A 50985-nucleotide genomic window follows, 5' to 3' on the forward strand; every position below is an offset into this window, starting at 1 on the left:
ATCGTCGGGGTTGCCTAGTCTGAATGAGGGACGCCGCTGGTCTGATGACCCGCACGTTCGCCACGCGGGTTCTTCCAATGCAGTAATCCTCTTGGTTCGGAAGGTGCTGTCATGAACAAGAAAATCATAGCGTTTGGGCTGGTTGGCCTGTTTTCGATCTGCCCGCTTTTTTCGATGGCCGCGGATAAAACAGGTGGTTCCTCGGTGCCGCCTTCGGCGATTCCGGGCGTGAATCAGGGCGGGTCAGAGTCCAAAGAAGACAAGGCCGATAAAAAGGGCGAAGAGGCGTCGGGATCTAATTCCGGTGCAGAGGACCACGAAACGCAGAAGGATGCCGATGGATCGAGTGATTCGCGGGACGTGAAAAAATCTAGCCAGTGAGCTTTGGCATTTGCCTGTTACGCAGATGGTAGCGCCGAGCCATGAGTGATAACGTTCCGGACCACAAATCACGGATGGCGTGCCATGCTCAAACGGTGTCTGGCTACAACAGCAATAACCCTCACTTTCAGCCTTGTAGCGCACAGCGCACCTCTGCCCAGCGAATATCTGGAAGAGTGTCAGCGAGTCGAAACCTCGGCCAAAGCCATCATGAAAGCCAGGCAGGAAGGCGTGCCCTTCTCAACGCTCCTGGAAATGGCCGAGACCGCCGGCAAAGAAAGCGAATACGTGGGCAACTTGTACAAGGGATTGATCGGAAAAGCTTACGACTTGCCACGAGAGTCGGACGCAGAGAAACAACAGAAAGTGGTAGCTGAGTTCCAGAAGAGTTTTTATTCGCTTTGTATGGATACGGCGCAGAAAACGGCGGATTCAAGGAGTTGAAGGACTTGTCTGTCCATCCAGAGTGGACGGGGTTTTTTGTCTATTTCTGCCAGCAAAATTCATAATCTGAGCCTGCCATTAATGCCTCTCATCATCGCCAATGAGTTCGACATCTGCGTATCAATATCCGATTTGGTTTCCTGGACAGAGGACGAGCACTTTCCAAATCCTGATTTAGAAGCTGTATTGAACGCAGCAGGCATCGAGATCGACGTTGCAAAAATGTACGACGATTACTTTGAAGATACGCCTGTTGGTGCAGGTGATGTCCATGTCTATTCGTCCGTCTTGAATGAAAGCTTTCTGGTCATAGACCTGTACCGAGACCTGACCGAGCAACTTGACGTAGTGACCGCATCTCTGAAAATTGACAAGTCGCTGCTAAATTTTGCACTTCCATCACTGCGCAGGTTTTTTGATAGCGCTGAATGCCAAGTAACATTTGCCCAATCGAGCCACTCGAGACAATTACACTCCCTGATAGACGAAAGTAAATACCCTCTGCTCGTCACTGAGAGCGGATACCTGCAACAGATAATTTTCCATAATTGATGTTTTCCGCTGTGCCCATGCGTTCCTCCAGGCATAAAAAAGCCGCCTCGCGGGCGGCATAACGGCATTTCTGCAAAAGTCGCAGTGGCGGAATTGGCACTCAGCGCCCTCCCTGCAATAGGGCGCTCGACTCAGTCATCAAGGTAGTAACTGCTGATGAATAAAGTTTCGACTTGGCTACGAACCATCCTTTCGCTACCGGTGTACGCAATATCTGCTTGGTTCTGGATTTTCACCGCATACACAATCATCACCTCCTCGATAAAAATGCTTTCGAGTTATGTAACGCCCCGACAGCTTGGAGAGGGAGCGGCTAATTTGGTTTTCTCTCTAGTCTTCGCCGCAATTGGTAGCGGACTATGGATGCTCGCCAGGTACATTCGGACTTCAAAATTCAAGAAGCAACCGCGGCCTTCCGCCTCGCAATAGTTATGACTCTTTCAAGTTTTGTCTTCAGCGAGGATTGAAGCCGAGATGATCATCCCGCCCCACCATAGAAGGGCCGCAGAGTGCGGCACGGAACGTTCTATTTTTTGAATTCGACATTGGCTGTGACTAAGAGCTGGCCGTTGACGGTGACTTTGCACGCCCGCCCGGTTTCAGTCTTAGTGCCAGGTGCAAGAACCGGGTCACACTGCAGAAACACCTTCTTCCCTTGATAATCTCGTGTCACACCCGCCGTTGTCGTGCTGGCTGGTTCCTTCATGAATTTCCGGTTCCATGGCCCAAAGTAGATCTCTGGTTCGCCGCCGCCGAAGAAGCCAGATTCAGGAGTGGCGCAAATAGTGCCTTGCATCCGCTCTCCATCGATGATGTTTGCGTCTTCGTAGCAAGAAATCATCCCTTTGGCGGTGACAATCGTCGACGGTCCTCTGTTGGTCCATGTTGGAGCGGCAACACAGCCAGAAAGGGTGATTGCTGCGAGAGCAGCGGCGACGAGAGAAATTTGTTGAATTCGCATGAGTTGGGCGTCCTTACATTTCGAGGCGCACACAAATACCGGCTATGGGCCACTATATCAAGCTTAAAGATTGAATGATGGACAGGCCCTATCCTCCACGCCACTAGTTGAGCAAGCCGATTTCAGCATTCGCCTGATCCCTGCTCCTCAAGTTTGGAAAAGGCTTGAAGCACTCCTTTGGAGGAAGGCTGCGTGCTGCAGGCGTAACTGAAGAGGATCGCAAAGCGTTGCTCAGCCACAAGAACGGGAGCATTACCAGTCACTACTCGGCAGCAGAATTGGATCAGCTCATTGCAGCGGCAAATAAGGTATCAGCAACCGACTCGCGCGCACCAGCGCTGACGATTCTGAAAAGGAGGGAGGCATGAATGAAAAGGCCAAGGTCACTCGAAAAGTCACTATGGCAAAAACGACAAAGCCGCTCGAAAGCGGCTAAGTCACTGAATTATATGGTCGGGACGGAGTGATTCGAACACTCGACCCCTAGCACCCCATGCTGGGGACTGTAGAGGCCCAACCATTTGTTTTATAAGAGAAATGACCCTTTTCAGGAGTAGCAAAGCATCCGTTTTTTTGTGCTTATGCAAACGGAAACACGTGGCCTCCAGAGGAGGTTTTGCGCACACCCTCCCCGGCGTCCTGCCGACGTACACCCATTCAAAATCCTACAGCTCGTCGCCTCACCCTCGCCCACTCGTCGCGCCTCGATTACTGTATATCCAAACAGTACACAGTAAAGGCGCCATCCGTGGATCCCCTCTATATAGAAGACACCGACGATTGGCTCGGTAACCCGACTTCGCTCCAAACCTGCCGACACCAGCTCAGGATGTACGAAAACGAATTCGAAGCGCTCACCCTTAAGCTTGATCGGGCACTTGAAAATATTGAGGGGTTGGTTCGAGACAACGACGCGCTCACGCTGGAGAGAAACTCGCTTAGGGAAAAGCTTCAGTATGCCGAAAGGGATTTACTGAGCGAAAAACGCAGTTTCGCCGACGTGGCGCACCAGAGAGACTATCTCTTCCAAGAAAATCAGCGCCTACTCAGGGACGCGCGGGATCGTGAGAGCTGAGCGCTTTCACGTAGGCCTGACACGCCTGCAGCGCAATCAGTCCACGGTCGCCTTCATCGGTGATGGCGACAATTCTTTGAGCATGCGCTGGGTCAAGTTCGGCTCGTACGGGGCCATGAACCAAGCCGCCGGTGCTGGTGGCGGCAAGCACTGAACAGCCACTGGCTGAACCCGCGTCGAGGAGGACTGACAACCGCAGATCAGAAGTGGCAAGGCGATCGCGCAGGCGATCTTGGTCACGTTGGGCATCACTCATTTTCCTGAAGTGGGTTTTCTCGCTGGCCGACAACAGCTGTTCGAGCGCCAGCCGTTTGTCATGCTCGGCCTGCTGCGCGGTGGCGGCGGCCGAGGTCAGTTGATTGAGTATTTCAGCGTGCTGCCGGGCTTGTTCGGCCAACTGCTTCCCGTAGCGCCAATCCTGAAACTGCCAGGTGCTGCCGGCGCCGATCAGCACCAGTGCCACCGCGCCCACCGTTTTCCACGGCACAACCATCACGGAACATCCTTGAAGAAGACGTGTCCGCCCAGCTTAAGAGTCTGCTTCGCCTTCGCCGCCCACGCAGGCGCTTTGATGCTGGTGGCGTAGTAGTGCGTGGCGCCGCCGGTTGGATCAGGCACCTTCCCATCGATCACCTGGTCAGCAGCGATTCGACATTGCGCCAGCTCCCGGAACGGGATCTGCTTCACGCCGATCAGGAACTGGTAGTTCGGGTCGGTCTTGTTCCAGCAACTGAACTGGTAAGGCTTTTGGCAAACGCCTGCGTAGCCCTCACCCCACCACGACTTTTCCTTCCCATCGAACACGCGGTTGCGGATTGTCCACGCCACGGCAATCTGGCCGGCCGTGCCTTCTCCGCGCGCCTCACCCCAGATCGTGCGGGCAAGAATGTCGCGGTCTTTCTCAGTTACTGGCATCACTTTTCTCCAGGCAAAAAAATACCCGCTCGATGGCGGGCCTACGGATGATGTTGATTTACGAAGGACGAACAGGACGGCGTGCAGCATCAGGGAATGACTCGACGCCTTCTTTCCAGTTGCGAACTTTCGTCCTGTAGGCGCGCCATTCAGCTTCGGTTCCGGGTAGTGCGTCCTCTGCTCCGTCCTCGATGGCGATCAACTGATTGGCAATCTCCGACATTTCAGTCACCCGCCAATCGTCCTCAGTCAATACGTTCAGGGCGCGCTGCTCCGCGGCCAATCGCTCCTGCTTCATCTGCGCTGTGATCAGTTTCGACCAGTCGATGTTACTCATCGGTAGGAACCTCGTTCGCTGCTAAAAACTCAGCCATCGGAATTGGTGGCGGGAAAGCCACCGGCCCATCCAAGACATTCAAAAGCGGTTCAGGGAATCGCTGCTCAAGGCTTGCATTCGGCGGGTTGGGAAACCGCAATGTAACTACCAAGTGGCCATCGACGAACTCCACATCTCGGGTAACCCACTGGGATTGGATTGCGGCGGCTGGCAGCGTGTCTCCTTCACGCATTGGAGTGAAGTCAAATATCTCTCCATTAATCGTCAAGACATCCCCGCGCTTAACGATTTCCAACTGATCCGGGCTCGAGAATGGGCTAAGAAAAATATTCATTAAAACCATCTCCCAATAGCCATGTAAGAAACTCTATAAACTTGCACGTTGTTTCGTGCAAAAAACTCCATTTGATAACAACGTGGCCATTTGCTGACCGTTGGAGTTTCCGATCCGGCAAGCCATGCAGTGGTGCCATATGCGCTATCCGTCCCCATAGCCATACTTATTTTTGGTGCTGCAATAAAGCTGGCCGGCATGTCTTGAGCGGGGATCCCGGTGTTGTTAATTCCGGGGTTATAGAACCCGCCACCAAGCTGGGTATTAATGATGCTGCTGAAATCAGAACTGCGCGTGCAAATCATCAAGCCACAAGCAAACTTCCAAAATTCCCCATTCGCATTAGTGCCATATTCCATTAGAGCCCCGGTCGGAACTCCTGCCGCCTGAGATACCGTGCCAAGGATATCTGCCGTCGAGGCGGACTTCAGCCCAAGCCCAGTTCGCGCCAGCGCCTGGGTATTCCCTCCTGTTCCCCCTTGATTCACTGCAAGCGCCGTTGTCAGTCCGGTCAGGGATGTGATGTCAGTGTTTGCACCCTTTGCTGCTTTGGTTGCCTGAATCTTCCCGATGGCGGCAAGCACACTGTCCGTCGCCACGACAGCGCCGGCCACCGACACATCCAGCCCAGTGAGGACCGACGAAAGAACTCTGGAATTGGTCAGGTATTTGTTTGTCGCCCCTTCAGGAAGCCCATCGGCATTCGTCAGGTTGAGCGCATCACGAACGCCAGCCGTTGTTGCCGTGGTTCCAAGCACAGCCAGCACACCGCCAAACTGATTGACTAACGCCCGAAGAGCATCGGCAGAATCCTTGACATAACCCTGCATCGGCGCGAGTGCATAAGCACCACTGGCGTTGGCAGCACCTTGATAATTTGGTGCGATCGACAGTGCGGTGTCGCTAGCGATGTTGGTGACTTCGTACCAGCCACCGTCGGGGCCACGGAACGCATCGCCCACACGGGCATTAGCGATGAATGCGGTACTGGCACCGATCACCGCATTGGAATTTTGGACGACAGAAACCGTCCCGGCCTTGTACCAGGGCATTGAGTACCTCCAGAAAAAAATGAGTGGATCAGGCCAGCAATTTGGCGCAGAGAAATGGCCGGTGGCCTTGATCAGTCCAAGCCGTGAAGGCAAGGCTGTACATCATGATTCGACCGTTTGCGTAATCGACTCCAAGGGCGCATCCGCCACCGGTGCCGTCGTTGTGGCAGTTCATGGTGAAGGGGTTCAAAGAGACGTACTCCCCTGCCCCGAGGGCTTTGCTAATCCCCCAGAAATACCTGCGCCCGACACTCAACTGCTCGGTTCCAAGGTAGGTCCAGTTGCCGGCAGCAAACGTCACAACCACCGCCGGCGCTCCGCTGTCGTAGACAAGCGCGCCGTTCTGATCCCACAGACGCATTCCGTATGCTGCCGTCCCCATTGATGCCCACGCGGCCACAAAAAACTGACCGCTCAGAGTTTCGTTAACCTTTGAGGCGTTCATTGCGAAGCCCGTCCAGTTCCCCGGCCCTCCGGTGAACCAAACAGATATCGGCACCTGAATCACACCGGTTTGGTTCGGGCGGATGAATACCAACGGCGGATCCTGACTGGTTACCGCCCTCGCGAATGCGCCAGTAGCGGTAGCGACACCTGCATACGTCCCTTTGGTGAGTAGGCAAAGCCTGGGTGCCTCCGAATCAATCTGAACAAATGAATTGTCATTGATGCTTTGAAAGCCGTAGGTCATGTGGAATACCTGATTGCGTACCCCTTGGCGACGATCCTTGATTGGATTGTTGAAGCGCTGGAGGACGGGTTTTTCGGACGCACCACGACCTGACCTGCAGACGTGGTGACGTACGGGTACGACTTCTGATTTCCACTGCCATCCGTTTCGGAAGACTGCACGTCCTGCGCTCTTGTCGGGATGATCATGAACACGCAATTGGCCGGGTTGAAGCCCGGGATATTTAGCGTATAGCTGGGCACGGTCCCGCTGAAATCAATCACGCCCTGCCAGATCACCTGGTAGGTAAAGCTGTTGGTGTCCATGGCGAGCTGACCACTCTCGTCAAAGACACGCAGGCCAAATTGAGACATTGATTACCCCAGATAGCCGAGACGAACACGCAGGACGTTGTTGGCGTCGTAGACCGAGACGTTCAGTGAGTTGATCACCAGACGCCCTTGCCCTGGCACGATGCCGTTGATTTCGAGTGTGCCGTCTTTATTGAGGATCCAGCCTTGCTGGCCGGGAATGTAGTTGGTGGAACTGATGTAGCTGCCGATCTTGGCGTTGGTGATTGTGCCGTCTTGAATGAACGCCGAGTTCATGAAGACCTGGCCGCCCTGCACTGCGAACGGAACCGAGATGGCGCCACCTGCGATGGTGTTGACGATGGCGAACCGGTCGGCACTGACCAAAAACTGGCTCTGCAATCCGGCCCCGGTGTTCTCGATACCGAGACCAATGCCCGCAGCAACGTACTGCCCGTTCGCGGTGACCTGCATCTTCACCGACCACATCGTTTTCAGATTGCCGTTTACGTCAGCAAATGCCGTAGCCGTTTCCTGTATGGCAGCTGTGTTCTCGCCGACCTTCGCAGTCACCTGAGTGATCGCCTGCGCGGTGGCTTCCTTGTCGGTCGCGACCGTCTGGCGTAGATCAGTTACGTTGGCTTCGTTCTCGCCAACTCTAGAAGTGAGCGTTTCGGTCTTTTGCGAAATCGCCAGATTTTCCGAAGCCCTCACCTTTTCTTCCGAGGCGATTGCGGCGGTGCTACCCCACTCCTTCAGGGCTCCATCAAGATCACCCTGCCCGTCCTCATCGCGCCAAGACGCGCGCAGCGCTTCGGAAGCCGTTGCTTGCGCTGTGACCACGCCGTCGAGCTCAGTAATTTCGGCGGTATTGGTCGCCACCTGCTGGGCGAGCCCGTTCGCTGTCTGCACGGTCTGGCCCACGTCCAGCCAATAGGCCGGATTCGGCGGTGGCGTTTCAATCGGCACCGGTCCGGTGGCCTGATAGATCCGCTTGCCCACCACGACCACGTCGTACTCCTCGTAGGTGTCGTCAGGGTTGTAAGTCTTCAGGCCGTCCAGTGCATCGATCTGAGCCTGCAAGCCTGGAATCTTGTCGATCTCGTCCAGGATGTCCTCGCCAAGTTCGGTACGACCGATCTGCCCCGCAATCATTTCAAGAATGGCGGCTGCATCGGCACTCGACTGCCCCTGCACGCCGATACCCATCGGATACCACGGCCCGATGTTGCCGATCTTGTCGACGATTCGGCCCCAGAAGTAAAAGGTCACGCCTGCGCGCAGGCCGAGCATGGAGAAATCACTCTGCGGATAGGCCAGGTCTGTCAGCTTGGAAGCGGCATCCAGTTCAGTCGTCGGGCCGTACCAGATCTCAGTGCGCTGGCTGTCCTCGGCTCCAGCAGGGAAGCCCCACTTCAGGTAGATACCGAACAGCAATGGTGTCGCGGTCAGATAAGCCAGCGCCGGCGGCAACCCCTGCTTCCCGCTGAGGTTGGTCAGGATAGAGTTTCGCCACGGCGACGTGATATCGAACGCGCTGACCGCACGCACCCGGGCCACATAGGCGCCAGCGTAGATGCCGACCACGTCAACGTTGGTCATGCCGGTGCGCTGTAGCTTGATCCAGTTGCCGCTGTCCTTGCGCCATTCGATGTCATAGCCGATCGCACCGTCTACGGCCGGCCAGCTGATAGTCATGGTGGCCACTGCCAGACCCTGCACAACCGAAGATGTCGACGACAGCGATACGCTCGCCGGCGCCGGAACAACGGTGATCGGTATCACGCTGATCGGGCGTTCTTCCAGGCGTGCGCCGGTGTCGATGAAAGCGAACTTGCTCGGCTCGAATTGCAGCGCGCTAATTTCGTAGTCGCCCTCGGTGGTGCGTTTGGTGCGCAGCACGCGATAGAGCGGGATCGCCAAGTCATCAGCATCGAGCGCCCACTGCAACTGCACCACTGGCGGTTCGCTGTAGGCAACCGTGACGGTCACGGCGCGGCCGTTCACGCTCTGTACGGTGCGGCCTTCAGCGCGCCCACCCGGCAGGTTGATGATCAGCCTGTCGCCGGCCTTGGCCTGGGTGTCGCGATCGAGCGTGATCACGCGCCCCGCCACCGCCGAGATGCGGCCGCCGACTTCACGACCAGCGAGCAGCGAATCGGCCACCGGGATGATGTGGCCGGGCAGCGGGATCACACCTTCCATGCCAGTCTTGAACGACACGGTGCGGTCTTGGTTGTTGCTGAGGATTGCCCACTTGCCACGGCGCTGAGCCTCGGAGGCGCGGGTGCAGCCAATGGCGCTCAGTTCCGTCGGCCGGTCGCCATATCGGCGTTGAAGATCCAGATCCGCGAACGGGATGACGTCGGTGTCGTAGTTGTTCGCCGGATTGTCGTAACTGACCAGCGCCCGGGTGTAACGGGTTTTCGCCGAGGCACTGCCATAGGAGAACTTACCGTCGATCACATTGGCCCGGGTGAACACGTAGTCGAAGTCCTGCGCGCGCGGCATGTCGGCTTGCATCACCAGCTGGCCCTGAGCCCAGTACGTCATGCCCCGATAAATCGCCGAGATATCGCGCAGAAGCGACCAGGCATCGGCTTTGCCCTGCAGGTTCATGTCGCAGAGAAAGCGAGGTTCCTGACCGCCGAGCCCATTCGGCACCAGCTGGTCGCAATACTGGGCAATCCGGTACAGCTCCCATTTGTCGACCATGAACGGCTTGATGCGCTTGCCCAGGCCGAAACGCTCTTCGGTGCAGATACCGTAGGTGATCCACGCGGGGTTGTTGGTCCAGGCCGACTTCATCGAGCCATCCCACGTCCCGGTATACGTGCGCAGGATCGGGTCGTAGTTGCTCGGCACCATCCAGCGCCGGGCCTTGCACTTCACGGTCACGGCCGGGATGTTGGTGAACTGCTCGGCATCGAACTCTATGTAGAGCAACGCTGTGTTCGGGTAGCGCAGCTTTGCGTCGATGACTTCGGTGTAACCGGCCACCAGCATGGTGTCGGCGATCTTGTTGGTATTCTGGTTCGGCGTCAGGCGACGCACGCGGATCTGCCAGCCAGTTGTTGCGTCCGGCAAATCGATGCGGCGCGAGCGCTCGTAGCGCGTGGTGGTCTTGCCGTCGACCGCATCCACCAGCACCTGCTGATAGGAGCCGCCATCGGTGGCCACGTCGATTGCGTATTCGATACGGTAGCCGCCGACATTGCCCTGATCATCAGAGCGTTGCAGCGCTGGCCAAGCCAAACGCATGCGCACGGCGGAAAGCTGGGTATTCGTGATCGAGCGCACCCACGGCGAATCGCTGCGCAGCTCAATGTTCAGCGACGTCTCGTTCTCGACGGATGGAATGCCCGGGATGTAAGTCTGATCCACCGATCCCGGGCGCCAGTCCCACTTCACGTTAGGGAAGTTGTAGTTGCCGCTGGCATCGCGAATCGGCGTGTTGTCCAGGAAGATGTCGTAATCGGACGGGACGGTGTCGAACTCGCCCTCGCCCACGGCGATCAGCAGTTTTGCCAGGTTGGTCGAGCGCAGGCTATCGCTGGCTTCGACCGGCGACTTCGGCTTGCTGCTGCCGCCTTTCTCGCCGTAGATCTCGATCTGTTCCGCTGCGCCCATGCTTTCCTCCAGGCATAAAAAAACCGCCTCGCGGGCGGTCGGTGTGCTGCTGTCCTGCTTACACTTTGTCTTCGGCTAGGATCGAGGCCGAGATGATCATCCCACCCCACCGTCGCTCGCCGATGCAGATCGGTACCGGGTTGCCGCTGGCCGTGGTGTTCTTGGCGCTGCCGAAGGCGTAGGACGGGGAGTTCTCGGGGGAGGCGCTTTGCTTTAGGCCATTCGCTTGAGGGCTTAGGAGCTGCACCACACCACCGATAGTTAAACCAACACCAGCTGAAAAAAGACTTGGACCAGCACCACCGGCAAAAAATGAGGCAGCAATCAGCACTACCCCGATAATGGTTTGAAGAACACCAGCCCGCTTGCTGCCAGAGATGACTGGGACAATTCGGATTTCTTGCGTACCACCCAAGGCAAAGTCTTTCTCGCCGACATTCTGTCGATTTCGGAAAATCGCGAATCGCATGCCTCGGCGGTCTAGATTTCTGATCGCATCTTCAAATCCATCGATTGTGCACTTCAAGGCCTTGAATGCTTCACCAACGGACTTGCTTCCCAGCTCTCGGTAATGAGCCCGCCCGAAACTCTTTGCCAAAGGCCCCGACAACAAAATAGTTGTCATCGAATTCAAGTTTGCTGCTGCCGCCACGGGTTTTCTCCTGACGAAAAAAAACCGCCAACTGGCGGTTCTATAAATTTGAATTTGTCACAGGCATTCACGTACAGCAGCCTCAAGCTCGCCGCGGCCCCACATCTTCGACCATGGCATACGCTGATATAGGGAGACCTTGCTGCCCGCGCCAGTGCTGATCACTTCAAGCACCTCATCAGTCATCATGTCGGTGGCCACTACAAGGCGATAACCATTCTCTGTTTCGGACATAGTGGAAGTTGAGCGCTGATCCTGCCAGCGAGGGAAGACGCAAAGAGCGTACTTCTTCGCCGACTTATTCGTCGAAGCGCTAATGGTTGGATCGTTCTTTTTGATATCGCCGGGCGATGAACACCCCGCCAACAGCGCCAAAGCCAGCGCTCCTACTATCAATTTCATGCAGGTCACTCCTGTGGAAATGGCCCACGATATCACCGTGCATCCTTGTGGCGCAGCACCAAACGAGTTCGCTCGAGCCACGGTCCGCCGAAAACGATGACCTCGGACGGCCTGCCATACAGGTGGTGCAGCAGAAACGGGCCAAGGCCGAACGTCGCGGCATCCTCCCCAGGCAGTACCGGATCAGCGCCGAGGAAGATTCCGGCGTGGTTAGGGTAAACCGTGCGCCCTACTTCCATCACGATCATGTCGCCGCGCTGCGGCTGGTCGACCCGGTAGAAGCCGGCGGCTTCGTAGTTCGCTTCGTAAAGGCTGGTGTTGTCCTTGCTCTCCCACCAGCCGTCGGCGCGTTTGAAGGCTTCGAACTCCACCCCCCACTCGCGCTTATACCAGTCCGCGCAAACCTGCCAGCAGTCCCAGGCGCCGTGCACAAATGGACGCTTGAGCAGCGGCACCTCACCAGACGGCATGACGGTGCGCAGATCACCCTCGGGCCAGCTAAGGATGTGCCAGGGCAACGCGGTCGCCTCGCATATGGCCAGGTCGCGCGGTGACGGCCTGCTGGTGGCGTCCGGATGCGAATGCACCACGCCTATCACTTCGCCGATGTCTTCGGCCGACGCGTATTCCTCAGGGTCGATTCGAAATTCCTCGTTCGGATCGGTAGAGGTGTTGCGGCACGGGTAATACTGCTGCTTGCGACCGACGCACAGCAGCAGACCGCAGCACTCTTTCGGGTACTCGGCCGCCGCGTGCGCCTGGATCGCGTTCAAAATGTGTTTGCGCATGTCAGCTCCGTGCGATCAGCGAAACGGCCGGGAAGCCGCCAAAGGGCAGCGGGTTGCCCTCGCCGAAGCGTGGGATGCAGCCCTTGCCCAGCGTGGCGTCGCATTCGTCCAGTTCGGGGTTGTCGGTGACAACTCCGTCTTTAGTGAAGTATGGGCCCGTGTATCCACAGTTCGCCCCCCGGTAGCCGCCGGTGAGGCACCAGTGGCACAGGGTCGTGGCCTGCCGGCCGATGGACTCGTTACCGACGTCGCCAGGGCTGGCCAACTCCCAACTGACATTCTCCCCGTCCTCGTTCGTTTTCTGGTCGATGTACCAGACCTCGATCGTCTCTTGGGTCGGATCTGCCGTCGGGTTGCCGGCCGGGAAGTTCGCCGCGTCCAGGTACGTGCCCAGCGTGTGGCGCATCGTCAGCTTGAACTCCAGCAGATCCTCGAACGCCAGACAGAGCGCGGTGATGCGCCCGTTGACGTTGCCTACCGACAGCGTGGGCCGAACGGCCGTACCGTCCCCATTCGCCTCGATGCCGTCGATCTGCATTGGCCAGGCGCCGTACTCGTTGCCCTGCCAGTAGATTGCCTTCGCGGGGAGCTGATCGGCATTGGCGCCGGCGGCGATCAACTCAGCCGCCGTGTACGGGATTGAATGCCCGTGGAAACGCAGAACATCCGCGCCGTAGTCCGTGCCGTCCAATTCAAAGAGCAGCACTTCGCTGCCAGGCTCAAGCACCTGGATGTCACTGATCAGCGGCATGATTGCCCCTTATGGAAGAAACGATTGCGTGAAGGTGGTGGCCAGCGTGAAAACACCGGCGCCGTTCGGCGTGACGGTCGGGGCAGTTGCGCGGAAAAAGGAAAGCTCACCAAGCGGCGGCGTCCAGAAGAACGACTTGTGCCCGGCATGGCGATCGAGGAACGCTTTGATCTGAACCGCTACCGACTCTTTCACGATGAACGTCAGCGGCCATGAATCAACCCTATTGTTCGGACCGTCCCCCACCACCTGCTCATACCCGTTTCCGAATTTCGAGGTTCGGTTCCGATACTCCGGTGCGCTGGTGGGGGACACCAGCGGGCACCAGGTGAATGTCTCAACGGCCATTTACAAGCCTCCAGATTGAACCGCCGGGTTGGCTTTCTTTTGCGATTTCCTGCTGGGCGCCGCGCCGAGCAACATCCGCATAGGCTTGGCCAAGGGCTTGCGAGTCCTGCGGGGTAGCACCTGAGTCAGCGCTCTGAATTGCGAACGATTGCTGGATAACCACTCCTGGTGCGGAAGCGGCACCACCAGATCCACCAGCGGAGCCGACGAATCCGCCTTCGGCGTAGCCCTTTCCGTTTTTGTTGAGCTGTTCCAGATAGCGACGCATGCCCGGCTGCTGAACTACTTCCTTGCGGATCACTACTTCGCCGCCATGAACGACTCCCTTCGGCTCGAACTTCCCACCATCGCCGGTGTACCCACCATCGGAAAATCCGTAGGCGCTGCTGTAACCAGCGGCAGTGCTGCCGGCAGATGTTGCTGCACCACTTCCACCGCCGATGGCGGCACCGACCGCACTGCCCGCGATACTGGCGAATACGTTCGAGGCGGCCGACTGCAAAGCCATCTTGGCAATCATCTTCGCGAAACTGGTTGCAACGTCCTTGAAGGTCATGTCTGCGCCGAATGCCCACTCGACAGCCGCGTCAGTGAGACCGTCATAAAGGGAACTGAATGCCTGCCTTGTCTGAGTGGTTAGATCGCGGGCATTGTCGACGTAGTCGTTGAAAGCATCCGACGCGCCATCAACCCAGCTTTTCTGGGCTTCGTCCTGCCGGTTGTAGTAGTCCTGCTGCAACACCATCCGTTCTGCCAAGGCTTCCTTGAGCAGACCGGTTTCCTTGTCGTACAACTCTTTGGTGATGTCGCCGGCGTTCATCTGCTTCTGCAGATCCGCCATCTGCTGGTTGTAGTCTTTCTGAATATCGAGATCTTCGCGCAACCTATCGCGGGCTTTATCGCCCATGCCGGCGCCGGCCAGTTCCATGTCGAAGCCGGATCGGGCTGTGTCGTTGGCCGACTTGAGAGTCGCAGCGAATGCCGCGGCTTTCGCCTCTTCCTCGTTGGCCACCTTCAGGCTTTGTAAAGCGTCGATCTCGGCCGCCAGTCCTTGCAATCGCTTCTGCTGGTCGGCGTTCAGACCAGCCAGCTTGCCGGAGGCCAGTTCGAACCGGAGCTTGTCACTTTCGGTGGCCTTTTTCTGTGCCTCGCCACTGGTATTGATCAGGGCGATCTGCCGCTGGTAATCCGTTGCCGCATCGTCGCCGCGCTTCGCCAGAGCCTTCGCCTCTGACTCCGCAGCTTTCGATGCCTGCAAAGCCTCGGCAGCGTATTTTTTCTGAGCGTCGAGCGCCGCCTCACTGGCATCCAGTGTTTTGGCTTTGGCGATCAGCAGATCACCCTCGCCCTGCTTGAGGCCTGTCACAAGGCCCGCCCCGATCCGGGCAGCGAGCTTGTCAGCATTGGTCTTCTTGCCGGAAAGCAAGATCTGCTCGTCCAGGCTTTTCGCCAGTTCCTTAAATGCCTTCGATTGCTCGACGGAAACCGGCGACTCGATGATGCCGTTCAGCACCTTGATCTGATTACCGTATGCCTCGACCTTTTGACGGGCGCCGTCAAGTTCAGCCTGTGCAGAAATCAGCGCCTCGTTCCACTCCTGCTGACGCGAGTCATCAGGGTGGTCACGCAGCAGACGCTGGTACTGCGATACCGAGCTTTCCGCGTCGATCGCGAGAAGCTGGGCATCCATCAAATCCTTGTTGATGTCCTGCAGTGCGCCGGCGGCCTGGTTCTTTGTGAACCCGTCAAAAGACTGATTCAACAGGTCGACCTTCTGGCCGAGTGACGTTGCGGTTTCCTCGGCATCGTCCCCGCTCATGGCGAAGTACGCCAGAGCACTGGCGGCAAGCAAAGCTACGCCGACCGGGCCACCCAAGAGCGCCATGGCAGCAGACGCGCCACGCGCCGCAACACCGACACTCACAAGGCCGGCAGCTGTTGCCGGAGCAACGCCAGCCATTCGAGCAAGGGCCAGCTGGTAACGCACCGCCTCGACCTGAGCCATCGCAAACGCGGCGCCGCTGGCAACAGCACCAGCAGCAAGACGTGTGGCCAGAACCACAGCCAGCGCTGTCGCCGCCTGAGCGGTCAGGCCAAGAGCGGTTCGGGCCGCCGGCGAGGCAAGCGCAGTGTTCACCGCCTCAATGGCAGAACGCGCTCCATCGAGACCGCCCTCCCCAGTCAGCAGCCCGGCGATGGTGTTGCGCAGCGCATCCAGCGAGCCGCCGAAAGTGTCTCGGGCTGCAGCAGCGGCGCCACCGTAGGATTCCTCAAGAGCTTTGAGGATGATGCCCTGGGCGCCGGCGATATCGCCGGTCGACTCCATGGCTTCAGCGAGTTTCTTCTGATCCTCCGTGAACCGGAAACCCTGCTTACTCAGGGCGCCAAGCCCTTCCGTGGGCACATCCAAAGCCCGGCCAATGGTCTCCGCCGCTTGAACGACGGTGGTGCCGGTACGCGCCGCCATGTCAGACGCGGACTTCAAGGCGCGTGTGAACTGGTCGCCGACGATCCCGGTAAATGCGAGAAGCGCAGTCTGCGCCTGGTTGATGTCGCCGCCGGAAAAGGTAGTCGCCTTTTCCATGGCATCGGCCATATCGTTGAGCTGGTTGCGGCTGAAGCCAGCAGCCTCCCCTGTAGATTTCAGGACGGCAGCAAGCTGGGCTTGTTCTTTTTCGGCGTCACGAGTTTCCGTGATGAAACTGGTCAGCACTGCGCCGGCCGAGAAACCTGCCACCGCGCCTGCGATCACCTCGCCGAGCGCGGTCCACGCCAGCGAAGCAACGTTGGCAGATTCGGCGATGCCTTTTCCGGACTTGCGCGCAGCCACCTCGGCCTTGTCGAGCGGACCAGTGAAGCCACCGATGCGCGCGATCAGATCGAGCGTCAGGGTGCCCAGTGAATTGGCCATTTATAACTCCAAGTGAGACCACCCGTTCGGGCTTACAAAATGGCTGCGCTCACCCCCACGATTTCATCGCTTCCTCGAGAGTTACAGGTCGCTCGGATTCGTGCGGCATGAAGTCCACAACGGTGTATCCACCATGCTGCGTGTGGGTATTGGCATACAAGCTGGCCAGCATTGCGGTGCCGTACTCGATCCGCATGCCGAAGTTGAGAGAGCCACGCTTGGCGCGGTAGCGGTTCCAACTTCGGAACTCGGCCAGGCTCACGCGTTCTTGGGCTTCCGCGACCGTGGCGCCGATCGAGATGGCGATTTCGTGCCAGAGCTCGTCGGTGTCGGTGAGCTCTTCGTCTTTCCCATCTGCGTTACCTCGCCGATGGCAGAGAGCAACACTTTGGACAGCTCGCTGTTCAGCTCACCACGCGCCGGATCAGCCTCACCGGTGATATCGCCCACGGTGAAAACCGGAGCGCCGGCTTCGTCGCAGATGCACGCAGCGATTCGCCCAGCCGCCCCGTCCAGCTTGCCCAACGACGAAAGCACGTCGCTGACAGCAGAGCGGTAGCCCAGAGGCCGAACAAAGACAGTGGCCTTCAGCTCGACGCCGTTCTGGACCCAAACGATTTCCTTCTCAACGGGGCGTCCGGTGAACGCCCCGTTCTCCATCAATGACTTGATACTCAGCTGCATATCGGCGCCTTAAACGTTGGTGGTTTTGCGAATCCAGGCGGAGCCGCCCGAACGCTGAATGGTTGCGGCCGTGGTTACCACGGTGTTGGCAGAGAAATCGAAAGGGAAGTCGGAGACATAGCCGTCGAACACATACCAGGTCCGGGTGCTCGGCAGAACGAAGTCGTCACTTTCAGCCAGTTCGGCGGTCGCCGTTGCACCGTTACCGGCGCCGCCGGTGAGCGCGACAGTTGGTGTCGAGGTGTAGCCGGAGCCAGGGTTGGTGATGTTGAAACCAGTCACCGAGCCACCGCTGATGGTTGCTGTTGCCGTAGCGCCGCTACCGCCGCCGCCAGTGATCGCCACGGTCGGAGCAGTCGTGTAGCCAGTGCCACCAGCTGTCAGGCTGATATCTGCCAGGGAACCTGCCACCGCAACCGTCGGCGCGATGCCGGTGCCGTCGGACCAGCCGACTGCCCAGTGGATGCTTTCGATGCTGTCGTCCTCGGACAGTTGGTGCAGGCGTACGTGGGAGGCGTTGCGAGGGTCCGCGTTCAGCGTCAACGAGGCCTGGCCAGGGGTACGCAGGCCGCGCATGTAGGTGCGCACCTTGCCGCTGAGGCAGGTGGTCTCGATTTGATCGGCAGGGTTGCCGCCAGGGCTGAACGCGGTAGCGCATTCAATCTCGAGGATTTCAAGCACCGCCGGGTTCGCAGCAGACGGCACGAGCGCGTAGATCTGGGTTCCTTGGGAAAGGATCGACATGGCGTTCTCCAAATGTCGGGCATAAAAAAACCCGCACAAGGCGGGCCGGGATTGGGGTTTTGCTATCTGGGTACAAGCCAGTCGATGTCGAAGCTCGACCGGTAGAGCTTTGTCGCACTGTCTTTCGTTTCGCCGCCCCATCGGGTGACGTTGGCTTTCAGCTCAATCGCGTGAGCGATCGCCGAAGTAGCAGATCTGGCTTCACTTGCCGTTGTGGCATACACATCGACCTGAAGCGTGTAACCGTCGATATCCGGACGACCCGAAAGGTAGTTATCTGGGGACCCGGTAAGGAGCTGCCATACCGCGTATGGCTTGGCTACGCCCTCGGGCGCCTCGCCGAACGGGTAGAGCCGTGTCGGCTGAATACCCAGTAGATCGGTGACCCCTGTGTCGGCGGCGCACACCGAAAAAATTGGTGCCGTATTCATCAACTCAGTCCTCGCACTTTCTGTGCACGGCGAATAGCCCGGTCGATGGCTTTTTCATACTGGCTCAAGAACTCATCGGTGACTGCGCTGATGTTGTCAGCAAGAGCGGTACGCATGAACGGCTGAGCACGCATTCGCTCCGTACCGAACTCCAGCAACCGCCAGTGCGGTGTCGGAGAGTTCTCAGCCTTGTTTCCGCCATCCTTGAGCACCGCGCCGTGCAGAACACCGATGCGAAACGCCAAATCGCCTGTGGCTCTGAATCGGCGACCATTCCAACGAACAGCGATGTTCTGTGCAATGGATCGGCCGGTCTCTTTGTCGTCGAGTCTGGCGGCGCCTTCACGGGCTTTTTCCGCAACAAGCTGCGCACCGCGGCGGAGCGCTGAACGGCCGCCTTTGCGTTTGACGTCATAGTTGACCGACTGGAGTTTTCCAAGAAGCGAGTCGATGCCGATCAGGCTGAACTCAATGCTTTCAGCCATCATTCACCCCCTTCGCCACCAGAATGGTGAGGTACTCCAGCCCCGACACGGGATCGGGCATCGGTTGACCCTGGATCTCGTACACGTCACCACGGTGGATGATGCGCATGCTAGGCAGCACGCCGGTGCGGTACCGTATCACGACTCGCCCCGAGGCCTCGGACTGTCCGGCCTGCGCCGCGATCAGATCGCGGGCGCTGAGCGGGGAAACCTCGGCAGGAACTTTCTCCCAGACTGCTTCCCAGCCGGGCAGCATCTCTCCCGACTCTGGGTCCTGAACCAGCCCAGGCTTCTGGAAGGTGACTCGATGACGCAATGATCCGGCTCTCACGGTGTCACCACTGGATCAGGTGGACCCGACCAGTTGCGCGACGACCACAGCAAAGACTCAACGGCCATCGGTACCTCCGCTGTGATAGTGCCAACCACGACCGCCTCCCGGTTTGCGTATGAATGGCCGATCAGCAGCAATAGCGCAGCCTTGAAGCTGGCCGGGAAATCCTCTACCTCGAGAAGCTTGGGGTTGTCGCAAAACCACAGTGCCCAGGACAGTGCTGACTCGGCATACAGGACTATGAGGTCGTCTTCGTCCTCATAGTCCAGACGCAAGTGCTTGCGAATCAGCTCGATGGGGAGCAGATCAGCAGCAGTAACGGTCATTTTTTGGCGGCCTTTTCCTTCGCCTTGGCTTCGGCGTCGGCTTTCGCCTTGGCTTCCGCGTCAGCTTTTTCCTTTTCAAGGGCTTCGGCTTTGGCTTTTTCTTCAGCTTCGGCCAATGCCTTGGCTTCGGCGTCGGCTTTCGCCTTGGCTTCCGCGTCATCATCGACATAAACGGCGAGGTTCATCCCCACCAGGGCTTCGGCAATATCGTCAGCAACCGGACGAACCTCGTGTTGATCGAAAGTGCCGCCATTGAAATGAGAGAACTGCTGAAGAGCACGGATCTTTTTCATCGGTCAAACAGGAGCAGTTTCCTGCTCCTGCCTCGCTGGTGATCAGGCTGCAGGCGTGAACGCGCCCTTGATGATCGCGGTTGGACGGTAGTGCGCCAGCGCCAGACGCTCTTCGCACAGGATAGTGAGCATGTTCTTCACGAAGTTGTCGCGATCTTCGCGGCTGACCTCCACGGTGGCATCCATGCGATCCCATACCTGGGATGCCAAGTCGAAGCCACCTACGGTGAAGGTGCCGAGCGTTTGGGCCTTGGTTGCCACAACTGGGAGGCCCCACATGACCTTAGCGGCGAAAGCAGCCGGTCCGCCGAAGATGTATCGGCCCTCGGCATCCTTGAGCAGCGCGATCGCGTGCCAGTCGCGCGGGTTCAAAATGATGCCGGAGGCTTCAAACTCGGACTCACTGGTCTGAAAGATTGCGTGAGCAATCTGGTCGGCACGGGTATCACCGGTGGCATTGAGCGCCGCGTCGTACGCGGTGGCCACCTGATTCAAACCGGTGAGGTTGTCGCCGGTGCCATCACCGTTCAGCAACTGGGCTTCTTCCACCAGCGCCAGGCCGAACAGCAAGCGGTTGTTGACGTAGGATTCAAGCATCGGCGCATCGTCCATTACCTGGCGAGAGGCCTGGATCCAGTGCGCAATGGTCTTCACGTTCGCGGTTTGCTTGGTGAAGGTCAGGTTCGACTCGGGCTTGAGGGTCCCCTCCGCCACCGGCGCGGCGCTGTTGGTGAACACGTTCTCACGCACGTATTCCAAGGAGTTGGAACTGATACGACCTTGGGCCAGGAGGTCGCGAATCGTCAGTCGGCGCAGCCCTGGCATCAGGATGCCGGGATTCACCTGCGGCTGAATCAACGCGCCGGCCGAGCCCGCCGTGCTACCCAGAACCTTGTCGAAGCTCTTCACATCAACTTTGCCGGACGATTTACCGTCCCAGCTTTTCTGCAGGTCTTCGGCTGTTCGGGCCGCGAAGCTCTTCTTGTTTTCCGGGTTGTCCAGGCTTCCACCGGCCAACTTCTGCTCCAAATCGAACAGGCGAGTGCCGGCGGTTTTCAGTTCTTCCTGAACATTGGTCAGCTCACCCTGAAGCTTTTTGCTGACCTCACCGGTGTCGGTGATTTCTTTTTTCTGCGCATCGAACAGTTCAGTCATGCGAGCCTGCGCGGTCTCGATGGCTTTCTGAATTTGTGCCAAGTCCATTATTGCTTCTCCAACGATGGGAATGTTTTCAAGCGCTCCAGGAGCGCGGCGATTTCTGACTGGTCGCCGCCTTCGGAATCGCTCCGAACCGCGGACTTGATGCGGGCGATGAACGCCTGCGCTTCGGACTTGGAAAGACCAGCTGAATCTCTCAGCCAATTTTCCGCATCGCGGATGCTTTCGATGGTGTCCATGCTCTTGAGCGTGGACACGGTGGCCAGCTCATTCGCTGGGAAAGTACAGATGCTGATCTCGTTGAGGCGGGAAACGCTTTTGAACGAGTAGCCGGTTTCAATCGGAGATACATCACCCTTCGCAGCACTGAACCCAACCGACATTCCACCCACGGTGCCGTGGATCATCGCGGCCTTCAGGGCATCAGACTGAGGATTTCCCGGCGTCAACTCACCCCGAACGTGCAGACCGGTGCTGTCCTCGGAAAGGTCCAGCCATTTGCCTACAGGGATTTCGTTGCGCCGGTGATTGAAGAACATCGCCACGCTACGCGACTGAGTTTTCAATGCCTGAGCAAAAGCCCCAGGCTCAATGATGTCTCCGTCACCATCGACAACACTGAACACACTCGCGTAACCCTCAAAAATGCCCTGGGCACCGTCTTTGGCGAACTTGATCGATGCCTGGTCGAAAGCCAGCGTTTTGCAAATACTCGGCATTTCAGCCTCCAGAAAAACTAAACCCCGCTGGGTGCGGGGTTCGTTTGGCCAAGTTGGGTAAGTGGGACATTCTGTGACTGGCGGGTTGCGACTTCGCCGCCCGGAACTGGGGGCCGATTGTTCACCCGTCTTCCTTCGTTGATCGTGAGAAGACCGGTGTCTACCAGGGTCTTCATGTAATTAGCCCGAGCAGTGGAATCACCGCTCAGCAGCCCGTCGCGATTGTGCTCGGCGTGCAACCGGCCGAGATCAGACGGCTTTACAAGCCACCGAAGAATGCAGCCCTCCCAGATCTCTAGGTAGGGGTCGAGTGCGTACTGAAGAAAACCCAGGTTCTGCTGCTCGATGCCCGAGCCCCAGCTTGTGGATTTTTCAACGTCGCCAACCAGGTGCGGCGGCACACCAAAGAACCGCGCAAGCTCGCTGACTTGAAACTTCCTCGCAGCCATTGTTTCTGCGTCTTGCGGGCTGACACCAATGGCCTGCGTCGTGAAGCCGCCTTCCAGAATCCACAGTCGCTTCTTGACCGGTCCTACGGAGATCTCCTTGAAGTTTTCCTCAACCTGCGCTCGCTGATCTTTGTTGAGGACCTTCCCCTCGCCAGTCATGAGCAGCTGCGGGGACTTCGCACCATTGGCATAGAAATCGCGCTGCTGATCCTCCATCGCCACCGCAACGCCGGCTGTCTTGGCCGCAAATGCGATCGGCGAGAGACCTACGAGTCCGTTGAAACCGAACCCTTTGAGGTGAAAAATTTCACTTTGTTTGAAGTCGGCGTATTCGTTGTCACGGCGGTACCGGTAGACAACTCGTTTCCCTTCGAGACGAACATCCATGTTGACCGACATGAGAGGAACGAGGCTGATCACGTCGCCGGCGCTGTTTCGCTCGATCAGGGCATAAGCGTTTCCGTAGTAGCAAAGCTGCATTGTCATCGCAACGCGGAAATCGAACGCGGTCATGAACTGGTTCGGGCTGTATCGCAACAAGCGAGCCAACGGGTTGTTGAGATCGACTTTTCTCCTGTCATCCCCAACGGTTTCGAATACGTCCAGCGGCATGCAGGCTGTCACGCTGGAAATCAGCCGCACGCAAGCGAAAACTGTCGAGATCTGCAGCGAGCGCTCGTCGTTCACAACCGAATCGCCCACGACTCCGGTCGCCGACACCGGCCCGGTCTGGCTCCCCTTCTCCGGAGTGACGAGCCGGCCGCCGACGAAGAAGCTCGCCATGCGCGCCCAGAAGGGGCTGCGGGTGCGCAGGTCAATGCTGTAGTCGGTGTCTGCCATTACATGCTCATCGGTCTGGAGAGGAAGTCGTCGACAGAGCCCTGGACATCCGCGTTCGCGAGGATTCGGCCTATCGTCATGATTAGCGCCACCGCGCCATCGATCTTGTTGTCGTCGCCCTGCTTGATTGGGCGCACCACATCATCATTGCCCGGCAGGTTTTTGCCGATCACGTTGCCGATACACCAGGTCATGATCGGGTTACCGTCATGATGAAACCGGCCGGCGGTGATGGCCGCTTCCAGTTCCTTCATGGGATCCGACATGTTGGTGTAGTTCTGCGTAATGGTGATCGGATTGAATCCCTCATCATCGAGGTCGTGGCTGAGGCCCGTTGCGCCATGGGGGTCAATTGGAGACTCCCGTAGCGGCGCGTGGTGATTGGCTTCCTTCGTGTCCTCGAGAATCTCGCGGTAGTCGATCTCGGCGCCGTCGGTGACTTCCAAATGCCCGGAGTTGATCCAGGCCTGGAACCGCTCCGACATGCGCTTGTTGTCGCTGTTGTAAACGGTGTCGTACGGAACCCAGAATTTGGGGCCGACGCTGTAGTAGTGGGTTTTGCCGTCGATGACGCGCCAGAAAAGGCGCGCCCGAGAGTTCATGTCCAGCTTTCGCGCCAGGTCGAAGCCCGCATTCCACTCCTGCCCCTCGAACTGCTCCAAGGTCAGTGTGGTGTCTTCGCAGGACTTCCAGTCTTCCATGTTGAAGAAACCGGACTTCGCACTCACCCACAGATTCAGGTGCTTCGTTTTAAAAGTGTTAGTGAAGCGCGCGGATCGAATCGCCCGGGCCTGCTGGCTCTCCAGATACTCCTGGAACACCGACACCCCGTGGTTCGGGTTAGCCTTGGCCAGCATCTTCGGATCAGTCCAATCGTCGCCCTCGTCGAGCGTCCAGATCCAGCCGAACAGCTCGTCATCAGGCACGGTGCCTTCGAGCATCTCGATCACCTGTCGCCGCTTGTCGTAGCACGGTCCCTCGATGTCGGCGCCGGCGGTGGTGATGATGAACATCAGCGGCTGCCGGCGAGCGCCCATGCCCGTCAACATGGTGTCGTACTGGGCTGACGTTGGGTGCTCGTGGTATTCGTCGACGATGGCACAGCTTGGTGAAGCGCCGTCGCCTGGGTTGCCGATCAGAGGTTCGAAGCGGCTGAAGTCAGACGGGATGTTCATGTTCGAGGCGTTGACCTCGATACCCGCCGCCTGCACCAACATCGGTGACTTGCTGACCATCAGCTTTGCTGGCCGGAATACTTCCCAAGCCTGCTTCTCGGTGGTCGCACCGGAGTACACCTCCGCACCGAACTCACCGTCGGCAACGAACATACTGATGCCCACACCGCCGGCCACCACTGACTTACCGTTCTTGCGCGGTACTTCCCAATAGCTTTCTCGAAATCGGCGGTGTCCGCCCTTCTTCTTTACCCAGCCAAATGTGACGGCCAAGCCGAATAGCTGCCATGGTTCAAGGGTGATCAGCTGACGCTTGAACGCCCATTCGCCTTTTGTATGCGGCAAGAGCTGGATCAGCTTGAGCTTCTTTTCGGCCTTGGCCGGATCGAACTTGAAGCGGTATCCACGCTTGCGGCTGGCGGCCAAGTCGTCGAAGTGACGCTGCACCGCCTGGTGAATGTAGCGGCAGGCCGGAACCTTTCCCCGGAGTAATGACCGACCCCACGCCATCGCCTTGTCGACGTTGTGGTGAGCAGACTTAGTCATTTAGGATCTCAGTAGTTGGGCGAATTCGTTGGTTTCTTTCTCCTTGTTGCCACCTATCAAACGAGTGCGACTGGCCGGATCAAGACCAAGCATCGAGCCGAACGTAACCATCTGGCGCATCGTTTCGTTGGCAGCGGTCAATGCCGGGTTCTTCATAGGCCCGCCCATGGCTCCAGCCACTACGATCCCATGCTCACGTACCGACTCCTGGGCCATTCGCCAGTTGTCATAAGCAACGCAGAACGCTTCGACGTTGTGCAGATCCGTTATCGCGACGACGTTTTCACGCAGCAACTCCGGCACAACCATCCGCCACATCTGGGCGGCTCTGTCGCTCAGCCACTCGGGCGGGTCGACGTTTGTGATTTTTGAAAACTCTGGCTCGGCCTTGTTGAGCGCTCGCTTGCCAGGATTTCCGGCGAGCATTTTTTTCGCCGTCGGCTTGGGTTTGCGACCACGGCCGGCGACCGTGGCGGTGCCTCCCATCGCGCAACTCCTGGATTTTTAATTTCGCGGGTGTAAAAAAACGATTGAGGGCGCGGTCTAGAAGCAAAAAGCCCTGAACTTTTGACCCTCCCCCTCCCGTCAGTGCGAATTCGTCTCATTTGAGCCGTTTTTCACTGTTTCCGCGTGGATTTTCTGTTTTCAGCGGCGCGCGTTGCCGAAACCGCCGTCTTCGGAGGCCGTCTTGGCCGAATGACATGGTCCACATAGGCTTTGCCAGTTGGTCTTGTCCCAGAACAACGTCATGTCATTCTTGTGGGGGATGATGTGGTCAACATCAGTAGCGACCACGACCAGTCCGCGCTCCGAGCAGTGGCGGCATAGCGGGTGCTTGGCCAGCCAACCCCTACGAGCCTGCTGCCACTTGTAGTTGTAGTGGCGCTTGGTGCTGCTCTCGCGGGGCTTGGCACGCGCCGTACTCTTGAGCAAGTGCGCGTGATCATCACAGTACCGAGGGTTGCGTGTGAGCGCGTTGCATCCCTGGGCATTGCATGGCTTCTTGGGCCTCAACGGCATGGTGAGCCATCCATATAGGTAAGAGGCTGAGCATCAGGATCTTCAGGCTCATCCTCAGCCATCGCCTGGATCAGCAGGTCGAGCCTCTGGGCTACCTGGCTCATTGACTGAGCGGTGCTCTCTTGAGCGACCACCAGCCTCTCCAGCAATGAGATCAACGGATCGCTCATATGCCACCTTGCTCCACTTCTTGATCCACTCGCGCCGGGCTGCGCATCCACTGCAAGCAGCCATTCAGTCCACCTGCACTATGCGGGCGACGTTTCCCCGTGCGCGCATGACCAGAACGGCGGCCAACCCATAAAAAGCCGTGTTGAACCACGACGCGTCAGCGAACTCACCCTCGATCACCATTCGCCCGACAAGACTCACGCATTGCATGCCGGTGACAGCGCACGCAGCCCAAGCAATCAGCGAGATAGAGAACTTGTAGCGTGAGTTTGGATATGGGCTGTAGCGCAACCCGATCATGGTGAAGATGACCGCACAGAGTGCGGCCTGAATGACAGCAGCCATTTAACTCTCCTTCCGTGCCCGGAGGCGGAAGAACCATTGCAGCCAGCGCGGCATCACGCCTGTGTGCATCCATTCAAGGATGCCGGTCGCGACTGCCACGCAAATCGCGCCACAGACGAACCCGCTGAATCCTGCTGTTTTGGTCCAGGTGAGCCCCAAGAGTTCGGCAGCGCCGAAATAACCGCCGATCCAGCCGGCGAAGAGATAACCAATGCGGCGCCAAGTTGGCATGGCATCCGCTGCTACGACGAAAAGGAACGCTCCGCCGAATGCTCCAACAAGTGCCGACAGGTCGATCTGAGGGAAAGCTGCACCCAAGCCGAGGCTGGCGACCACACCAGTTACAGCGAGTGCGCCAGTGCTCGGCTCAGCCATGTGCTGCTCCATAAAAAAACCCGCCATCAGGCGGGTTGTTTAGAAAGGCAAACTATTGTTTTCCCAGCGCCCTCATTGCGCGCTGAAATACATCCTCGAAAAACTCATTGAACACAGGTCCCTTGAACTCAGTTTCATCAAGACCTTGAACAGTGATTGCGAACAGATCCTCACCGAGCCCTGCGATTTGCAAATGAATAACGTAGGTTGGCGCTGGTACAGATTGCACCGACTCTCCGAATGTGATTCGTAAGGCAAACTGAATAGCTCGATCGTTGCGAGGAAGCTTTTCGATCGACCAATTTAAAAACTGATTTTTATCGTCATAGGACCCAATCGAAACAACCGGAGTGCCTGCCCCATTCAGCTGAACTTGCATCGCAGGATCAACACCAAGAAACGCGCTGAAATCGGATTGCAGGCCGCGCAAGGTTTGGTGCATTTGCGTCCAGTAGCGATGGTTGGCTCCAGTCGCCTCTTTATATGCTGCCTGCAACTGTTCGAATCTAGACATAGACATCCCTCTCCATTAATTCAGGTGAGGCAGATTGCCATACATGCCAGATAACAAAAAGCCCCGCTCGGTGGCGGGGCTTCGTATGTCGTATCTCATAACGCGCAAGATCGACATGATGGGATTAATTTACGGCCAAGTGGCCATCATGGTCAAGCTGCATCTACAAAGATTTGTTCACGGTCGAAAATCTCCGTGGCATGGATCACTGCGGCCTCTTCCAACTGTTCAAGCCGCTTATGGATTCCGGCGCGCCAGTTGCGGCGCGTGCGCTCCGGCGAGCCAGCCAGATCCCAGGTGTTCATGTCGTAGAACTCAGCGGGCAGCACAATCATGTCGGTCGAACGCTTGCCTACCTGAACGCCCTTGAGCTTCGGAATTGCCCACGCAGTGAGTGCCTTGTAAATGAACAGCTGGGGCGCTGGCGAGATCATCCGCGCAACCAGACGGCCAATGGCGGCGACCTTGTTTGCCTTGTGCGTCGAATATTTCGCAACCAGAACGTCCCACTGCGCCGGGTCAAGCTGACGGTGCAGCAGCGCATAAAGGCAGCAGTCGTAATCGAACTTGTCGCGCGGTGAAAGGGAGCTGCCATTTCCACCTTGACGCAGATCGGCATCGATCAACTTTTGCCAGGACTGCTTGGCGCTGTTGTCGATGCTGTCAGCAGCCAGCACGCGCACCAGGGTTCCCATCACGTCCTTATAGATACCCATGCTCAATCCCCCTTGATGGCCGAGCCACCTGGCCCGCGCGTGTTGGCTTGCTGGTACAGATCGGCCATGGTCAATGGATCCCGCGGCAACGTTGCGATGTGGCGCTCCTGGCGGATCAGCATGCCGAGCTGAACGACCAGGTCATCCACTGGCAGAGGCTCCAGCGTTTCGGCGTGCACCAGGCCGGACGCGTGGCAACCGATGCAGTCCAACTGATGAAACAAGCCCTTGACCAGCCCCTTCCCAGCACAGGATGGGCAGTCGGTGAGAGGGATCTGGCGACGCACAAAGGCGGGGCCATGCTGCTTTCTATCCATTTTTAAACCTCGCCTATGGTTGTTTCTTGAATGGCCTTGCAGGCCTTATGGTCTGTGGCTTGCAGCGGATTACCGGAATCTTCAAATCTAAAGCCGGTCAATCCGTGAATCGCTGCAAACCCTTTCTGATCTAAATGCGCATGCCACTGTTCGAGGGCATCACGCTTGCGGCTCATGACGTCCGACTGGATGTACACCTTCACGTTGTGCCCCATCGCGTGATTGATCAGCAGCTCGCCGATCAGGTGGTCAACACCAAGGTCTGCCCAGCCGGTGCGGGCTACCTTGCGCAGGTCGTGACTGGTCCACTCGCCCTGCCCCAACCGACGGAACACGGCGCAGCCCTGAGCCTCACCCAGCGCCTTGCCGTTGCGTGCAGGGAACAGGCACTGGCCCTCATAGCCTCGGGCGAACTGGCCTTCGCGGTACCGAGTCAGCAGCGTGCACACTTGCTCTGTCAGGGGAAGGTGGTGCTCGACGCCGGTCTTGGTGTTCTCGGCCGGAATGAACCACTCGCGCTCGGCCAGGCTGATATGCGACCAGCGCGCCATCCGGGTTTCGCCGATCCGCGTGCCGTGACACAGCATCATCAGCGCGAGCATTGAATCCAGTGGCGCAGCGGGCATGACATCGGCCAACTGTTGCAGCAGGCCTTCCAGTTGAACGCCGCGCAGACGGGAAGGCTTGATGCCGACCTTCGCCTTGGAAAAATCGTTGAACCGGATCGCCGCCATCGGGTTGGAGGTGATCATGCCCAGCCTGGCCGCCTGCCGGAACGCCAGGGCCAGTAGCTGGAACCCCGAACGCACGTAGTCGATGGAAACCGTCTCCTGCAGCGGCCACATCAACAAGGTGTCGAGCGCAGCCTTATCGATGCCGATCAGCGGCAGTTCGCCGAGGCGCGGTTTCAGGTGGCACTTGATGATCGAGGCACCGGTGTTCTTGCGCTTGGTCGACAGATTGCGATCGCGCGACATGCGATCCGCGAACCAGTCCAGCAGTTCGCCGACGGTGTCCCACTTCGAAAGGCTTGCGCCTTCGCCGGCGGCCAGACGCAGACGAATCGCCGGGAGCGCGGCGACGACCTGCTTGTGAGTCAGCTCGGGGAATGTACCGATCGGATTCCACTTACCCTTCAGCACCAGGTACCACGACCCACCGGTGCGGGCCTTGTTGAAGCGCAGGTACAGGCCTTTGTTTTCGAGATCTCGCACGTCCTGCACGGTGCCGGCCGCTTGGCGCTTGATCTCGGCTTCGGTGATCTTCACCGCCGCGGTACTCACGCGGCCACCACTGTGGGAGCGAGCCGAAGGTAGGCGCGGATTTGCTCCATCGCGTCGAAGTGCCCACGGCACACGATGGCCAGATAGCCCTGCTCGTTCAGTTTGCGCAGGCGCTCTTGCTGGCTGGCCGACACAGCGGCATCGTTCGGCGGAGTGGCCTTGAACTCGATGTACAGACCGAAGTAACCGCCGCGCGCCATGCTCAGCACCAAGTCGGGAATGCCGGCCTTCACGCCCTGGGCTTTAAGCTTGGCCGCGACAGCCTTCACCCGGTGCCCACCGTTCGGGACGTGGTAGATGAGATCAAACACGGCCGGGTAGCACAGCTCAAGCTCACGCATCAGCGCGGCCTGTTCCTGCCCTTCCCGGTCAACTTGTGGCGCCCGGGGTGCTCGCTGCTTGAACAGCCTCGGCGTGAATGGCTTCATCTGCGCTCACCCCGCACGACGCGTGCACGCCGGGCGAGCCGGCGAATACCCCAGAGGCAGCCGCCGGACGCGACCAGCATGCCGCCGATGTACAACTGCACCAGAATGCTTTCCAGATAAGCGATCATGCGGCCCCCTTCACGGTAAGAATTCCGGCCCGGATCAGGCCTTCATGTGTTTCGGCGATGGCGCGCGGCATGTCGGACCAATCGACCTCGCCGGCGGCGCGGCCGTCGATGACGTCGTGACAGGCGCTGCAGGCGTACACCGCGACCGTGTCGAAACCCTTCATGCCCATGCCTTTTTGCCCGCATGGCAGATGCGCGAGGACCGTGGTTTCCGGGTCGTGATTGCAGGTGCCCGGCATACGGACGGTGCAGTCCTGGCCTCGGGCCGAGTTGCGCAGCTTCTTCGAGGTCACTCGCATACCGGCTTCCCCGTGACTACATCGATCACTTCGAACGTGCCCGGCCACATCCACGATCCGTAGCGTTTGGCCATGGCCTGGTCGGCGAACAGCGCCAGTGCGTGATCAGGTGGCGAACTCAAGTCAACCTTGAACGAGCAGCAGAACACGGCCCAGCGGTAGGTTTCGATCTCAGGGACAGCGAGGCGGCGATCAGACATGGCGGGCAGCCCCCGATCGCATGGCACGTAACTCGGCGAGTGCTCTATTTCCGATCTCAGGAGTACGGCGGCCTTCAGCTCGCTCCGGCAAAGCCAAGGGCATCTTCTGCAAAGGCAGACCCTCGATCAGACGCCGAACGGTGATGGTGTAATTGCGCTCGAACAGCTTGAGGCTGAGCGAGGCTTCAAGCTTGTTCAGACTCTCGAAACCGCACTCTTTCGCCGTGTGCCAAACCGCGTCGTGGCTCCAGCGAGCTCGGCCAGCCATGCAGGGATGGGCGTTGCGGCATGCTTCGCGATGCGCAGCCTCAAGCGTTGGCAGTCCAAGCATCTCGGCAGTCGGTGTGCACCAACCGATGAACACCCCGGGCGCTGGGATAAAATCCCGACCTGACTGCCGAGCCCCCATCAAACCGAACTGCAGCTGATCGAGACTACGCAGCCCTGCCTCCAGAAAAGCTTGAAGCCACTCCTTTTTTGACGCCTTGTAGGCCGCAATGTCCGGCCAGGCCTGTTTCCAAGCCGGGAAGATCGCTCGTAACTGGCGGAACAAGCTGTTGATCACAATGGCGGTTTCGCGATTGATCTCTGCCTGAATTTCTTGGGGTAGCGGCTGCTCCTTGGCGATGTACTGGCCCGAATGAACCTTCGCCCAAAGACCGGTCGTGACGACTGCAACGGTCTTCATTGGCCCGCTCCCTGCTCATTCCAGCCAGTGTCGTCATCGTCGAACTCTTGAGACGCTTGGCGCGGCGCGAACTGCTTGACGTTGGATGTTCTGTTCAGATCATTGCGTACCCACTTGACCAGCATGCTGACCCATTCGGCCTCGGTGTTGATCTGGCCCTTCGGCTCGTAATAACCAGTGAACGCATTCAAAACCTCGTCGGTGAACAGCTCCAACGGGACAGCCTGGTGCAGCGCATAGGTTTTCAAAATCTTCGCGTCTGGCTTCCAGCCGAGGGTCATTTCGTTGGGCATGCGAGGGTCAACCGACTCACGCGCAGAGAGAGGTTCTTTATTCTTCTCTAAATCTTCTTTAGGTAACGCTGCGCTAACGTTCGCAGCGTTACCTTTTGCGTTAGCGGATTTGTGGTTTGCAACTCGCTTGGCGGTTAGAAGCCTGTTTTTAGCGGTCTTACCGTTGTGGCGCTCGAAATGAGGAAGGCTGATTACACCATCCACTTCAATCATCCATCCGACCAATTTCATGTGGTCACAGAAGTCGGTAACGCCAACCAAGCGGTCGAGTAACTTTTTGCTAACGCTCGGAGCGTTACCGTTCTCGGTTTGTTGGTCGAACCAGCCCCAGACGCGCATCAACTTGCCGACTACAGCGTCCGGATCGATATTGGCGAAGTCTGCGATCTGGCAGACCTCTGGCTTATCAAGGGTGGTGAGTTCGAATTTGATCCAGTCGCCGGCCATTACACGCGCCCCTTCAGTTGAGACTGTGCCCACAACCCAGCAACCCACTCGACGCCCTTGGGCGTAAACCGGGCCTGGCTGAAGGCGTGTCCGTTTGATTCGCTGGTACCGGTCTTCACTTCGAAGCGGCCGGCCACTTGATGCTGTTGATATGGGCTCAGCACGCCGCCGAGGTAGTACATGACGCCCTTGTCCAGCAGCATCTGCCGGAAATGGCGCTCATTGGCATTCAGAAGTTTGGCTACCTGGCGAAAGCTCATTGAGCCGGCGGCCTGCACGTACTGATCGACAAACGCTGCCTTGGGCGCCGCGGCTGCCAAAGCCCGAGTAGCAGCCTGCTGGAGTTCGAATTGCTCTGCCCAGGCGCGGGCCGCAGCAGCGGGATTGGAGAAGTCAGGAAGTGCAGCGATAACGCGAGGACCTTCAAGCTCCTTGAGCTTTTGAAGAACCGATCGGCGAACCGCCTTCGACTCGCGCATACCAACCAACATGCACTGATCAAGCGTCAGGTCGTAGCTGGCCATGTCGACGTGACTCTGGGGGTGTGCAACAAATTTGCACTCCCCCAGCTCGTCGCCAAGTTCGTCCTGTACACGGATGATGAACTGGTCATTTCTGACTCTTGGTTCACCGGCCTGGATGCGGGCTTCGTTAACCATGTCGCGCAAATTGATGCTTGAGATGGTTCGCGACACTTTTTCATGATCCTGAAAATGTGTCGCGACACAACCGGTATTGTCCCGTTGAGTTTGAGAGTGCATAATCAGCTCCACTTGTTTTGCCGCTGTTGAAAAAGCCGACCTCGTACGTCGGCTTTTTTGTGTCTGAAATTCAGGCTGACTTAACTGACTGCTTGAAGACTTCCAGGCTCAGGATCACCTCTTCGGCCTCCTTCAATAGGGCTGCCTTCTCAACAGAGCAAACACGCCCATCAGCCTGCGCATCGAAAGCAAGGCGAGTGACATCAGCAAGGTCGGCATGCAGTCGCAGCAGCGCGGCGTTGAGGTTGATTCCTTCCGGTCTTTCCTTCGGAACCAAATCGAATCCGAACGTGGCGGCCCATGCCTTCAGCGGACGGAAGTCCTGAGTGAACTTCATGATCCGATGCAGTTCCTCAACGTTCATACGATGCGTGTCGTAATCAGGATTGGCTTTTTGCGAAAGAAGCGTCCTTGACTTGAAGTCAGCACCTTCAGCAATTTTCTTGGTCCCGTGGTCGTCGACCACTTCGTAGATAGCCCGCATTAAATCCTGCATGTAACACCTCTGTTTTTCTTACGTGGCGCGTCGCCACCAGCCGTATCAGAATGTTTCGACTAGCCGGCGATCATGCTGCAGAGCAGTAGAGATCGGGTCGTAAGTCTTGCCGCAGAACGCCAGTAGCCTTCTCGATCATTACCGCTCTGCAGGCAGGGACACCTCTCACCTTCCAGTGCGAAACGGTCATGGGTGTCACGCCTAGTAGCTTCGCCAATGCTTTTGCCGAGCCGGCCGCGAGAATTGCGCGTTCGAGAGCTGTGAGATTCATAAACAAACCGCCGATGGCGAGTAAACATTCGTCAACGATACGTTTATTTAATAAACACCGCAAGCCGAGTAAACTTTCTGTTTATGGAAAACACACATTCAGGCGAACGCCTTAGGCAATTGGCTAACGACCGAGGCTTACGGCCCAAGCAGTTAGCTGAAACTCTGGGCATCAGTGCTCAGGTCTTGAATAACTGGTTCAACCGGGGCATACCGTTATCTGCCCTCTCTCTGGTCACGGCCCTCTTTTGGGTTGAGCGCAACTGGCTTCAATACGGTATCGGTGAGGCGGACACACCCGGTTCACCTTGGAAGAAGGGCAATAACGAGGAAGGAGATCCTCATCCAGGCATTGTTGAGCTGAGTGTTTGGGATGACGGAACACCGCTCGATGATGATGAGGTCTATGTGCCGTTCCTAAAGGAAGTGGAGCTCTCAGCTGGACAGGGAGTTACGGCGGTCGAGCCTTCTCATCGAAAGAAGATTCGATTCGGAAAGGCGACCCTGAGAAGGCAAAACGTCCAGCCGGACGAGGCTGTATGTGTGACTGTGTCCGGAAACAGCATGGAACCCGTGCTGCCGCATGGCTCTACGGTAGGCATCAATACAGGTGCCACCGCGGTTGTGGACGGAAAAATGTACGCGATCAATCACGGGGGCCAGCTCAGGGTGAAAACGCTTTATCGCCTACCAGGTGGAGGAATCCGAATGCGCAGCTTCAATCGGGACGACCATCCGGACGAGGAATACAGCGCTGAGCAGATGGTGGCCAACGAAATACGGATTCTCGGGAAAGTTTTTTGGTCTTCTGCCTTATGGTGATTTGAGAGAAAGGTGAAACCGGCTTAGGCCGGTTTTTTTTCGTCTTGCGAACGTTAGTAAACAAAAATAAACAAGATCTGTTGACTGCATCGTAAACACGTTGTTTACTGTGAGCACGCCTCGTAAACAGGCCTCGCTCTTTAACAGTCAGGAATCTTCGCGGATCGATCCCCGGCAACGGGCACAGCGCGAAACACAAATTTCGATCTCCATGCCAGCTCTGGAACTGGCCGGGCTCCCTCATGAGAGCACGCGAAGTTGCACAGCCACCCGAATGTGACGCCAGTAGCGGCAACGGGCAGAGAGAGGACTCCGGCAGACGTGCAGCGAGAAAAATCATAACTGAAGCACCTTCATGCGAGGGTGCTTTGGGATGCGAACTGCATGTAAGATCAGCCAATGGAAGACACAATTATCAGCGGTAAATGGAAAGGTCATCACGGACGAGGCTTGGCGCCTCGAGAGCTAGAGTTCGTGCTTTACATTGCTCAGGGGCTTACAGCTAAAGAGATTGGCCGTCTTGTAGGAATCTCACCGGCTACCGTATCCAAACGACTAACAAACGCGATGTTCAAATTGAAGGTAACTCGGCGCACCGCAATGGTCGCCGAGGCAATAAAGCTCCAGATCATCACGCCAGTTTAACCATCCCCAAATCTTTGCTTGATTGGTGCTTGTCGCACCGATCGATGCATCGTCGCGCCCATAATTTCATTATTTCACGAGGTGAATGACATGAAGCACGAAGCGGCAATCGCAAAACTCACCCAGCACGCACAGCAATGTGATGAGAACGCAGCAATCCAAAACGACGAAGGTATGTGGCAGGAAGCCAAATTCAATCAGAAGCTCGCCTCCGAGTATCGGCAGGCAGTTGAAGCGCTCCAGGCTGAGTGACCATCACTGCTGCACCTTGGCGACAGGGTGCATCGGGATGCGGACGCCAACCCAGCAGACGCTGGACACCTGCATGCAGCAACACCAGAGACCGGCGAGCGCCCGCCAAGATGCCAACGGCGCGACATCGAGGGTTACCGCCATGAAGTAGAACAGCGCTTCAACTTGGGTAGCGAAGAAAGCCTGCATATTCGCTCGAGAATCCATGAGCAGGCAGCGGACATCTTGGTCGACGGTGTCACCGCGCACCACCGGGCAACCGGCAGGCCTACCCCTACGTTCAAGTTCACCGCTGATGATTCAACCCCAGGCTGTCGCCAGTAGCGAGCCTGGTGGGCTTCTCACGTAGGGAGGTCTTCGTGTGAAGCAAACGAAAAAGCCCGGGTGATCTCGGGCTTTTTTTCGCCTCGCCTTTATCCGTCAGCACTCTCCCCTGCGCCCAACGGCAACCAGCAGGCGGCACAGAGTGCTGACGAATACACGCAACCCCACCACTGAGGGATTAGCCATGCAAATGCACCCACTGATGCAACAGCGCGTCGATGTTCTGCGAGTCCTGATGATTCGCACCCAGGCAGCGCGCGAGACGTTCGCACGGCACGCCGGCCTGGTGATGCCGGAGAAGAAGGTGCGCTTCCAGGTGAAGACAGTCGGCAAGGCTTTCCATGTCGTGGATCTGTCCACCGGCAAGACCAAGGCGTTTCGCTGGACCTACAAAGCAGCGCTCGACATGGCGATCCAGTTCGAAGAGAAGGCCAACCGGCCAAAGGTTGGTGAGCAGTGATTGGTGTGCCAATGCCAGATCCGCGCGAGCAGATCACAGACCACCTAAACCGGGCGCTGGAAGAGTACTTCGGCGCCGGCAAGCAGATTCAACACGTCGACCCGGGCGTGTCCGGTGAGCGCGAACTCACCTTCGGCACCGCCTACGGCGACAAGCTCCGCGCCAAACGCGACAAGATCGCGCCCGATCTCAAGCGGCTGGCTGAAAGCGGCACCAACCTCTACCAAGCCTGCAAAGAGCTGGACATCGGCCACAAGCGCGCCCTGCTCATCGCCAAAGAAAACAACTTCAAATTCAAAGACTGATGAAACGAACCACCAACCAGGCGGCCACGCGCCGCCGACAGACCTGGCTGGACTTGCCGGCCAGCGGAATTGAAGAGGTAGGCCATGGCCAAGAGCAACGCGCAATTGCAGAAGGACAAGCGAGCCAAGGAGAAGGCGCTGCTCGACCGGATCGGCGCCGAGAAGCGATCGCTGATTGTTTCGAAAGCGCTCGATGATGCCCTGATTATCCTCGGCGAGCGTCACGACTTCAAGGAATGGCAGGAGACGGTGTCGACGTTCATCATCAATCTGGCCGCAGCGCCGGCAGAAGAATCAGAACGCTTCGCGGCCATGTCGCGACCGGAATTAGTTATTAAGGAAAACTGGTCGAGGCAGCTAACGGAGTTTGCGAAAACCGGCGTTGAGACTTGATCGCTGGTTACGATTTTAAACCGAGCCAAGCGCAGAAAATCCCTACAGCAAGAACAGTTGACCCACTTAGAACATCAACCATGTAGGTTTCCCGCCAACTGGTAGATCTAGCCTGATGTTGCACAACGCGATTATCCAATACATCGACCCCCTTGCCGTTTGATCCGGTGTTGTCGATTGATATCCCGGTTCCAGAGCCTGCGAACCTAACCTCGTTGTTAGAGACTGTTCCGGTGCAGCCAACTACACGGATGCCCGTAAAACCCGGCTGATTGTCTTGAGACATATCACCGCTCCAATCGAATGAATGATTTGGAGAATATAGCCCAACCCTACCTTCGCTGCGCATCCGGTCACGGAGGGCGGCGCATACCCGGAGAAAACCATGACTCAACATGCACAACAATCCGTATCCGCCGCCGACCTGCCAGAACGCGGTCAACCTCTCGCAGGTGGCACCTTCGTCACTCGCTACTGGCTGAACGGCGAAGAGCGAGCCTTGGTGTTGCTCGACAACGAACTGATCGGAACCTGGGGCAAGTACGGCGAGGACGTTACCGGCGCCAAGAGTCTCAGTGACGGCGCCGCGAGTACCCGCGCCATGGCCGAAGCCGGCAGCGATATCGCGGTGAAAGCTCTGGAGTTGGATGCGCAAATCCCGTCCTACCTCGAAGGCGCTCTGCTGATGGCGGCCAAGGCCGAAGGATTGATCACTCTGCGCGAGGATCGCTGGCACTGGCTGAGTTCGCAGTTCTCCGCCAACAGCGCCCACAGCATGGACTTTGAAGGTGGCTGGCTCGGCTACTACGTCAAGGGCGGCGAGCGCGTCGCGCGCCCGGTCCGCAGCCTTCCTATTCAGTAATTCATTCCTTCATTGCTTTTCATGCAGGTGATTCCCGGGAGTGTCAGGACGACGCTCAGACCAGAAGCTTGCCGGGTAGCGCCGGCGGCCTGCGCCCAATTCGCTCACAGGAGCATCCAATGCAAACGAATCAACTGACCACCTACACCCGTGGCGATCTGATGATCAGCAGCCCAGATGAATCGGTGGTGCTCAGGCTGGCTTCTCTGGCGATTGGCGTCACGCCGACCGCTGCCGCAAGCGACATCCCTGCTGTAGGTGAAATCTGGCCCGGCGAAGGTGGTGTGAATGGCGGTTTGTTCCCGGGCGACGGCAAACCCTATTACCTGATCGTGCCGACCGGTGCGGATGCTGAAGGCGTTTTTGAATGGGGTGGCTACGGCAACGAACTCAACGGCGCCAAGAGTGCCTGGGATGGTCGAGCCAACACGGACGACCTGATCGGCGCCGATGACTCCTACCCCGCCGCCCAGTTCTGCGCCGCCTTCGAGCGCGAAGGACACAAAGACTTTCATCTGATGTCCCGTCGCGAGGCTTCCTTTCTGGAGATCACGCTGGGCGACAAGGACGTGTTCAGCAAGCGCTATCACTGGACGAGTTCGCAGTTCTCCGCCTACTACGCCTACAGCATGGACTTTGGAGATGGCTGGCTCGGCAACGACGGCAAGCGCTACGAGCGCGTCGCGCGCCCGGTCCGCAGACGATTTATTTGATCCTTCAATCCTTCATTCATGGGCGCGTTAGCGCCCTCGCTTTTCAAGGAGGCCAGGATGGCCCTTCACATGGATCTGGAGATCCACAAAGTTGCAGAAGAACTGCTCGGCATGTCACTCGACCTGGTACGCAACATCCCCCGCGACCTTAAGCAGGTCGTCGGAGCAAAGATTCGAGACGAGTGTCTGCAGGTTCTGGTGCTGATTGGTCGGGCCAACATGTCGCGAGACAAGCTGCCCCACTTGAACCTCCTACTTGAAAGCATCTGGATGCTGAATTACTTGCTGCGAGCGCTCACCAATAAAGCGCTGATCAGCAAGGGTCAGCACGCCAAAGCAATGAAGTTAACGGCCTCTGTAGGCCGACAGGCGAATGCCTGGAAGAAGTCCGCAACCGCGCCCGCTGCGTGAGGGCCAAGGCTCTCGCGTCTGTGCGCAAAATCTGGTCGAGCCGCTGACCTCTGGGTCACCGCCATGCACACAAAAGAAACCGCCGGTCTAAAGCGTCCGCGTAGGTCTTGTGCAGTTTCCTTGCTGATCGGTTCCGCCTTCGGCAAGGCGATGTAGATAGCTCGATAGGTCGCAGTTCTCCGCCAACAACGCCTACAACATGGACTTTGAAGATGGCTGGCTCAACAACAACGACAAGAACAACGAGCGCGTCGCGCGCCCGGTCCGCAGATTTAAGTGTTGCACCCTTCCAGTTCGAGGATCTCGTCCAAGCGTATTACGACTGTCGCCGGAACAAGCGGAACACCGCAAGCGCCCGGCACTTCGAAAAGGACATGGAGATCAACTTGCTGGAGCTCCACGACGACCTGATCGCCGGCACCTACCGGCCAGGCCGCTCTATTTGTTTCGTGGTCACCCGACCGAAAGCCCGCGAGGTTTGGGCGGCAGCGTTCCGGGACCGCGTCGTACACCACCTGATGTACAACCATGTGGCACCGCGCTTTTACGCCAGCTTCATAGCGGACAGTTGCGCATGCATCCCAGGGCGCGGCACGTTGTACGCCGCAAAGCGCCTTGAATCGAAGATCCGCAGCGCCAGCCAAAACTGGTCGAAGCCGACCTTCTACCTCAAGTGTGACCTGGCCAACTTCTTCGTCGCGATAGATAAGCAGGTGCTGCGCCAGCAGCTGGCCAAGAAGATCACCGAGCCCTGGTGGCTGGCACTGGCCGAAACGATCCTGATGCACGACCCGCGTGAAGACTACGTGTTGCGCAGCCCGCCGCACCTGTTCAATCGAGTGCCGCAGCACAAGCGCCTGACCGCACAGCCAGCGCATCTCGGACTACCGATCGGCAACCTGTCGTCTCAGTTCTTCGCGAACGTGTACCTCGATGCGCTCGACCAGTTCGCCAAGCACAAGCTCGGCGCCAAGCACTACATCCGATACGTCGACGACTTCGTGTTCCTGCATGAATCGCCACAGCAACTGAATCACTGGCGCGAGCAGGTCGAAGCGTTCCTGCCGAGACTCGGCGCCAAGCTCAACCCCAGTAAGACCATCTTGCAGCCGGTAGATCGCGGCGTCGACTTCGTCGGTCACTTCATCAAGCCGTGGCGACGAACCACTCGCAAGCGTTCGATGGCCCAGGCACTGAAGCGAGTCGCCGCAGCGCCCGCCGAGGATTTACGCGAAACCGCCAACAGCTATTTCGGCCTACTTGGCCAAGCCAGTCACAGTCATAAAGACCGGGCGGCGCTGGCCAATGTCGTGTTGATGCGCGGCAACAGCGTAAACGCGGCGCTGACAAAGACCTTCAAGAAGTCGTAATCCACCCTCCACAGCCCGGGCATGCCCCGGCATAGGACGCCCCATGCCCACAGAAAACAAAACGGTCGAACCGCTGAAGGTTGAGCGCTCGACAGTCACGAAGCTGGTGATCACCGGAGCACCGAGCCTCGACCCGATCACCGTGTTTCTCGAAGACCTTGCGCCCAAACGAGGCAAGATCACGGTCAGCTGCTGGGGCAAGAGCTGGACTGCTTACTGGGGCGGCATGTGGGACGGTCACACCATTGCGCAGTTCTTCTGCGAATTAGACACCTGCTACATCATCGGCTACTTCGATCAAGCCCTGAGATCACGGCAATTCAGCGGTGATGCTCTCGCGAACGAAGCTCAGCGCCTGGTGCTGAAAGAACGACGTCGATTCTGCTACACACCGGACGAAGCGCGCGAACTGTTCGACGCGGCGGAGGATCTACGCGAATCGCCATCGATTGAACATTTGCACGCCGTCCACAGCGAGCTGATGACCAAGCTGTTCGGCGACGAGTGGTGGCACATGACGAGCGATGCCACTGAACCCAATCCTGATTACGCGTATCTCGAGCGAATCATCCTCGCGGTGCAACAGGCGCTGCGCCATGAGCAACCGCAGCAGGAGGCAGCATGATCAACTTCTTCTGGCGCCTGATCGCCAAGCTCTTGGCCCGCCCGGCAATCGCCGACTATCTCATCGCCCGCGCCAAGCTCACCCCCTACCAGCACATCATGTCCGCCGACGGTACCGAGATGTACATGGGGCGCTGGTGGCTGTTCAACCCGTACAGCCGGGAGACGCACAAGCCGGCGCTGTGGTGGTGCCCGTGGTCGCTCCGCATTCACCACATCATGCGCGAGGACGCCGATCGGGATTTACACGATCACCCATGGAACGCCCGCACGATCATCCTGCGCGGCTGGTACACGGAGGAACGTCGGATCTTCTGGCTGGCCGGCGGACACATCGACGTCGAGCGGCACCGCTCCACAGGAGACACCGCCCGCCTCAACCACGGCGAATACCACCGCATCGACCAGGTATCCCCCGGCGGCGTCATCACCCTCTTCATCACCAGCAAGTGGCGCGGTGACTGGGGTTTTCTCGTAAACGGCGTGAAGGTGCCTTGGCGCACCTACACGGGTACGGACAATTGAAGGGGTTCAAAGTGAGCGAGCCAACAATTACTTACCTCGGCCCGGCGGGCGAGGCGGATAAAGGAGATCGCAGGATGAGCGATGCAACTGAGTTGTTGCCGTGTCCGTTTTGTGGCTCAAGCGATCACGCTCGAGTTTCCGACGACCAGATCACCTGGATTTCTTGCACAGCCTGCAGTGGCTCTGGTCCATTTTCGTCGCTCGTTCCCGTAGCAGGGGAAACGACATGGAACACACGCGCCACCCATGTACCACCTGCAGGTGAGCTGCCGGAAGTGGTCGCCGTGATCAACGAGGAAGGCGAGCACTTCAAGGAAACAGTTGTAGAGCATCGGCCGGGAATTGACCGGCTTCCCGTGGGAACTGAACTGGTAGACCGCGCCCACGTCATGCGACTACAGGCCGAGCGTGACGCCCTGCAGTTGCGCCTGAACGCAGCGGATCAACTGATCGCCGATCAAAGCGTCGCGCTGAAAAGGATCTACGACCGCGCCGACGCCTTTGCCGAAGATGAATGCAGCATGCGCGCTGCCTCTGTCGAGGTGATCAGGGATATCGCGGCCCGAGCGCTCGGCATGGACAGCAAGCCGCCAGTCTACAAGCCAGGCCTCTACGCCGTGCGCCACATCGACAACTGGGATGGCGAGCGCGATGTAGTGCTGACGTTCGCCATGCTGGACGCCGATGGCAAATGGACTGACAAAGAAACCGGCGACGCCCTACTGACATATCGCGGGGACAAGGTTCTCAGGGCTTGGCCGCTGGATTGCTCCGAAGCACCGGATACGCAGATTATTGGTGTGCCGCGTAACTGGCTCGAAGACTGGGCGATTGAACTTGTCGAGGCGGCGCAGGATGGCGGGCAGATGTCCAACCAAGTCGAACACCTTCTCGAAATTCACGCCAGGCCTTAACTCCCTCCCCCTTCAAAGTCAGCCGCTATAGCGGCAAGGACGAAGTCATGCCTGAAGAAACTGTTTTGCCATGGAATGGCGAGGGACCACCGCCGACCGGAACGGTTTGCGAGGTCGATGGTTCAGCCGGCGAAACTGGATTTGCCACCTGCACCATCAACTACTCATCGAACGACGTGATTGTCTGGCAGTACCTCGGTTCTGACGTCGAGCACTGCGCCTATGTTGGTGCGCGTGAGTTTCGCCCGAACGGCGCAACTGCCGAGCAGCACCGGCAGAACCTGGCGCGAGAACTGTTCGAAACGATGATCCCTGCTGAAAGCCGTTGCCTGTCTTGGGAAGGCATCCACGAGAATGGCCGGCTCGACTTTCTCCGGGCGATCGACGCCGGGTACCGCAAGCAGGTGCAGCCATGATCACGAAGTGCGTACTCGGCTGCACCCTCTTCTTCTGGCTTCCATTGGCCCTGACCATAAAGGCGGTGATCGCATGAGCAAACGAGCGATTCACCTTTACCCGTGGGACGGCGGCACCGAGGCTGATCAGGATCCGCCAGAGCACGTTTATTGCGGCACCGATGGCGTAATGAACGACGAGCAGCTCACCAATGACTGGCGGCGCGTCACCTGCAAGCGCTGCCTAAAGATCCAAGGGAAAGAGCTGGCCGCACGAGCAGAGGATGACCGAAATCAGAAGGTCAAGCTGTTCGACGAGGCCCAAGCAATCACCATCACCCTCGGTCACCGGAATATCTCAACAGCCCTCAAGGCTTTGATCAGGGAGCGCGACCAGCTCAAGGCTGAGCGCGACAATCTGCGAGAAGACCGCGACGGACTACTCGACGCCGGAACAGACCTATTATGATCTTGATTCCAATTGCCGCCCCGCTCTACATGGCCTACCTCATCTACAAGGGGCCGTGGCGATGAAAGAACAAAACACCAAAGAATTTTATTCTGCCGAGCAGGCTTCCCAGCATGCCGTCGACTGGTGCAAGCGCAATCCAGCATGGCGCCGGATCTGTGATATCCCGGATCTCTCCGTGTTCGAAAAAACCTACCATGAGATCCCAAAACGCGAGCGCGCCTACTGGGACAAGAACGGCGGCGAAGAATGCTGGCGAGAATTCGGCACCGGAGGAACCAAGGTGCCAACTGGTTTCATCTCCGGCAATGGTGAGTTTTTCGACCATGTGCTCAAGGTGCCGCTCCATCACAACTTGATGACGGTTTATCGCGTTGGCAGGCGCTGGAAGCCGTGAGCCGCCTGGTCAGCGTCCCAACCGAGGAACTGACCGGCCCGGCGCTGGACTGGGCAATCAACGCGATCGAGGGTGATCAGCAGCCCGGTACAGGTCAGCTGCAACTCTTCGCTCTGCCCGACGCCGAGCAACTGATCATGAAGTACGGCGTCTGGGTCGATGTTGGTCACCGGCACCCTTGGCTGGCCGACATGACGAACGACCCATTCAACCGCCAGCCCGGCGAAACGCGAACCATCGCCGTGTTCCGCGCCGTGGTCTTCGCCAATCGCGGCGCCACGGTCAAAGTCCCCGCCGAACACCTCCAGCAGTAACCCCTTCCCCAACTCAACAGCCTGCCGGTGTACGGCGGGCGAGGAATTCGTATGTCCGCAACAGAACGCTTTCACGAAGTGGCGAACGATGCGCTGTTGAGAATCAGCGAACACCTGTGGCCTGGCGCCAAGCTCGCTCTGGTGGTTTATGAACCCGGCAAGCCAAAGCTCGACATCGTGCTCAAGGATCAAGGCCTCGACCTCGATGAGGTATTAAGCACCCTGCGCCGCTCCGGACTGAGCATCGACGGCGACAACGCCTACAAACGCGATCTGCTCGACGCAGTTGTCGGCGCCCTTGCACTCGGCGCGCAGAACAACAACCCGCCACCGGCCAGTCACTGGGGCCAGCGCTTCTGGGATATCGGCCGGGAGGAGCGCGGACTTCACGAAGAGCTGGTCGCAGCCCTAACTCTCGCCGTTGAGCGCTGGACAGTCTTGGCAAACGAGTTCAAGTACACCACTCCGGAGCATGAGCGAGAACTCGCCGAGATCTCGAAAGCTCGGGCCACCATCGCCAAAACCACCCAATAACCACCTTCTGCCGCCACGCGCGGCATGGAGCATCACAATGAAAAAAGAGCTGATCAAGATCAGTGAATTCCAGCGCCGGCGCTGGGGTGAGAACGGTACACCACCCTGCCCCCAAGCGATCCGCAACTACATCCGCAACGGCCAGGTGCCAGGCGAGCAAATCGGCAAACTCTGGTACGTTGATTGGACAGCGTTCAGCCGGTCAGACGGCAATGATCTGGTCGCGATGGTATTGAAAGGAGCTGCATGATGGTCCCACGGCCGCGCAACAAGGCGAACAAGAGCCTCCCGCAGAACCTGTACTTCGATTCGCGGCGTTCGACCTATCGCTACCGGCGGCCTACCGACGGTAAGTGGTTCCAGTTCGGCACCGACCGAGTCAAAGCGATCGATGCCGCGAAGCAGTTGAATCTGGAGTTCATGCGCGGCGCTGACCTGGTCGGCGCTGTGATGGGCAGCACGTCGGAATCGTTCGCCGGCTTCCTGGACACATACGAGCGTGACGTACTACCGCCGCGCGAACTGGCCAAGGGCACGCTCGGGCTGTACGCCGTGCACTTCCGCCGCTTCCGGAAACAGTTCGAAGGCAAGGCCGTCGACCAGATCACGATCCGCATGATCGCCGAGATGTTGGACGCTCTCACGCCGCGCACTGCCAACCAGTGCCGCGCCCTGCTAATCGACATTTTCAACCATGCAGCTGCCAAAGGCCTGTGCCCGGACAATCCGGCGGCCAGCACCATCAACCGGATCGAGAAGAAGCAACGCAAGCGGCACACCGTCGATGGCCTGAAAGCCATTCGGGAGAAGTCGCCGCTTTGGCTGCAGAACGCGATCGATTTGGCGTTGATCACTGCGCAGCGGCGAACCGACATTCTCAACATGCGATTCGACGGAGTTCGGGAAGGGTTCCTGTATGTGGTGCAACAGAAGACGGCCAAGGCCAGCGATGCAGCGTGGATCCGGTTCAAAGTGACCGAAGAACTCCAAGCGGTAATCAGCCGGTGCCGGGATGACATCGTCTCGCCGTACCTGATTCACCGCCGGCCAGACCGCAAAAAGCAGAAGCAGGCGCAGACGAAGGAACACTGGACGCAGGTCGAAGAGCGATATTTGACGCGAGCCTTCAAAGAGGCCCGGGAAGCGGCGGGTTGTTACAAGGGGTGGAAAGAAGAGGAAATGCCGGGCTTCCACGAAGTGCGAGCGCTATCGCTGCACCTGTATCAGAAAGCCGGAAAAGACGGTCAGAAGATCGCCGGCCACGCCAGCGAGACCATGACGAAGAACTACCAGAAAGACCACGCCGAAATCGTCTGGTCAGAGGCAATCCCTGACCTGAATATCAGCGAAATCACCGGGTAGTTTTGCGCAAGTTTTGCGCAGGTTTTGCGCAGGCACAAAAAAGCCGATCTAGCTTATCGGCTTAAGTGTCTGATTTTACTCAGGAATTATGGTCGGGACGGAGTGATTCGAACACTCGACCCCTAGCACCCCATGCTAGTGCGCTACCGGACTGCGCTACGCCCCGACTGGTTTTACTACTCGCCCTCCTCCTCGAAGAGCGCTCAAGAATATATCGCAAGCGTTTGAAAACTGGAAGTATTCAAACGCAGCTTTTTATTTTTTGAGAACCACCAGTACATCTTCCAACTCGGCAATCATCTGCCGAATCATCTGTTTGTATTGGGTAGTGTCGTCTTTGGCTTCGTCACCGGACAGGCGCAAGCGTGCGCCGCCGATGGTGAAACCCTGATCGTAAAGGAGCGCGCGTATCTGCCGGATCATCAGCACGTCCTGGCGCTGATAATACCGGCGGTTTCCGCGGCGTTTGACGGGGTTAAGCTGAGGAAACTCCTGCTCCCAGTAGCGCAGCACGTGTGGCTTTACGGCACACAGCTCGCTGACTTCACCAATGGTGAAGTAGCGCTTGCCCGGGATGACGGGTAGTTCGTCGTTATGACTTGGTTCCAGCATAAGCCTCAACTCGGGCCTTCAACTTCTGCCCTGGACGAAAGGTGACCACACGGCGAGCCGTGATCGGGATTTCTTCCCCCGTTTTCGGGTTGCGGCCAGGCCGCTGGCGTTTGTCCCGAAGATCGAAATTGCCGAAACCGGACAATTTGACCTGCTCGTTGTCTTCAAGAGCGTGCCTGATTTCCTCGAAAAACAGTTCTACCAATTCCTTGGCTTCCCGCTTGTTCAGGCCCAGCTCTTCATACAGACGTTCCGCCATCTCAGCTTTCGTCAAAGCCCCCATACGTCACTTCCTTAACGTGGCGTTCAACCTTTGTTCGAGCGAGGTGAGGATATTTTGCGTCGTCGAATTCACCTCATCGTCATTAAGAGTGCGCGATGGATGCTGCCAGGTCAAGCCAACTGCAAGGCTTTTTCTATCAGGATCAATGCCTTTACCCTGATAAACGTCAAACAGCCTTAGATCTGTGAGCCATTCGCCTGCATTTTCACGGATTACGTCCAGCACAGCCGAGGCCGCGACGTCTTTATGCGCAATCAGTGCAAGGTCACGACGCACTTCAGGAAAGCGCGACAACTCGTGGAATTTCGGCATTTTACCGAGCGCCACTTCAGCCAGAACCAGCTCGAAAACGAAGACTGGACGGTCAAGGCCCAAAGCTTTCGACAGCTCCGGGTGGATCGCGCCGATAAAGCCGACTTCACGCCCTTCGCGTTCGATGCGCGCGGTCTGACCCGGGTGCAGCGCCGGGTGCTTGCCCGGTGCAAAAGTGAACGAATCCAGTGCACCGGCAAAGCCCAGCACCGCTTCCACGTCAGCTTTGATGTCGAAGAAATCGACCGTGTCGCGACCTTGGGCCCAGCCTTCCGGCAGACGGCTGCCGCAGACCACACCGGACAGCATCGGCTCTTGCTTCAGACCTTCGAGCTGACCGACGAAGCGCAGACCGCTTTCGAACAGACGCACGCGATCCTGCTGACGATTCAGGTTGTGCTGCAATGCCTTGACCAGACCCGGCCACAGCGACGAGCGCATGGCAGCCATGTCATTGGAGATTGGATTGGCCAGCAACAGCGGCTCGACGCCCGGGTTGAACAGTTCGAACTGCTTTGGATCGATGAAGCTGTAAGTGATCGCTTCCTGATAACCACGTGCCACCAGCAGGCGACGCAGCTCCGGCAGGTCGCTACGCGCCTCGGCCTTGGCTTGTGGAGCAAGGCGCGCCTGTGGGTAACGAACCGGCAGACGGTTGTAGCCATACAGACGAGCCAGTTCTTCAATCAGATCGACTTCCAGACTGATGTCGAAGCGGTGGCTCGGCACTTCCACGCGCCACTGCCCTGCACCCTCGGCGGAAATGTTCAGGCCCAAGGCGCTGAGCAGACGCTCGACCTGTGCCGAATCCATTTCCATACCGAGCATCTGTGTGATGCGCTGGGCACGCAGGGTGATCGGCGCGATAGACGGCAGATGCTGCTCGCTGACAGTCTCGATGATCGGGCCGGCTTCGCCGCCAGTGATTTCCAGCAGCAGGCCAGTGGCGCGCTCCATGGCTTCACGGGCCAGCTGCCAGTCCACGCCACGCTCGTAGCGATGCGAAGCGTCGGTGTGCAGGCCGTAGGAACGAGCCTTGCCCGCGACAGCGATCTGGTCGAAGAAAGCACTTTCCAGAAATACGTCGCGAGTGGTTGCGGATACACCGCTGTGCTCGCCACCCATCACGCCGGCGATCGCCAAGGCGCGGGTGTGGTCAGCGATGACCAGCGTATCGCTACGCAGACTGACTTCCTGACCGTCGAGCAGAACCAGCTTCTCGCCCTCTTCCGCCATGCGCACACGGATGCCGCCATTGATTTCGGCGAGATCGAAGGCGTGCAGCGGTTGACCCAGCTCAAGCATCACGTAGTTGGTGATGTCGACAGCGGCGTCGATACTGCGCACTTCGGCGCGGCGCAGACGCTCGACCATCCACAGCGGTGTTGGTTTGGACAGGTCGACGTTACGGATAACACGGCCCAGGTAGCGCGGGCACGCAGCCGGCGCCAGTACTTCTACCGAACGTACTTCGTCGTGCACGGCAGGAATAGTCATCACGACCGGACGGGTAACCGGAACAGCGTACAGCGCGCCGACTTCACGAGCCAGACCGGCCAGGGACAGGCAGTCGCCACGGTTCGGAGTCAGATCGACTTCGATGGTGGCGTCTTCCAGGTCCAGGTACACACGGAAGTCTTCGCCCACCGGCGCATCGGCCGGCAGCTCCATCAGACCGTCGTTACCTTCACCGACTTGCAGCTCGGCTTGCGAGCAGAGCATGCCGTTGGACTCGACGCCACGCAGCTTGGCCTTCTTGATCTTGAAGTCGCCCGGCAGCTCGGCACCGATCATGGCAAACGGAATCTTCAGGCCCGGACGCACGTTTGGCGCACCGCACACGACCTGGAAGGTTTCCGCGCCGTTGCTCACCTGGCAAACGCGCAATTTATCGGCATCAGGGTGTTGCTCGGTGCTCAGCACCTCGCCCACCACTACACCACTGAAAACACCGGCGGCCGGAGTAACGCTATCGACCTCAAGACCGGCCATCGACAGACGGGCAACCAGCTCGTCGCGATCTACCTGCGGGCTAACCCAGCCACGCAGCCATTGTTCACTGAATTTCATCCTGCTCTCCTAAGAATTCGTTACGACTAGCGAAATTGCGCGAGGAACCGCAAGTCGTTGTCGAAGAACAGACGCAAGTCGTTCACGCCGTAACGGAGCATCGCCAGACGCTCGACGCCCATGCCAAAGGCAAAGCCGGAGAACTCTTCCGGGTCGATGCCGGACATGCGCAGCACGTTCGGGTGAACCATGCCGCAGCCCATCACTTCCAGCCAGCCGGTCTGCTTGCAGACGCGGCAGCCTTTACCGCTGCACATCACGCATTCCATGTCGACTTCAGCGGATGGCTCGGTGAACGGGAAGTACGAAGGACGGAAACGCACGGCCAGTTCTTTCTCGAAGAACACCCGCAGGAATTCTTCGATGGTGCCTTTGAGGTCGGCAAAATTGATGTCGCGATCAACCAGCAGGCCTTCGACCTGGTGGAACATCGGCGAGTGGGTGATATCGGAGTCGCTGCGATATACACGGCCTGGGCAGACGATGCGGATCGGCGGCTGTTTCGATTCCATGGTGCGGACCTGTACCGGCGAGGTATGGGTGCGCAGCAACATGTTGGCGTTGAAATAGAAGGTGTCATGCATCGACCGGGCCGGGTGGTGGCCTGGGATGTTGAGCGCTTCAAAGTTGTGGTAGTCGTCTTCGACCTCAGGGCCTTCGGCGATACCGTAGCCAATGCGGGTGAAGAATTGCTCGACACGTTCCAGAGTCCGGGTCACCGGATGCAGACCACCGGAGGTCTGACCACGGCCCGGCAACGTCACGTCAATGGACTCGGCGGACAGTTTGGCAGCCAGTTCGGCTTCTTCAAACAGGGCCATGCGCGCATTGAGAACGCCTGTTACACGTTCCTTGGCAACGTTGATCAGGGCGCCGACTTGCGGACGCTCTTCTGCCGGCAAATTCCCCAGGGTCTTCATCACCTGAGTCAATTCACCCTTTTTGCCAAGGTATTGAACCCGGATTTGCTCCAGGGCATTGATGTCTTCAGCGCTTTGCACAGCCTCTAGTGCTTGAGAGACCAGCGCATCCAGGTTTTCCATGTACAGACTCCAGATACAAAATAGGGGAAGAGCTTGAAGGCTCTTCCCCTATTTATGACGTTTAACACCTGACCCCACAGAGGTGAGGCCGGGTGACTGTCGGGGGTACTTAAGCCAAGGTGGCTTTAGCTTTCTCGACAATCGCAGCAAACGCCGCTTTTTCGTTCACTGCCAGATCAGCCAGAACCTTACGGTCGATCTCGATGGACGCTTTTTTCAGGCCAGCAATGAAACGGCTGTAGGACAGACCGTTAACACGAGCACCAGCGTTGATACGAGCGATCCACAGAGCGCGGAACTGACGTTTTTTCTGACGACGGTCACGGTAGGCGTATTGGCCTGCCTTGATTACCGCTTGCTTGGCAACACGGAATACGCGGGAGCGTGCGCCGTAGTAGCCTTTAGCAAGTTTCAGAATTTTTTTGTGACGCTTACGGGCAATGACGCCACGCTTTACACGAGCCATGAGTTACTTCCTCTATTCTTGACTAAAATTAACGAAGGCGCAGCATGCGCTCGACTTTTGCCACGTCAGACGGATGCAGCAAGCTGCTACCGCGCAGTTGACGCTTACGCTTGGTCGACATTTTAGTCAGGATGTGGCTCTTGAAAGCGTGCTTGTGCTTGATACCGTTAGCAGTTTTCAGAAACCGCTTAGCAGCACCACTTTTGGTTTTCATTTTTGGCATGTTCGGATACTCCGCATTCAGTTGATAAACATAATCAGAAGGCCTGCCGTGCCCTGTTGATTACTTCTTCTTTTTCGGGGCGATGACCATGATCAGCTGGCGTCCTTCCATCTTAGGATGCTGTTCGACCGAACCGTACTCGAGCAGGTCAGCTTCAACCCGCTTGAGGAGTTCCATCCCCAGCTCCTGGTGGGCCATCTCACGGCCGCGGAATCGCAAGGATACCTTGGCCCTGTCCCCATCACTCAGGAAACGTACCAGGTTGCGCAGTTTTACCTGGTAATCCCCTTCCTCCGTCCCTGGACGAAACTTGATTTCTTTAACCTGAATCTGCTTCTGGTTTTTCTTCGCTGCAGCAATCTGCTTCTTCTTTTCGAAGATCGACTTGCCGTAGTCCATCACACGGCAAACCGGTGGGACTGCGTCAGCAGAGATT

General features: G+C 58.0%; 76 protein-coding genes, 1 tRNA gene and 2 pseudogenes (1 of these 79 only partly in view). 25 read left to right on the plus strand and 54 right to left on the minus strand.

Annotation, left to right across the window (positions count from 1 at the left end):
- Positions 1-111: 111 nt before the first annotated feature.
- From F2P67_RS09320 to F2P67_RS09330, 3 genes are all read left to right on the plus strand, one after another.
- Entirely contained in the window at positions 112-381 is a 270-nt protein-coding gene (locus F2P67_RS09320; protein WP_166219693.1) for a hypothetical protein, read from the plus strand.
- 84 nt (positions 382-465) lie between these two features.
- Entirely contained in the window at positions 466-825 is a 360-nt protein-coding gene (locus F2P67_RS09325; RefSeq protein ID WP_166219694.1) for a hypothetical protein, read from the plus strand.
- A 36-nt stretch (positions 826-861) separates the two neighbouring features.
- Positions 862-1377: a hypothetical protein gene (locus F2P67_RS09330; protein WP_246226481.1), complete on the plus strand. Its 516-nt coding sequence runs from the start codon at positions 862-864 to the stop codon at positions 1375-1377.
- A 526-nt stretch (positions 1378-1903) separates the two neighbouring features.
- On the opposite strand, the gene F2P67_RS09335 is transcribed toward F2P67_RS09330, so the two are convergent.
- Entirely contained in the window at positions 1904-2338 is a 435-nt protein-coding gene (locus F2P67_RS09335) for a hypothetical protein (RefSeq protein ID WP_166219695.1), read from the minus strand.
- Positions 2339-2502: 164 nt separating this feature from the next.
- On the opposite strand from F2P67_RS09335, the pseudogene F2P67_RS27755 reads away from it, so the two are divergent.
- Together F2P67_RS27755 and F2P67_RS09345 are read left to right on the plus strand one after the other, a co-directional pair.
- A pseudogene (locus F2P67_RS27755) lies at positions 2503-2706 on the plus strand (tyrosine-type recombinase/integrase); the annotation flags it as partial.
- Between the two features lie 380 nt (positions 2707-3086).
- Positions 3087-3413: a hypothetical protein gene (locus F2P67_RS09345; RefSeq protein ID WP_166219696.1), complete on the plus strand. Its 327-nt coding sequence runs from the start codon at positions 3087-3089 to the stop codon at positions 3411-3413.
- On the opposite strand, the gene F2P67_RS09350 is transcribed toward F2P67_RS09345, so the two are convergent.
- The 44 genes from F2P67_RS09350 to F2P67_RS09560 form a co-directional block, all read right to left on the minus strand.
- Positions 3385-3906, minus strand: coding sequence for a lysis system spanin subunit (locus F2P67_RS09350; protein ID WP_166219697.1), 522 nt, complete (start codon positions 3904-3906; stop codon positions 3385-3387). The two genes, F2P67_RS09345 and F2P67_RS09350, sit on opposite strands and share 29 nt — an antisense overlap.
- Entirely contained in the window at positions 3906-4328 is a 423-nt protein-coding gene (locus F2P67_RS09355) for a cell wall hydrolase (protein ID WP_166219698.1), read from the minus strand. The genes F2P67_RS09350 and F2P67_RS09355 overlap by 1 nt, the downstream gene beginning before the upstream one ends.
- Before the next feature lie 58 nt (positions 4329-4386).
- Positions 4387-4665: a hypothetical protein gene (locus F2P67_RS09360; RefSeq protein WP_166219700.1), complete on the minus strand. Its 279-nt coding sequence runs from the start codon at positions 4663-4665 to the stop codon at positions 4387-4389.
- A complete protein-coding gene (locus F2P67_RS09365; RefSeq protein ID WP_166219702.1) occupies positions 4658-4999 on the minus strand; it encodes a hypothetical protein in 342 nt (113 codons plus the stop codon). The genes F2P67_RS09360 and F2P67_RS09365 overlap by 8 nt, the downstream gene beginning before the upstream one ends.
- Entirely contained in the window at positions 4999-6051 is a 1053-nt protein-coding gene (locus F2P67_RS27760; protein WP_246226482.1) for a phage tail protein, read from the minus strand. The genes F2P67_RS09365 and F2P67_RS27760 overlap by 1 nt, the downstream gene beginning before the upstream one ends.
- Before the next feature lie 28 nt (positions 6052-6079).
- Positions 6080-6742: a hypothetical protein gene (locus F2P67_RS09375; protein ID WP_166219704.1), complete on the minus strand. Its 663-nt coding sequence runs from the start codon at positions 6740-6742 to the stop codon at positions 6080-6082.
- Entirely contained in the window at positions 6739-7095 is a 357-nt protein-coding gene (locus F2P67_RS09380) for a hypothetical protein (RefSeq protein WP_166219706.1), read from the minus strand. Before F2P67_RS09380 ends, F2P67_RS09375 begins: the two co-directional genes overlap by 4 nt.
- A 3-nt stretch (positions 7096-7098) precedes the next feature.
- Positions 7099-10662 carry a TipJ family phage tail tip protein gene (locus tag F2P67_RS09385; protein WP_166219708.1) on the minus strand — a complete coding sequence of 1188 codons (3564 nt, stop codon included), beginning with the start codon at positions 10660-10662 and terminating at the stop codon, positions 7099-7101.
- Between the two features lie 58 nt (positions 10663-10720).
- Positions 10721-11287 (minus strand): tail assembly protein, encoded by a 567-nt coding sequence (locus F2P67_RS09390; protein WP_166219996.1) that lies wholly within the window; start codon positions 11285-11287, stop codon positions 10721-10723.
- Positions 11288-11371: 84 nt separating this feature from the next.
- Complete coding sequence (locus tag F2P67_RS09395; RefSeq protein WP_166219710.1) at positions 11372-11716, minus strand: hypothetical protein; 345 nt, start codon at positions 11714-11716, stop codon at positions 11372-11374.
- A gap of 32 nt (positions 11717-11748) precedes the next feature.
- On the minus strand, positions 11749-12504 hold the full coding sequence (locus tag F2P67_RS09400) for a C40 family peptidase (RefSeq protein ID WP_166219712.1): 756 nt from the start codon (positions 12502-12504) through the stop codon (positions 11749-11751).
- 1 nt (position 12505) lies between these two features.
- The gene (locus F2P67_RS09405) at positions 12506-13255 is read right to left on the minus strand and encodes a phage minor tail protein L (protein WP_166219714.1); all 750 of its coding nucleotides are present in this window, start codon (positions 13253-13255) and stop codon (positions 12506-12508) included.
- A 9-nt stretch (positions 13256-13264) separates the two neighbouring features.
- Positions 13265-13603, minus strand: a complete 339-nt coding sequence (locus F2P67_RS09410) for a phage tail protein (RefSeq protein WP_166219716.1) — start codon at positions 13601-13603, stop codon at positions 13265-13267.
- A complete protein-coding gene (locus F2P67_RS09415) occupies positions 13593-16514 on the minus strand; it encodes a phage tail tape measure protein (RefSeq protein ID WP_166219718.1) in 2922 nt (973 codons plus the stop codon). The genes F2P67_RS09410 and F2P67_RS09415 overlap by 11 nt, the downstream gene beginning before the upstream one ends.
- A 49-nt stretch (positions 16515-16563) precedes the next feature.
- Positions 16564-16776 (minus strand): phage tail assembly protein T, encoded by a 213-nt coding sequence (locus tag F2P67_RS09420; protein ID WP_166219720.1) that lies wholly within the window; start codon positions 16774-16776, stop codon positions 16564-16566.
- The gene (locus F2P67_RS09425; RefSeq protein WP_166219722.1) at positions 16773-17198 is read right to left on the minus strand and encodes a phage tail assembly chaperone family protein, TAC; all 426 of its coding nucleotides are present in this window, start codon (positions 17196-17198) and stop codon (positions 16773-16775) included. The genes F2P67_RS09420 and F2P67_RS09425 overlap by 4 nt, the downstream gene beginning before the upstream one ends.
- 9 nt (positions 17199-17207) lie before the next feature.
- Positions 17208-18083: a phage tail tube protein gene (locus F2P67_RS28075; RefSeq protein ID WP_425511020.1), complete on the minus strand. Its 876-nt coding sequence runs from the start codon at positions 18081-18083 to the stop codon at positions 17208-17210.
- Positions 18005-18373: a DUF3168 domain-containing protein gene (locus F2P67_RS09435; RefSeq protein WP_166219726.1), complete on the minus strand. Its 369-nt coding sequence runs from the start codon at positions 18371-18373 to the stop codon at positions 18005-18007. Before F2P67_RS09435 ends, F2P67_RS28075 begins: the two co-directional genes overlap by 79 nt.
- Positions 18373-18858: an HK97-gp10 family putative phage morphogenesis protein gene (locus F2P67_RS09440; RefSeq protein WP_166219728.1), complete on the minus strand. Its 486-nt coding sequence runs from the start codon at positions 18856-18858 to the stop codon at positions 18373-18375. Before F2P67_RS09440 ends, F2P67_RS09435 begins: the two co-directional genes overlap by 1 nt.
- The gene (locus F2P67_RS09445; RefSeq protein WP_166219730.1) at positions 18851-19189 is read right to left on the minus strand and encodes a phage head closure protein; all 339 of its coding nucleotides are present in this window, start codon (positions 19187-19189) and stop codon (positions 18851-18853) included. Before F2P67_RS09445 ends, F2P67_RS09440 begins: the two co-directional genes overlap by 8 nt.
- Positions 19186-19518 (minus strand): head-tail connector protein, encoded by a 333-nt coding sequence (locus tag F2P67_RS09450; protein WP_166219732.1) that lies wholly within the window; start codon positions 19516-19518, stop codon positions 19186-19188. The genes F2P67_RS09445 and F2P67_RS09450 overlap by 4 nt, the downstream gene beginning before the upstream one ends.
- Positions 19515-19811: a hypothetical protein gene (locus F2P67_RS27640; protein WP_178120917.1), complete on the minus strand. Its 297-nt coding sequence runs from the start codon at positions 19809-19811 to the stop codon at positions 19515-19517. The genes F2P67_RS09450 and F2P67_RS27640 overlap by 4 nt, the downstream gene beginning before the upstream one ends.
- 42 nt (positions 19812-19853) lie before the next feature.
- Positions 19854-21014, minus strand: coding sequence for a phage major capsid protein (locus F2P67_RS09460; protein WP_218583244.1), 1161 nt, complete (start codon positions 21012-21014; stop codon positions 19854-19856).
- Complete coding sequence (locus tag F2P67_RS09465) at positions 21014-21688, minus strand: HK97 family phage prohead protease (protein ID WP_071171805.1); 675 nt, start codon at positions 21686-21688, stop codon at positions 21014-21016. Before F2P67_RS09465 ends, F2P67_RS09460 begins: the two co-directional genes overlap by 1 nt.
- 17 nt (positions 21689-21705) lie before the next feature.
- On the minus strand, positions 21706-22977 hold the full coding sequence (locus F2P67_RS09470; RefSeq protein ID WP_166219734.1) for a phage portal protein: 1272 nt from the start codon (positions 22975-22977) through the stop codon (positions 21706-21708).
- Complete coding sequence (locus F2P67_RS09475; RefSeq protein WP_166219736.1) at positions 22977-24698, minus strand: terminase large subunit; 1722 nt, start codon at positions 24696-24698, stop codon at positions 22977-22979. The genes F2P67_RS09470 and F2P67_RS09475 overlap by 1 nt, the downstream gene beginning before the upstream one ends.
- Positions 24699-25184: a phage terminase small subunit P27 family gene (locus F2P67_RS09480; RefSeq protein WP_166219738.1), complete on the minus strand. Its 486-nt coding sequence runs from the start codon at positions 25182-25184 to the stop codon at positions 24699-24701.
- Positions 25185-25343: 159 nt separating this feature from the next.
- Entirely contained in the window at positions 25344-25631 is a 288-nt protein-coding gene (locus F2P67_RS09485) for an HNH endonuclease signature motif containing protein (RefSeq protein WP_246226483.1), read from the minus strand.
- A 77-nt stretch (positions 25632-25708) separates the two neighbouring features.
- Positions 25709-25888: a hypothetical protein gene (locus F2P67_RS09490; protein WP_160039124.1), complete on the minus strand. Its 180-nt coding sequence runs from the start codon at positions 25886-25888 to the stop codon at positions 25709-25711.
- 64 nt (positions 25889-25952) lie between these two features.
- On the minus strand, positions 25953-26234 hold the full coding sequence (locus F2P67_RS09495) for a phage holin family protein (protein ID WP_166219742.1): 282 nt from the start codon (positions 26232-26234) through the stop codon (positions 25953-25955).
- Positions 26235-26609, minus strand: a complete 375-nt coding sequence (locus tag F2P67_RS09500) for a putative holin (RefSeq protein WP_122507141.1) — start codon at positions 26607-26609, stop codon at positions 26235-26237. It abuts the gene before it with no gap.
- Positions 26610-26661: 52 nt separating this feature from the next.
- On the minus strand, positions 26662-27123 hold the full coding sequence (locus F2P67_RS09505; RefSeq protein WP_166219744.1) for a hypothetical protein: 462 nt from the start codon (positions 27121-27123) through the stop codon (positions 26662-26664).
- 152 nt (positions 27124-27275) lie between these two features.
- Positions 27276-27839 carry a hypothetical protein gene (locus F2P67_RS09510; RefSeq protein WP_166219746.1) on the minus strand — a complete coding sequence of 188 codons (564 nt, stop codon included), beginning with the start codon at positions 27837-27839 and terminating at the stop codon, positions 27276-27278.
- Positions 27840-27841: 2 nt separating this feature from the next.
- A complete protein-coding gene (locus F2P67_RS09515) occupies positions 27842-28063 on the minus strand; it encodes a hypothetical protein (RefSeq protein ID WP_166219747.1) in 222 nt (73 codons plus the stop codon).
- Positions 28064-28158: 95 nt separating this feature from the next.
- On the minus strand, positions 28159-29439 hold the full coding sequence (locus tag F2P67_RS09520) for a tyrosine-type recombinase/integrase (protein WP_166219748.1): 1281 nt from the start codon (positions 29437-29439) through the stop codon (positions 28159-28161).
- Entirely contained in the window at positions 29436-29867 is a 432-nt protein-coding gene (locus F2P67_RS09525) for a VRR-NUC domain-containing protein (RefSeq protein ID WP_166219749.1), read from the minus strand. The genes F2P67_RS09520 and F2P67_RS09525 overlap by 4 nt, the downstream gene beginning before the upstream one ends.
- Positions 29864-29995 carry a hypothetical protein gene (locus F2P67_RS27915; RefSeq protein ID WP_281355882.1) on the minus strand — a complete coding sequence of 44 codons (132 nt, stop codon included), beginning with the start codon at positions 29993-29995 and terminating at the stop codon, positions 29864-29866. The genes F2P67_RS09525 and F2P67_RS27915 overlap by 4 nt, the downstream gene beginning before the upstream one ends.
- Positions 29992-30294 (minus strand): nuclease domain-containing protein, encoded by a 303-nt coding sequence (locus tag F2P67_RS09530; protein ID WP_166219750.1) that lies wholly within the window; start codon positions 30292-30294, stop codon positions 29992-29994. Before F2P67_RS09530 ends, F2P67_RS27915 begins: the two co-directional genes overlap by 4 nt.
- Positions 30285-30494, minus strand: coding sequence for a hypothetical protein (locus F2P67_RS09535; RefSeq protein WP_166219751.1), 210 nt, complete (start codon positions 30492-30494; stop codon positions 30285-30287). Before F2P67_RS09535 ends, F2P67_RS09530 begins: the two co-directional genes overlap by 10 nt.
- Entirely contained in the window at positions 30487-31182 is a 696-nt protein-coding gene (locus F2P67_RS09540; RefSeq protein ID WP_166219752.1) for a replication protein P, read from the minus strand. Before F2P67_RS09540 ends, F2P67_RS09535 begins: the two co-directional genes overlap by 8 nt.
- Positions 31179-31922 carry a DnaT-like ssDNA-binding domain-containing protein gene (locus tag F2P67_RS09545; RefSeq protein WP_166219753.1) on the minus strand — a complete coding sequence of 248 codons (744 nt, stop codon included), beginning with the start codon at positions 31920-31922 and terminating at the stop codon, positions 31179-31181. Before F2P67_RS09545 ends, F2P67_RS09540 begins: the two co-directional genes overlap by 4 nt.
- Entirely contained in the window at positions 31922-32683 is a 762-nt protein-coding gene (locus F2P67_RS09550) for a phage antirepressor KilAC domain-containing protein (RefSeq protein ID WP_166219754.1), read from the minus strand. The genes F2P67_RS09545 and F2P67_RS09550 overlap by 1 nt, the downstream gene beginning before the upstream one ends.
- A gap of 70 nt (positions 32684-32753) precedes the next feature.
- Positions 32754-33179 carry a phage regulatory CII family protein gene (locus F2P67_RS09555; protein ID WP_166219755.1) on the minus strand — a complete coding sequence of 142 codons (426 nt, stop codon included), beginning with the start codon at positions 33177-33179 and terminating at the stop codon, positions 32754-32756.
- Positions 33180-33249: 70 nt separating this feature from the next.
- Positions 33250-33450 (minus strand): transcriptional regulator, encoded by a 201-nt coding sequence (locus tag F2P67_RS09560; RefSeq protein ID WP_166219756.1) that lies wholly within the window; start codon positions 33448-33450, stop codon positions 33250-33252.
- 185 nt (positions 33451-33635) lie between these two features.
- Between F2P67_RS09560 and F2P67_RS27920 the strand changes: the two genes are divergently transcribed.
- The 3 genes and pseudogenes from F2P67_RS27920 (at position 33636) to F2P67_RS09575 (ending at position 35168) form a co-directional block, all read left to right on the plus strand.
- Complete coding sequence (locus tag F2P67_RS27920; RefSeq protein ID WP_343045151.1) at positions 33636-34271, plus strand: S24 family peptidase; 636 nt, start codon at positions 33636-33638, stop codon at positions 34269-34271.
- A 399-nt stretch (positions 34272-34670) separates the two neighbouring features.
- Positions 34671-34913: pseudogene (locus F2P67_RS09570) on the plus strand (response regulator transcription factor); the annotation flags it as partial.
- A gap of 93 nt (positions 34914-35006) precedes the next feature.
- A complete protein-coding gene (locus F2P67_RS09575; protein ID WP_166219759.1) occupies positions 35007-35168 on the plus strand; it encodes a hypothetical protein in 162 nt (53 codons plus the stop codon).
- Positions 35169-35171: 3 nt separating this feature from the next.
- Here F2P67_RS09575 and F2P67_RS09580 read toward each other — a convergent pair whose 3' ends face one another.
- Positions 35172-35357 (minus strand): hypothetical protein, encoded by a 186-nt coding sequence (locus F2P67_RS09580; protein ID WP_166219760.1) that lies wholly within the window; start codon positions 35355-35357, stop codon positions 35172-35174.
- A gap of 319 nt (positions 35358-35676) precedes the next feature.
- Here F2P67_RS09580 and F2P67_RS09585 point away from each other — a divergent pair, with 319 nt between their 5' ends.
- The 17 genes from F2P67_RS09585 to F2P67_RS09665 all read left to right on the plus strand — a co-directional run bounded on the left by F2P67_RS09585 (position 35677) and on the right by F2P67_RS09665 (position 45540).
- Positions 35677-35952: a hypothetical protein gene (locus tag F2P67_RS09585; RefSeq protein ID WP_246226484.1), complete on the plus strand. Its 276-nt coding sequence runs from the start codon at positions 35677-35679 to the stop codon at positions 35950-35952.
- Between the two features lie 11 nt (positions 35953-35963).
- Positions 35964-36257 (plus strand): hypothetical protein, encoded by a 294-nt coding sequence (locus F2P67_RS09590; protein ID WP_218583245.1) that lies wholly within the window; start codon positions 35964-35966, stop codon positions 36255-36257.
- Between the two features lie 84 nt (positions 36258-36341).
- Positions 36342-36650, plus strand: a complete 309-nt coding sequence (locus F2P67_RS09595) for a hypothetical protein (protein ID WP_166219762.1) — start codon at positions 36342-36344, stop codon at positions 36648-36650.
- Between the two features lie 385 nt (positions 36651-37035).
- The gene (locus F2P67_RS09600; RefSeq protein WP_166219763.1) at positions 37036-37512 is read left to right on the plus strand and encodes a hypothetical protein; all 477 of its coding nucleotides are present in this window, start codon (positions 37036-37038) and stop codon (positions 37510-37512) included.
- A 119-nt stretch (positions 37513-37631) separates the two neighbouring features.
- Positions 37632-38225: an Lcl C-terminal domain-containing protein gene (locus tag F2P67_RS09605; protein ID WP_166219764.1), complete on the plus strand. Its 594-nt coding sequence runs from the start codon at positions 37632-37634 to the stop codon at positions 38223-38225.
- A gap of 57 nt (positions 38226-38282) precedes the next feature.
- On the plus strand, positions 38283-38636 hold the full coding sequence (locus F2P67_RS09610; RefSeq protein ID WP_108183214.1) for a four helix bundle protein: 354 nt from the start codon (positions 38283-38285) through the stop codon (positions 38634-38636).
- Between the two features lie 212 nt (positions 38637-38848).
- A complete protein-coding gene (locus F2P67_RS09615) occupies positions 38849-40006 on the plus strand; it encodes an RNA-directed DNA polymerase (RefSeq protein WP_166219765.1) in 1158 nt (385 codons plus the stop codon).
- A gap of 43 nt (positions 40007-40049) precedes the next feature.
- Positions 40050-40631, plus strand: a complete 582-nt coding sequence (locus F2P67_RS09620; RefSeq protein ID WP_166219766.1) for a phiTE_072 family protein — start codon at positions 40050-40052, stop codon at positions 40629-40631.
- The gene (locus tag F2P67_RS09625; protein ID WP_166219767.1) at positions 40628-41155 is read left to right on the plus strand and encodes a hypothetical protein; all 528 of its coding nucleotides are present in this window, start codon (positions 40628-40630) and stop codon (positions 41153-41155) included. Before F2P67_RS09620 ends, F2P67_RS09625 begins: the two co-directional genes overlap by 4 nt.
- A gap of 74 nt (positions 41156-41229) precedes the next feature.
- Complete coding sequence (locus tag F2P67_RS27770) at positions 41230-42069, plus strand: Lar family restriction alleviation protein (RefSeq protein WP_246226485.1); 840 nt, start codon at positions 41230-41232, stop codon at positions 42067-42069.
- Positions 42070-42116: 47 nt separating this feature from the next.
- Entirely contained in the window at positions 42117-42485 is a 369-nt protein-coding gene (locus F2P67_RS09635; RefSeq protein WP_166219768.1) for a hypothetical protein, read from the plus strand.
- 73 nt (positions 42486-42558) lie between these two features.
- Positions 42559-42933 (plus strand): hypothetical protein, encoded by a 375-nt coding sequence (locus tag F2P67_RS09640; RefSeq protein WP_166219769.1) that lies wholly within the window; start codon positions 42559-42561, stop codon positions 42931-42933.
- 61 nt (positions 42934-42994) lie between these two features.
- A complete protein-coding gene (locus tag F2P67_RS09645; protein WP_166219770.1) occupies positions 42995-43330 on the plus strand; it encodes a hypothetical protein in 336 nt (111 codons plus the stop codon).
- Positions 43327-43644: a hypothetical protein gene (locus tag F2P67_RS09650; RefSeq protein ID WP_166219771.1), complete on the plus strand. Its 318-nt coding sequence runs from the start codon at positions 43327-43329 to the stop codon at positions 43642-43644. The genes F2P67_RS09645 and F2P67_RS09650 overlap by 4 nt, the downstream gene beginning before the upstream one ends.
- Before the next feature lie 51 nt (positions 43645-43695).
- Entirely contained in the window at positions 43696-44178 is a 483-nt protein-coding gene (locus F2P67_RS09655; RefSeq protein ID WP_166219773.1) for a hypothetical protein, read from the plus strand.
- 37 nt (positions 44179-44215) lie between these two features.
- On the plus strand, positions 44216-44428 hold the full coding sequence (locus F2P67_RS09660; protein WP_083368497.1) for a hypothetical protein: 213 nt from the start codon (positions 44216-44218) through the stop codon (positions 44426-44428).
- Entirely contained in the window at positions 44428-45540 is a 1113-nt protein-coding gene (locus F2P67_RS09665) for a tyrosine-type recombinase/integrase (protein ID WP_166220004.1), read from the plus strand. Before F2P67_RS09660 ends, F2P67_RS09665 begins: the two co-directional genes overlap by 1 nt.
- 89 nt (positions 45541-45629) lie before the next feature.
- Here F2P67_RS09665 and F2P67_RS09670 read toward each other — a convergent pair.
- From F2P67_RS09670 to infC, 8 genes are all read right to left on the minus strand, one after another.
- Positions 45630-45706: transfer RNA gene (locus F2P67_RS09670), tRNA-Pro, on the minus strand.
- 89 nt (positions 45707-45795) lie between these two features.
- Positions 45796-46152: a MerR family transcriptional regulator gene (locus tag F2P67_RS09675; RefSeq protein WP_003179985.1), complete on the minus strand. Its 357-nt coding sequence runs from the start codon at positions 46150-46152 to the stop codon at positions 45796-45798.
- Complete coding sequence (gene ihfA / locus F2P67_RS09680; protein ID WP_002553164.1) at positions 46133-46435, minus strand: integration host factor subunit alpha; 303 nt, start codon at positions 46433-46435, stop codon at positions 46133-46135. Before ihfA ends, F2P67_RS09675 begins: the two co-directional genes overlap by 20 nt.
- 3 nt (positions 46436-46438) lie before the next feature.
- Positions 46439-48817 carry a phenylalanine--tRNA ligase subunit beta gene (pheT, locus tag F2P67_RS09685; protein ID WP_166219775.1) on the minus strand — a complete coding sequence of 793 codons (2379 nt, stop codon included), beginning with the start codon at positions 48815-48817 and terminating at the stop codon, positions 46439-46441.
- Positions 48818-48843: 26 nt separating this feature from the next.
- Positions 48844-49860, minus strand: a complete 1017-nt coding sequence (gene pheS / locus F2P67_RS09690; protein ID WP_003226365.1) for a phenylalanine--tRNA ligase subunit alpha — start codon at positions 49858-49860, stop codon at positions 48844-48846.
- Between the two features lie 109 nt (positions 49861-49969).
- Positions 49970-50326, minus strand: a complete 357-nt coding sequence (gene rplT, locus F2P67_RS09695; protein ID WP_002553161.1) for a 50S ribosomal protein L20 — start codon at positions 50324-50326, stop codon at positions 49970-49972.
- A gap of 28 nt (positions 50327-50354) precedes the next feature.
- Positions 50355-50549: a 50S ribosomal protein L35 gene (gene rpmI / locus F2P67_RS09700; RefSeq protein ID WP_002553160.1), complete on the minus strand. Its 195-nt coding sequence runs from the start codon at positions 50547-50549 to the stop codon at positions 50355-50357.
- A 60-nt stretch (positions 50550-50609) separates the two neighbouring features.
- A protein-coding gene (infC, locus tag F2P67_RS09705) for a translation initiation factor IF-3 (protein ID WP_170929410.1) crosses the window boundary here: on the minus strand, positions 50610-50985 show its 3' portion. It continues 176 nt past the right edge of the window; the window shows 376 of its 552 coding nt (coding positions 177-552); its start codon lies beyond the right edge, outside the window; the stop codon is at positions 50610-50612.

Source organism: Pseudomonas atagonensis (assembly GCF_011369485.1).
GTDB classification, from domain to species: domain Bacteria; phylum Pseudomonadota; class Gammaproteobacteria; order Pseudomonadales; family Pseudomonadaceae; genus Aquipseudomonas; species Aquipseudomonas atagonensis.

What these genes read in the sequence shown, in the direction of transcription:
- F2P67_RS09320 (WP_166219693.1), top strand. Translation starts at nt 112, where the DNA reads ATGAACAAGAAAATCATAGCGTTTGGGCTGGTTGGCCTGTTTTCGATC.
- F2P67_RS09325 (WP_166219694.1), top strand. Translation starts at nt 466, where the DNA reads ATGCTCAAACGGTGTCTGGCTACAACAGCAATAACCCTCACTTTCAGC.
- F2P67_RS09335 (WP_166219695.1), bottom strand. Translation starts at nt 2,338, where the DNA reads ATGCGAATTCAACAAATTTCTCTCGTCGCCGCTGCTCTCGCAGCAATC.
- F2P67_RS09350 (WP_166219697.1), bottom strand. Translation starts at nt 3,906, where the DNA reads ATGGTTGTGCCGTGGAAAACGGTGGGCGCGGTGGCACTGGTGCTGATC.
- F2P67_RS09355 (WP_166219698.1), bottom strand. Translation starts at nt 4,328, where the DNA reads ATGCCAGTAACTGAGAAAGACCGCGACATTCTTGCCCGCACGATCTGG.
- F2P67_RS09360 (WP_166219700.1), bottom strand. Translation starts at nt 4,665, where the DNA reads ATGAGTAACATCGACTGGTCGAAACTGATCACAGCGCAGATGAAGCAG.
- F2P67_RS09365 (WP_166219702.1), bottom strand. Translation starts at nt 4,999, where the DNA reads ATGAATATTTTTCTTAGCCCATTCTCGAGCCCGGATCAGTTGGAAATC.
- F2P67_RS27760 (WP_246226482.1), bottom strand. Translation starts at nt 6,051, where the DNA reads ATGCCCTGGTACAAGGCCGGGACGGTTTCTGTCGTCCAAAATTCCAAT.
- F2P67_RS09375 (WP_166219704.1), bottom strand. Translation starts at nt 6,742, where the DNA reads ATGACCTACGGCTTTCAAAGCATCAATGACAATTCATTTGTTCAGATT.
- F2P67_RS09380 (WP_166219706.1), bottom strand. Translation starts at nt 7,095, where the DNA reads ATGTCTCAATTTGGCCTGCGTGTCTTTGACGAGAGTGGTCAGCTCGCC.
- F2P67_RS09385 (WP_166219708.1), bottom strand. Translation starts at nt 10,662, where the DNA reads ATGGGCGCAGCGGAACAGATCGAGATCTACGGCGAGAAAGGCGGCAGC.
- F2P67_RS09390 (WP_166219996.1), bottom strand. Translation starts at nt 11,287, where the DNA reads ATGACAACTATTTTGTTGTCGGGGCCTTTGGCAAAGAGTTTCGGGCGG.
- F2P67_RS09395 (WP_166219710.1), bottom strand. Translation starts at nt 11,716, where the DNA reads ATGAAATTGATAGTAGGAGCGCTGGCTTTGGCGCTGTTGGCGGGGTGT.
- F2P67_RS09400 (WP_166219712.1), bottom strand. Translation starts at nt 12,504, where the DNA reads ATGCGCAAACACATTTTGAACGCGATCCAGGCGCACGCGGCGGCCGAG.
- F2P67_RS09405 (WP_166219714.1), bottom strand. Translation starts at nt 13,255, where the DNA reads ATGCCGCTGATCAGTGACATCCAGGTGCTTGAGCCTGGCAGCGAAGTG.
- F2P67_RS09410 (WP_166219716.1), bottom strand. Translation starts at nt 13,603, where the DNA reads ATGGCCGTTGAGACATTCACCTGGTGCCCGCTGGTGTCCCCCACCAGC.
- F2P67_RS09415 (WP_166219718.1), bottom strand. Translation starts at nt 16,514, where the DNA reads ATGGCCAATTCACTGGGCACCCTGACGCTCGATCTGATCGCGCGCATC.
- F2P67_RS09425 (WP_166219722.1), bottom strand. Translation starts at nt 17,198, where the DNA reads ATGCAGCTGAGTATCAAGTCATTGATGGAGAACGGGGCGTTCACCGGA.
- F2P67_RS28075 (WP_425511020.1), bottom strand. Translation starts at nt 18,083, where the DNA reads ATGGGGCGGCGAAACGAAAGACAGTGCGACAAAGCTCTACCGGTCGAG.
- F2P67_RS09435 (WP_166219726.1), bottom strand. Translation starts at nt 18,373, where the DNA reads ATGAATACGGCACCAATTTTTTCGGTGTGCGCCGCCGACACAGGGGTC.
- F2P67_RS09440 (WP_166219728.1), bottom strand. Translation starts at nt 18,858, where the DNA reads ATGGCTGAAAGCATTGAGTTCAGCCTGATCGGCATCGACTCGCTTCTT.
- F2P67_RS09450 (WP_166219732.1), bottom strand. Translation starts at nt 19,518, where the DNA reads ATGACCGTTACTGCTGCTGATCTGCTCCCCATCGAGCTGATTCGCAAG.
- F2P67_RS27640 (WP_178120917.1), bottom strand. Translation starts at nt 19,811, where the DNA reads ATGAAAAAGATCCGTGCTCTTCAGCAGTTCTCTCATTTCAATGGCGGC.
- F2P67_RS09460 (WP_218583244.1), bottom strand. Translation starts at nt 21,014, where the DNA reads ATGGACTTGGCACAAATTCAGAAAGCCATCGAGACCGCGCAGGCTCGC.
- F2P67_RS09465 (WP_071171805.1), bottom strand. Translation starts at nt 21,688, where the DNA reads ATGCCGAGTATTTGCAAAACGCTGGCTTTCGACCAGGCATCGATCAAG.
- F2P67_RS09470 (WP_166219734.1), bottom strand. Translation starts at nt 22,977, where the DNA reads ATGGCAGACACCGACTACAGCATTGACCTGCGCACCCGCAGCCCCTTC.
- F2P67_RS09475 (WP_166219736.1), bottom strand. Translation starts at nt 24,698, where the DNA reads ATGACTAAGTCTGCTCACCACAACGTCGACAAGGCGATGGCGTGGGGT.
- F2P67_RS09480 (WP_166219738.1), bottom strand. Translation starts at nt 25,184, where the DNA reads ATGGGAGGCACCGCCACGGTCGCCGGCCGTGGTCGCAAACCCAAGCCG.
- F2P67_RS09490 (WP_160039124.1), bottom strand. Translation starts at nt 25,888, where the DNA reads ATGAGCGATCCGTTGATCTCATTGCTGGAGAGGCTGGTGGTCGCTCAA.
- F2P67_RS09495 (WP_166219742.1), bottom strand. Translation starts at nt 26,234, where the DNA reads ATGGCTGCTGTCATTCAGGCCGCACTCTGTGCGGTCATCTTCACCATG.
- F2P67_RS09500 (WP_122507141.1), bottom strand. Translation starts at nt 26,609, where the DNA reads ATGGCTGAGCCGAGCACTGGCGCACTCGCTGTAACTGGTGTGGTCGCC.
- F2P67_RS09505 (WP_166219744.1), bottom strand. Translation starts at nt 27,123, where the DNA reads ATGTCTAGATTCGAACAGTTGCAGGCAGCATATAAAGAGGCGACTGGA.
- F2P67_RS09510 (WP_166219746.1), bottom strand. Translation starts at nt 27,839, where the DNA reads ATGGGTATCTATAAGGACGTGATGGGAACCCTGGTGCGCGTGCTGGCT.
- F2P67_RS09525 (WP_166219749.1), bottom strand. Translation starts at nt 29,867, where the DNA reads ATGAAGCCATTCACGCCGAGGCTGTTCAAGCAGCGAGCACCCCGGGCG.
- F2P67_RS27915 (WP_281355882.1), bottom strand. Translation starts at nt 29,995, where the DNA reads ATGATCGCTTATCTGGAAAGCATTCTGGTGCAGTTGTACATCGGCGGC.
- F2P67_RS09530 (WP_166219750.1), bottom strand. Translation starts at nt 30,294, where the DNA reads ATGCGAGTGACCTCGAAGAAGCTGCGCAACTCGGCCCGAGGCCAGGAC.
- F2P67_RS09535 (WP_166219751.1), bottom strand. Translation starts at nt 30,494, where the DNA reads ATGTCTGATCGCCGCCTCGCTGTCCCTGAGATCGAAACCTACCGCTGG.
- F2P67_RS09540 (WP_166219752.1), bottom strand. Translation starts at nt 31,182, where the DNA reads ATGAAGACCGTTGCAGTCGTCACGACCGGTCTTTGGGCGAAGGTTCAT.
- F2P67_RS09545 (WP_166219753.1), bottom strand. Translation starts at nt 31,922, where the DNA reads ATGGCCGGCGACTGGATCAAATTCGAACTCACCACCCTTGATAAGCCA.
- F2P67_RS09550 (WP_166219754.1), bottom strand. Translation starts at nt 32,683, where the DNA reads ATGCACTCTCAAACTCAACGGGACAATACCGGTTGTGTCGCGACACAT.
- F2P67_RS09555 (WP_166219755.1), bottom strand. Translation starts at nt 33,179, where the DNA reads ATGCAGGATTTAATGCGGGCTATCTACGAAGTGGTCGACGACCACGGG.
- F2P67_RS09560 (WP_166219756.1), bottom strand. Translation starts at nt 33,450, where the DNA reads ATGAATCTCACAGCTCTCGAACGCGCAATTCTCGCGGCCGGCTCGGCA.
- F2P67_RS09575 (WP_166219759.1), top strand. Translation starts at nt 35,007, where the DNA reads ATGAAGCACGAAGCGGCAATCGCAAAACTCACCCAGCACGCACAGCAA.
- F2P67_RS09580 (WP_166219760.1), bottom strand. Translation starts at nt 35,357, where the DNA reads ATGCAGGCTTTCTTCGCTACCCAAGTTGAAGCGCTGTTCTACTTCATG.
- F2P67_RS09585 (WP_246226484.1), top strand. Translation starts at nt 35,677, where the DNA reads ATGCAAATGCACCCACTGATGCAACAGCGCGTCGATGTTCTGCGAGTC.
- F2P67_RS09590 (WP_218583245.1), top strand. Translation starts at nt 35,964, where the DNA reads ATGCCAGATCCGCGCGAGCAGATCACAGACCACCTAAACCGGGCGCTG.
- F2P67_RS09595 (WP_166219762.1), top strand. Translation starts at nt 36,342, where the DNA reads ATGGCCAAGAGCAACGCGCAATTGCAGAAGGACAAGCGAGCCAAGGAG.
- F2P67_RS09600 (WP_166219763.1), top strand. Translation starts at nt 37,036, where the DNA reads ATGACTCAACATGCACAACAATCCGTATCCGCCGCCGACCTGCCAGAA.
- F2P67_RS09605 (WP_166219764.1), top strand. Translation starts at nt 37,632, where the DNA reads ATGCAAACGAATCAACTGACCACCTACACCCGTGGCGATCTGATGATC.
- F2P67_RS09610 (WP_108183214.1), top strand. Translation starts at nt 38,283, where the DNA reads ATGGCCCTTCACATGGATCTGGAGATCCACAAAGTTGCAGAAGAACTG.
- F2P67_RS09615 (WP_166219765.1), top strand. Translation starts at nt 38,849, where the DNA reads ATGGCTGGCTCAACAACAACGACAAGAACAACGAGCGCGTCGCGCGCC.
- F2P67_RS09620 (WP_166219766.1), top strand. Translation starts at nt 40,050, where the DNA reads ATGCCCACAGAAAACAAAACGGTCGAACCGCTGAAGGTTGAGCGCTCG.
- F2P67_RS09625 (WP_166219767.1), top strand. Translation starts at nt 40,628, where the DNA reads ATGATCAACTTCTTCTGGCGCCTGATCGCCAAGCTCTTGGCCCGCCCG.
- F2P67_RS27770 (WP_246226485.1), top strand. Translation starts at nt 41,230, where the DNA reads ATGAGCGATGCAACTGAGTTGTTGCCGTGTCCGTTTTGTGGCTCAAGC.
- F2P67_RS09635 (WP_166219768.1), top strand. Translation starts at nt 42,117, where the DNA reads ATGCCTGAAGAAACTGTTTTGCCATGGAATGGCGAGGGACCACCGCCG.
- F2P67_RS09640 (WP_166219769.1), top strand. Translation starts at nt 42,559, where the DNA reads ATGAGCAAACGAGCGATTCACCTTTACCCGTGGGACGGCGGCACCGAG.
- F2P67_RS09645 (WP_166219770.1), top strand. Translation starts at nt 42,995, where the DNA reads ATGAAAGAACAAAACACCAAAGAATTTTATTCTGCCGAGCAGGCTTCC.
- F2P67_RS09655 (WP_166219773.1), top strand. Translation starts at nt 43,696, where the DNA reads ATGTCCGCAACAGAACGCTTTCACGAAGTGGCGAACGATGCGCTGTTG.
- F2P67_RS09660 (WP_083368497.1), top strand. Translation starts at nt 44,216, where the DNA reads ATGAAAAAAGAGCTGATCAAGATCAGTGAATTCCAGCGCCGGCGCTGG.
- F2P67_RS09665 (WP_166220004.1), top strand. Translation starts at nt 44,428, where the DNA reads ATGGTCCCACGGCCGCGCAACAAGGCGAACAAGAGCCTCCCGCAGAAC.
- F2P67_RS09675 (WP_003179985.1), bottom strand. Translation starts at nt 46,152, where the DNA reads ATGCTGGAACCAAGTCATAACGACGAACTACCCGTCATCCCGGGCAAG.
- ihfA (WP_002553164.1), bottom strand. Translation starts at nt 46,435, where the DNA reads ATGGGGGCTTTGACGAAAGCTGAGATGGCGGAACGTCTGTATGAAGAG.
- pheT (WP_166219775.1), bottom strand. Translation starts at nt 48,817, where the DNA reads ATGAAATTCAGTGAACAATGGCTGCGTGGCTGGGTTAGCCCGCAGGTA.
- pheS (WP_003226365.1), bottom strand. Translation starts at nt 49,860, where the DNA reads ATGGAAAACCTGGATGCGCTGGTCTCTCAAGCACTAGAGGCTGTGCAA.
- rplT (WP_002553161.1), bottom strand. Translation starts at nt 50,326, where the DNA reads ATGGCTCGTGTAAAGCGTGGCGTCATTGCCCGTAAGCGTCACAAAAAA.
- rpmI (WP_002553160.1), bottom strand. Translation starts at nt 50,549, where the DNA reads ATGCCAAAAATGAAAACCAAAAGTGGTGCTGCTAAGCGGTTTCTGAAA.